Origin of the sequence: Alteromonas sp. KUL49, assembly GCF_006538345.1 — a bacterium.
In the GTDB taxonomy this organism is placed as follows: Bacteria; Pseudomonadota; Gammaproteobacteria; order Enterobacterales; family Alteromonadaceae; genus Alteromonas.
This window is the reverse complement of record NZ_BJKL01000004.1, coordinates 346029-403699: the sequence shown is the minus strand read 5'-3', so window position 1 is coordinate 403699 and position 57671 is coordinate 346029. Positions and strand designations below refer to the sequence as shown.

Below are 57671 nucleotides of genomic sequence, written 5' to 3'. Positions count from 1 at the left end.
TTCGTAGGCGGTAAGTACTAAAGGCGTTCCATTTACGGTGATTTCTTCAGCGACCGTATCTAAGGTAATGGGGCCAAATTCAACGGTAGGGTTGGCTTGACCAGACGCTCTACGAATAAGCGCTTTTACGCGAGCAAGTAACTCTTCATTATGAAAGGGTTTGGTAAGGTAGTCATCAGCACCAGCGTCTAGCCCTTCTACCTTTTCCTGCCAACGATCTCTAGCGGTTAATATCAGAATAGGGCTCTTAATGTCGGCTTTTCGGGCTTTGCGAATAACATCGAAGCCGTCTAATTTAGGTAAACCAATATCAATAATGGCGAGATCATAAGTGTACTCTTGAATGAGGAACAGCGCGTGTTCACCGTTATCGGCAAGGTCTACACTATAACCGTGCTGTTGAAGTAAAGCGTCTAGTTGAGTTAATAAGCGACTATCGTCTTCAGCTATAAGTATGCGCATAGGTACACTAATTTCCTTTGTCTCGCGGTATCACTTGGCCTGATTGAATATCAATATCTACAGACACTACCCGTCCTGATTTTTTGAGTACTTTTACTCGATAAAACTGACCCACTTTGTCAACCCGCAGCACTCTACCGTTCGCCACTTTACGAGCAACATCGGCAGCTTCTGCTTTACTCGCAATTTGCTGAGCGTAAGCACTGGAAATAGGACTGAGTGCCATGAAAAGCATGATAAGCAGGGCACTAAGTATTCTGACCATATTACCTCTTGGCGTTCAGTGTGAATGGGATGACATTACCGTTTCAGTATACCGATACGAGCTGAATCAATGCTGAACTTCGTATGTACACATCGCACAATAGTGTACATGAATTAATTACGATGGGTACAGGTAGGGAATAGAATTGATTGTGGACTGAGGACGCTATGCACTTTTTTTTAGTCGTCCGAGGCAGGGATGCCGAGGCCGAACCCCCAGGGATTGGGTTTACGGCGTGCAGTAAAAAGTTCACAGCATCCCCACAAACCTAATCGCCTAGTGAGGCTTTTGTGCTGCGCCTAAGGCAGCACTTTTTTGTACGGCTTAACAATCACGCTTTCATAAACGCCAGCTTCGATGTATGGGTCGCTATCAGCCCATGCCTTCGCGTCTTCCAGCGAATCGAACTCAGCAACAACTAGCGAACCGGTAAAACCGGCAGGGCCAGGGTCTGGGCTATCAATGGCAGGAAGTGGGCCTGCCATCGTTAATCTGCCTTCACTTTTAAGGGCGTTAAGTCGCTCAAGGTGCGCAGGTCGCGCTGCAAGGCGTTTTTCTAAGCTGTTTTCCACATCTGTCGCGCAAATCATATACAACATTGTTAGTCCTTTTGCGTGGCTGCTTTCATTGAACCGACAAATTCACCCAGTGCAGCGAGCATAGAAGCCGGCTTATCTAAGTTATCTGCGATAATATTAACGGTAGCTGAGCCTGAGATCGCACCTGCTGCACCTGCAGTAATGGCGTCTTTGACCTGAGCTGGTGTTGATATACCAAAGCCTAGAAGTGGCGGTGCACAGCGATGTGCGTTTAATCGCTCTATAAGCTCTGATGCTGGAATGTTAGCGGCAGTTTCCGCACCTGTTACACCCGCGCGGCCAAGTAGGTAGGTGTAACCTTTTGAGTGTTCACCGATTTGTTCCATGGTTTCTTCCGTCGCATTAGGCGGAGCAATGAGTATCTGTGCTATCCCGTACTCTTCGGCAGCCGCATTGAATGGACCTGCTTCTCGGATAGGAACGTCTGCAATCAAAATTGAATCAACACCGGCATCTGCAGCTTTCTCGTAAAAACCGGAAATACCTTTTGCCATCACCAAGTTGCTGTATAGCAATAGCCCAACCGGAACCTCGGGAAAGTCATTGCGAACGCGCTTTAGTAACGCGAAGCATTCATCAACAGTGACCTTGTTGTCCAATGCGCGAATACTCGCCGCTTGGATCGTTGGGCCATCAGCAATGGGGTCAGAGTAGGGTATTCCAAGTTCCAGCGCATCTGCACCACTCTCGATTAACTGACGAATAATGGCTTCAGACTGATCAATATCCGGATCGCCAATCATTACGAACGGAACAAAGGCACCTTGATTCTTTTCGTTCAAGCCCTCGAACATAGTTGCATATCTGTCCATTAGAGTTGGTCTCCTAAAATATTGATAACGTGCGCTAAGTCTTTGTCCCCGCGACCAGATAGGTTAACGACGATAATAGTTTCGTCTTCAGCCTCGTCAGCCATATTCAATGCGTGAGCAAGTGCGTGGGATGATTCAAGGGCCGGGATGATTCCTTCTTTTCTTGCGAGTAGTTGGAAGGCGTTAAGCGCTTCTTCGTCGGTAGCGGCGACATATTCCGCGCGTCCGATGTCAGCAAGATAGGCGTGCTGAGGCCCTACTGCAGGGTAGTCGAGACCGGCAGAAACAGAATAACTCTCTTCAATTTGCCCTTCGTGGTTTTGCATTATGTAGGTATATGCACCGTGAAGGATCCCTTTGGTACCAGTGACTATGGTGGCACCGTGTTCACTAGTGTGCACACCTTTACCCGCAGGTTCTACACCCACAAGCTTGACTGATGGAGCGTCGATGAAATCGGCAAACATACCAATAGCATTTGAACCGCCGCCTACACAGGCAACCACCGCATCGGGCAAACGGCCTTCTTTTTCAAGAATTTGTGCTTTGGTTTCTTCACCAATCATTCGGTGATATTCACGTACAATGGTTGGGAAAGGGTGAGGACCTGCCGCAGTACCCAGCAAGTAGTGCGCTTTGTCGTAGTTGGCAGACCAATCGCGCATGGCTTCATTTACGGCGTCTTTAAGAGTACCAGAACCTGCATTTACTGGGATAACTTCAGCACCCATGAGTTTCATTCTGAACACGTTTGGCGCTTGACGCTCTACGTCTTTTGCACCCATGTATATTCTTGCTTTAAGTCCAAGTAAGGCACATGCTAACGCAGTTGCTACCCCGTGCTGTCCCGCGCCAGTTTCCGCGATAACTTCAGTTTTACCCATGCGCTTAGTCAGTAGTGCCTGACCCAAAACTTGGTTTGTTTTATGAGCACCGCCATGAAGAAGGTCTTCTCGCTTTAGGTATAGCTTTACTTTGGGGTTGCTCACTAAATTACGCGTAAGTGTTAGTGACGTTGGGCGTCCCGCATAGTCTTTCAACAGTGATAAAAACTCTTCGTTAAATGACGGATCGTCCTTGGCGTCTAAGAACGCTTTCTCTAGCTGGTCTAACGCGGGTATAAGGAGTTCGGGTACGTACATACCACCGAAATCACCAAACTTAGTCTCTAGTTGATTCATTTGTTTTCCTACATTTCTCAATCTAATAGCGTCGACAAGCAGCGAATAATGCTGCGAGCTTTTCAGAAGACTTCTGTCCTGGAGCGTCTTCTACGCCTGAATTTACATCTACAATGCCGCAATTTAGCGCAAGGGCTTTATTTACCGATGTTGTCGAAATTCCGCCGGCAATGACTAACTTACTGGGTGTTGATATGTCTTTGACAAGAGACCAATCAAATTTCTGGCCTGTGCCTCCCTTGGCATCACCCACTTGGCAATCGAGTAAAACGCGATCAAGGTTTTGCTCAGCAAGCAAATCTTCAAGGCCACTGGGCAACGTATCCTTTACCCCCACGGCTTGCCAAATTTCGATATCTTGGTTGAGCGCATCTCGCAGGCTTTGTCGGTACTTGCTATCTTCGCTACCATGAAGCTGCACAGCTGCAAGATTTAAATCATGGGCAATAGAAACGAGTTCATCTACATCATGATTGACAAAAACGCCGACAAAACTGCCTTCTAGACTATCCGTGATAATTTTTGCAGCATTTGGCGTCACATAGCGAGGCGATTTTTCTGCAAAAATAAGACCGCCGTACGATGCTCCTTGATTAAAGGCTACCTGAGCCTGCTCCGCCGAAGTTAATCCACATACTTTGATCGCACCAAATACTAGTGTTTTCACCGCGCGTACTAAGTCATTTTCCGCCATCAGCGCACTACCTACTAAAAACCCGTCGCTAACGGGCGACAGGCGTAACACATCCTCGTGGGTGTAGATACCAGACTCTGAAATCACAACAAAGTCGTGTGAAGCTTTGGCTAACATGGGTACAAGTCGTTCAGTGGTTGCCAAGTCGGTAGAGAGATCGCGCAAGTTGCGATTATTGATTCCTATAATTTTCGCTTGAAGCGCGATAGCACGCTGCATCTCTTCTTCGTTACTGACTTCAGTGAGAATATCGAGCGATAAACTGTCTGCGAGTGTGGCGAGTTGAGAATATTCCTCGTCATTGAGTACGCTCAACATCAGCAAAACGGCGTCAGCATTGTAGTGACGAGCAAGGTACACCTGATATTCGTCGACAAAAAAGTCTTTGTTGAGCACAGGCTGCTTAACGCGAGAGGTTACATAGCTCAAGTACTCATAAGAGCCTTGAAAGTACTTTTCATCGGTAAGTACTGAAATACCCGCAGCATGGGGAGTGTAGGCCGCTAGAATTTCATCGAGGTTGAACTCAGGGCGAATAAGGCCTTTTGACGGCGATGCTTTTTTACATTCAAAAATAAAGCCCGCATTAGGACCGTTTAGCGCGTCGAACAGACTTTTGCTCGACGCTGTTAAATTGGCCTTAAAACTCTCTAATGGGAATGCTGTTTTTCGTTGCTCAACTTCCAATCGTTTGTCGGCAACGATTTTTTCAAGCACATTAGGCATCAGTGGATTCCTCCTGGGTTAACTTCGCCACTTTGCTTAATACTTCCATGGGGGCGCCATCTTTCATTGCCGCCATGGCTTTTTCTGTACCTTCTTTGAAGTCAGATGCCTTATCGGTAACCACCATCAGTGCAGCTGCATTCATGGCAATGGCAGCACGGTGTGCCTCTTCGCCTTTACCTGACAATGCCTCTTCAATGAAAGCTTTATTTTCTTCCGGTTCACCACCTTTTATGGCAGTGAGCGGGTAACTCGGCAAACCGAAATCTTCGGCAGTAACCGTTCGTTTACGCACGTCACCGTGTTCTAGATCGAGAACAATGGATTCACCGTGGAGTGCCAGCTCGTCTAAACCATCACCATGCACAATAATTGCTCTATGTTGACCAAGTAACATGAGCGTTTGTGCGTAAGACTCCAATAAGTCGGGGGAGTATACGCCAAACACGCCATGGGTGGGACTTGATGGATTAGCGAGCGGACCTAGTATATTGAATAGTGTTCTTGTCTTCATTGCAGCTCTGACGGGGGCTGCATGGCGCATTCCCGCGTGATAAACCGGCGCGAACAAAAACGTGAAATTTGTTTCATCTAAACACTTTCGTGATAATTCAGGTGTTATATCGAGTTTCAGGCCGAATTGGCGAAACAAATCGGCCGAGCCAGATTTACTCGACACACTGCGATTTCCATGTTTCGCGACTTTAACACCACACGATGCTGCTACAACGCCAGCCGCACTAGAGATATTGATGGTGTTGTGACCGTCGCCACCCGTACCTACAATATCGGCAAATGCGTACTCTGGACTTGGAAAGGGGAGGGCGTTAGCCACCATTGCACTGGCTGCGCCGGCAATTTCACTGGGTGACTCTTGTTTAATTTTCAGTGCGGTTAGCAGTGAAGCGAGCATGACTTCGGATTGTTCACCATGCATGACACTGTTGAACAATGCGTAGGATTGAGCCTGAGATAATGACTCTTGAGCAAGCAGTTTTTCAAGTAAAGGGCTGGCATCAAACATGTTTCGCTCCTTGTTGTGTTAAATAATCAATACTTTGCTTTAGGAGTTTACTGCCTTGGGCGGTAAGAATAGACTCCGGATGAAATTGAAACCCGAGAACGGCATGCTCTTGATTGTAAACGGCCATAACCGTGCGCGTTTCATCGTCTTCTTCGCAATATGCGCAGGCCGTTAACTGCTCTGGCAACGACGAGGCTGCCAACGAGTGATAGCGCGCTACGTGCAAAGGTTGTGGTAAGTTGCTAAACATAGCCTCACCACTGTGTTGTACTGCCGAAGATTTGCCATGCATCACTGCGCGGGCACGTTCAACCACACCACCGTAGTGTTCAACGATAGCTTGATGACCAAGGCAAATACCCAATACAGGGAAACGGCCGATAATTTTTGACAGAAGCTCCGGCATACAGCCCGCGTCACTGGGCTTACCTGGCCCTGGTGAAAGTAACAAAAGCACAGGGCCTTTTGCTTCTTGTTCACACATTTTTTCAAACAATAATGATGCAGGAACGGTATTTCTGTATACCTTGATATCTAATTCTAAGGTGCGAAGCTCGTCTACTAGGTTGTAGGTAAAAGAGTCCACATTATCGAGTAAAAACACGGTCACTTTCTGGTTCATAGCGCCTCCTCCTGAGCAATCGCGGCACTGACAGCGCTGATCACTGCTTGTGCCTTCGCACGAGTCTCGTCAGCCTCAGCTTGTGGGATTGAATCGTACACCACACCAGCACCCGCTTGAATGTAGGCCGTGTCGTTCTTCACAAAGGCTGAGCGAATGACAATACAAGTGTCCATGTCACCATTTCCGTTGAGATAGCCCACCGCACCGCCATAACTACCGCGGCGTTGCTTTTCAACATTGCGAATAAGAGTGGCTGCGCTCACTTTAGGCGCACCTACCAATGTGCCCATGTTCATGCAGGCTTGGTAGGCATGAAGTGCGTCTAGATCGTCTCGTAGCTGACCAACAACACGACTCACTAAATGCATAACGTGTGAGTAACGGTCGACTTTCAACAAGTCTTTGACGTGTCTACTGCCCGGTCGACTCACTTTAGCAATATCGTTTCTTGCTAGGTCAACCAGCATAATATGTTCGGCTTTTTCCTTGTTGTCTTCTCGAAGGTTGAGCTCAAGGCGACTATCTAAGTCAAAATCAATGGTGCCGTCTTCTCGCTTACCACGAGGACGTGTACCTGCAATAGGGTATACCTCAACCTGATTAGAGCTGCTATCGTACTTTAGTGCTGACTCCGGCGACGCTCCGAAAATAGAGAAACTTTGGTCTTGCATAAAAAACATGTAGGGGCTTGGATTATCTTGTTTTAGATGGGCGTAAGCTAACAGCGGTGATTTACACGGTAGAGAAAAAGTACGAGAAGGCACTACCTGAAAAATGTCACCTGCAAGAATATTCGATTTCAGTGCGACAACATCATTACAGTATGTTTCGTCATCTTTGTTCACTGTCAACGCCGAGCTAGATTTGCCCGCTTTGTTGAGTACCAATTCGGGCATTGCTGGCGTTGTTTTCAATAGCTGTTGAATAGCTTCCAGGCGTTGGCTTAATGCAAAATATTGCTGTGCTACATTTGGCCCACTGAAAACGCTGCCGATGAGGTGAGTTTCTTGGTTTGATGATCAACTGTGAGTAAAGTCTCAGCGAGGTAAAAAACAAAGTCTGGGCAATCGTTGTCGCCTTCACCTACGTCAGGCAGTGATTCAAAACCGGCGAGCAAATCGTAGGCAAATACGCCGCCTAAGAACAATGCATGTGGATGTTGACGAATAGGTGCTACAGAATTGATGATAACTCGCAGCGCTTCCATTACGCTGGCGGCTTTTAAACGACTGTCTTCGTCAAGGGAGAGATCAGCGGCTTCACACACTAACTCAACACCATCGTAAGTTTCTTCAACACTAATGCCCGTTGGACATTGGGTTTTAAACAGAGGCAATAGAGAAGCGCCATTTTCGGTAAGTGCTTTGATAGACACCTTATTGCCGTTGCACTCCATTCGAAGTGCCGCATCTACCAGTAATAAGCTTTGTAAATCATCTTTTGAATCTATTTCTGCCGATTCCAACAACAGTGAGTTGGGGCTGTCTTTGCACAAGTGTGCAAACGCCGCCAGTGGGTCGTCAATGTAGTTGCCTACTTGTTCTATGGTTTCGACTTTTCCGGGAACCGTTCCCAGCTCTGCTAAGCTCATTTTTGCGCTTCTCCGTTTGCAAAAAAGATAAAAAAAAGGCCCGTTTAAAAACGGGCCTCTTGTGTTTTGTTTCATGCACTCACGTGCACACCGCCCGTTAATTCAGGAAGTGCCACCACCAAGCTGTTGATGCGATTACGACCGCAAATTTACTTTGTTGCATGAAAAAATCTCTGTCTGTATAGAATCTTCGATAGGCATCGAAGTGGTTAGTCCGTATACTTTGCCCCTATAGAAGAAAACAAATTTGACTTTGTGTCAACTTAATAATTGCATAAGACATTGAAAATCGATCTACATAGCCATACGAATTTCTCTGATGGCCACCTCTCTCCCGAAGCATTGGTGCTTCGTGCGCACACAATGCAAGTGGATGTATTAGCCATTACCGACCATGATACGGTTGCTGGGTTAGAGGAGGCGCATCTCACTCAAAAAGCGCAAAAACGACCCATGACCATCATTGATGGTGTGGAAATTTCTACCTTATGGCATGGCTTTGATATTCATATTGTTGGGTTGAACGTGGATAGGCACGATCCTCAATTTCTATCTCGATTAGCGACACAAGCGGAAACGAGGCTACAACGAGCGCAAACCATTGCAGATAAACTCGCTAAATGTGGTTTTGAAGGTACGTTAGAAAGAGCGCTTAAACTCGCGGGGCAAGGACAGGTTACCCGAGCGCATTTCGCTAGAGTCTTAGTGAACAACTATGGCGTAGCGTCCATGGAAGCGGTGTTTAAAAAATACTTAGGCAAAGGAAAACGCGCTGCGGTAAAAGCCCAATGGCCATCGATTGAAGAAGCGATTCAGTGGATACATGATGCAGGTGGGCAGGCGGTTTTGGCACACCCTGCGCATTATGACATGACCGCAAAGTGGTTGCGTAGGTTGGTGGCACATTTTAGGTTTTCATGGAGGCGACGCCATGGAAAGTGCGTTTCCCGGAATGAGTAAGGACAAGCAGGGCCTTATCAACGAACTCGTCAGTACACATAATTTGCTCGCCTCTGCGGGCTCAGATTTTCATTTTCCTTCGCGATGGACCGAACTTGGGCGTAAACTAGGTATTAACAGTGAGCTTACGCCGGTATGGCACAATTGGGCCATACTAGAGCAAAACAAAGTGCCTTACTCAGCACAAGGCGAGGAAATGCAATGAGTCAGTTTTTCTACGTTCACCCCGATAATCCTCAGCAGCGCTTGTTAAATCAAGCGTGTGACATGATTCGTCAGGGCGCGGTTGTGGTCTATCCCACAGATTCGGGTTACGCCATTGGTTGTCAGATGGAAGATAAAAAAGCCTTGGATCGACTTTGCCAAGTGCGCAAAATAGACAAGGATCACAATTTTACCTTGATGTGCCGAGATATGTCTGAGCTGTCTATTTACGCAAAAGTGGACAATACGGCATTTAGGCAAATTAAGAACAATACGCCCGGCGCTTATACTTTTGTGCTCAAAGCCACGCGGGAAGTTCCTAAGCGACTGCAAAATCCCAAGCGTAAGACCATCGGTCTTCGCGTGCCAGACAATAAGATAGCCCTAATGTTACTAGAAACGCTGGGTGAGCCTTTGATGTCGACATCATTAATACTTCCTGACAGTGATGTAGCAGAGTCAGACCCAGATATCATTCGCGACAACCTTGAGAAACAAGTGGATTTGATTATTCACGGTGGATATTTGGGCGAACAACCTACCACTGTCATCGATTTGTCAGAGGGAGATGTCACTATCATTCGTCAGGGCGCTGGCGATGTGTCTCCCTTCGAGTAACAAAGGAATAATGTGAATAGTCCCGCCAATCCGCCATCTACGCCTATTCAACAGCCCTTACCGTTGGCTTTTATCAACGGTGAGGCGCTCATCGAGAAGCCCGAAGACCTGTTTATTCCGCCTGATGCTCTGGAGGTGATATTAGAAACCTTCGAGGGGCCGTTAGACTTGCTTCTGTACCTTATCCGCAAACAGAAATTTGATATTACTACCTTGCCCGTGGCAGATATCACCAAACAATACATGTCTTACGTTGAGGTAATGAAAACACTTAAACTGGAATTGGCGGCAGAATACCTCTTGATGGCTGCAATTTTGGCAGAGATTAAATCTCGATTATTGTTGCCCAAACGGAGTGATGATAGTGAGGAAGAAGAAGATCCCCGAGCTGAATTGATTCGTCGATTGAAGGAATACGAATTGGTGAAAGAGGCCGCGGAAAGTCTTGATTTGCAACCCCGCATGGAGAGAGATCTGTTCAGAGCGAAAGCGAAAGTGAGTGACGAAGTCACTCCTCTTCGCGTAGAGCCTGATGTGTCGATGCAAGAGCTAGTTTTGGCATTTAGCAGTGCTATGCAGCGCGCCGCGGCATTCGAACATCACACAATTGAACGAGAAGCTCTGAGCACAAGAGAGCGCATGTCTATGATTTTAGAGCAGCTCACTACTCAAGCGTACACCCCCCTAGAGTCCTTGTTTACCGTGGAAGAGGGTAAAGCGGGTGTGGTGGTGTCATTCCTCGCAATTTTAGAATTGGTAAAAGAGCAGCTTATTTTTTGCGTTCAGGCAGGCCCTTACGCGCGAATTCATGTAAAATTGGGCGACGATGAAGAAAATTAATAAAACGCAGCTCAAACAACTGGTGGAAGCCGCCATATTTGTTGCAGACAAACCGATTAGCCGCCAGCATTTAAGAGATACCGTTCTCAGCGAATTTGCAATAGCAGATCGCACTTTATCTGCTGTAATTAATGAATTGAAAATAGACTATCAACCACGAGGCATACAATTGGTTGAAGTTGCCAGTGGTTTTCGTTTTCAATCGCTCGATGCATTGAGCCCATGGATTAGTCGATTGTGGCAGGAGACTGCCCCCCGTTATTCCAGAGCTATGTTGGAGACATTGGCGCTAATTGCTTATCGGCAGCCCATAACCCGTGGCGAGATTGAGCAGGTTCGCGGTGTAGCGGTAAGCAGTAATATTATTAAAACCTTGTCGGAACGCGAATGGATAAAAATTGTTGGTCATAAAGAAGTGCCTGGAAGGCCTGCACTTTATGCAACAACCAGAGCGTTTTTAGACTACTTTTCGTTACCGTCACTGGATGCCTTACCAAGTGCAGACGCGTTTGCCGACATGGCTGCGCAGCAAGACAGTGATTCGCTAAAGGTAGTAAAAGAGGCACCGTCTGAAGAAGTAGACCGTGCGACCGTAAATAAGCAAAACGAGAGTGAACACGTTAATGACTGAAAAGTTGCAGAAAGTACTAGCTAATCATGGACTAGGCTCGCGACGAGAAATGGAACGATGGATTGATGAGGGGAGAGTATCGGTAAATGGTACCGTCGCTACATTGGGAGACAGAGTCGACGCCAGCGCGCAAATTCGCGTAGATGGCCATATAGTTTCTCGCCAAGCTGAGAAACCAGTATGTCGTGTACTTATGTACAACAAACCTGAGGGTGAATTGTGCAGTAGGCACGACCCTGAAGGAAGAGATACGGTGTTTGACCGTTTGCCCAATATTCGTGTGGGTCGATGGATCACGGTAGGGCGCCTAGATATGAACACCAGTGGCTTGCTGTTGTTTACCAATGATGGCGAGCTTGCCAATCGCCTGATGCACCCAAAATGTGAAGTGATTCGTGAATATGCCGTTCGCGTATTCGGAGAGGTCACACAACAAACACTTAATACCTTACAAAAAGGTGTCACCCTTGATGACGGTGAAGCTAAATTTACCAGTATTCAAGGGCGCCCCGTAACGCCGGGTAATGAAGAAGACAGCATGAACCGCTGGTTCAACGTGACGCTGAAGGAAGGGCGTAACCGAGAAGTACGTCGACTGTGGGAATCTCAAGGTGCGCAAGTTAGCCGTCTAATTCGCGTAAAATACGGCCCTATTGAGCTACAAAAGCGTTTACCTCAAGGTGCATGGGTTGAGTTGGATTTGGCGTCAGTCAATGCGCTGAGAAACCACGTTCAGCTTGCTGATGAAACGGAAACGATGATCGATGCCCGACAGAACAAGCTCGATCATACACGATTAAGTCGAATGCGCCGTTCTGTTAAAAAGCACAAAGTGCGCAAAGAGAAGGGCGTTCAAAAAGGAACACCAAAAACAGAGACGAATAAAAAACGTCGGGGTGGCAGTCGCACGCGATAGAGGTCGAGTATGAACGCTGTAATGTGTGATTGGGCATTACAGCTCTGCTAGATGTAACTATTGATAGCGTGACTTGGCTTGGTGGTAAAGGTTCTTCGCGAATTCTGAGTTGAGCGCCTGCGTTAGAAATTCTTGCCACGCTTTGCCGCTCGTGTTTTGTGGCGAAATTGCGGTAAAAAATGGAATTTCTTTAAAGCAGCTGTATCTGGTGAGTTGTGCTTTTTCAGGTTGTTCGCGCAGCATACTGGCAACCACCATTCTATCTTCAATAAATAAGTCTATTCGTCCTAGCTTCGTCATTTCGATTAATTGATGCAATGCATCAGAACTGGTTATCGGGTAGATAGTCTCTCCATCTAAAGGCGCTTCAAGGATGCTATCAATGGGCGCCCCGTAACCATAATCGTGAATTACACCAAGTATCTTGCCTTGCAGAGCGCTGCGGTTGTTATAGTTAAATTCGAGGCCGGGTTTACCGAAAAAACACATTTGATAGCTGCCTGTAGCTACTGAGCTAAAAATAAATTCAGGGGCTTCAGAGTGAACTGCGGTAAGCAAGCCATCATACTTTCCTTGTCTTGCTGAAAAAATAGCCCTGGACCAGGGTAACACCACTACATCAACAGAAATGCCGTAATGTCTGAAGAGCTCAGTTATGTAATCTGAGACAAATCCCTTCTTTTGTTCGTTTTTGCAAACGTACGGGCACCATTCTGTGGCGGCCAGAGTTAGATTATCCGAAGGCGCATTAAGGCTTAGTGCTGAATGTCCATATGCATGCATTGATACAGTGAGCAATGCCACAAATAGCCAGTTGAGCATAGAGTGCCTTTAAACTTAGGGAAAGTTCCTAAACTTTACGCCAAAATGATAACCAGATAAACCAAACAATTATGAGCCAGAGGTATCAATCGTCTTTATGACACTTGCTGGGTTTCCACCGATTACCACATTGCTACCAAAACTCTTGGTGACTACCGCACCTGATGCAACAACAACATTGTCACCCAAGGTCACTCCCGGGTTTATCACTGCCATACCACCAATCCAGCAGTTATCACCAATGGTAATGGGCTTAGCAAACTCAATACCGCTAATTCTCTCTTTAGGGCAGATGGGATGGGTAGCTGTATAAATGCCTACTTGCGGCGCAATCATACAGTCTTTGCCTATGGTTACCTTGGCTGCATCCAAAATCACTACGTTGAAATTGGCGTAGAAGTTTTCTCCAACCTCTATATTGCGACCGTAGTCACATTTGAAAGACGACTCGATATATAAGCGTTTCCCCGTTTTTCCGAACAGGTTTTTGAGTATGAGTGAACGAGCTTTAAAATCTGATTGGCTGGTTGCATTCAATGTATCGAGAGATTCTCTACATTGATTGCGCATTTGCGTTAGCACTTTGTCTCTAGGGTCATAGGGTAACCCTGCTAACATTTTCTCGCGTTCTGTCATTGTGGGAAAGAAGAGTGGGTTAGATTGCAAACGAGTGTATTCGCTTGCAATCTTTAATCAAGGGTTTTATTGGATTCCAAATTGCTCGATCACCAGGGCATAGTGCTCAGGGTTTTCAAGTGTTAAATCCACAGGGTGCTCAAGAACGATTCGGCCGAGAATAGTGACATCGGCATCGATATGAAGTGATGGTTTGTCATCGCTGTCGCTCCAGTCCCAACGACTATTGGGACGCTTAAACGTCACGTCTCCAGTAACTGTTGACGCTCCAGCAATATGTATATCTCCATTTACCGTCATAACCCCACCCACAGAACTACCGTCAATAGTCATATCGCCATTGACAGATTCAACTAAATCGTGAATTTGGCTGTTTGGACTAATTGATATGTCACCATTAACCGTGTCTATTTTTCTTGCAGTAAAATAGGTGCCAGCCGTTACATTCCCATTAACAATATCGATAGTGTCTAAAGTAACGTGTTGGTCAAGATTGACATCGCCATTGACCACACTGATGTCCTCCGCCATTCCATATTCTGAAATATCTACGTTGCCATTAACTGTAGAGATGTCTCCAGCATGTTGGTGACTACTAACACTGATGTCTCCTAATACACTGCTTGCATCTCTGCCTCCACTTGCTTGTGAGTTACCTACGTGAATAACACATCCAGATAGGGAAAGCGTTGATGCCAGGGTAAGTGCTAGTAGCGAGTGCTTCAAGTTCATTGAGTAGACCTTAATATATTTATTTTGTGTTTTACTGTTCCTGCTACTCAGCGATTGAGTGGCAAGGTTTTGTTTGAATAAACACAATGTGTACCAAGAGTATATTATTCTTATTAATCAATATTTTAATAAATTTCGAGTAAGCGTTAGTACATTTTGGATTGAGTAAATTAACTAAAAAATGGCTTATATGATTAACTAATGTAGAAAACTAGATTATCAGCATCTACTTTGCCTTTAATTTTTTCAGGGGCAGGGGATTGTTCAAGGAGACTTATCGTATAATCACGGTAAAGAGGCTCTATCATGGACCTAGTTACACTGAATGGTGGCCCTGCCATTAGCGACTGCTCATAGGAAAAACTAATTATTAGCATGGGGGCTTTATGGGTTAGGCTCGATAAGTGCTCAGCGTATTTTTTTCTCAACGCTTCTGGAAGTGCAACTAGCGCAGCTCTGTCGTAAACCGCTGATATCTGGCCAAGTTGTGCGCTAGTTAACTTGAATATATCGCCAACAAATATATTGATGTTGTCGGCAGAATAGAGCAGTAACTCGCCGCTTTGAGTCACCGTAGGCTCAATATCCAATTCGTTGAACAGTTGTTGTATGGCCAGTTCGCTGAGCTCTGCTCCAACAACTTGACAGCCTTGAGACAAAAGCCAATGAATATCGCGGGTTTTACCACACAAAGGAACGAATATCCTTGGCGCAGGACAAGAAAGAAGGCGGTTAGCATATTTTACAAGTAACACATTACCTTCGGGCTCATGAAAGCCAATCTCGTTCTTATCCCACTTGTTGTGCCAGAAGTCGTGTTCCATATGTGCAGCGTCTCTTTGATTCCATCCGAGAGGTATGATTGGTGCTAGAAATTGCTCTTAGCTGTCCAGTGGTATGTTGAATTCTTCAGACAGTTCAAAGTCACCTTCAACGCTTACAATTTTATTGTTTTCGAAGTTGATGATCATTTGTTTTCGGAAGTCTGGGCCGCGTTTAGCCATTCCACGTTTCATGTCGTAAACGTAGTACCAAGTGTCACTGTCAAATGTATCTTGAACTACAGGGTTACCGAGTACGTAAATTACTTGTTCTTTAGACATGCCTACACGAAGTTTTTCTACGTCTCTCTCATCAAGAAAGTTTCCTTGCGGAACATCGATACGATAAATCCAGTTTGTGCAAGCAGTAGAGCAAAAGGTTAAGCCGAGGATCATCAGTAAATGTTGCAACTTCATGGGTAAATCGTTCCAGTAATACTTATCTTTGTTTTGACGGTACAGTAAATACACCGCTTCATTTTTAACACGCGTTGGCATGCTACCTTGACAAGTATGACCAATCAACTTCAATTTAGTTCGATTCGGCGCTTTTCCGTAATTCTCTCGCATTTGCTACGGCTGAGTCTGTGATTTTATCCCCTGCGAGTAAGCGTGCTAATTCATCGATTCTGTCTTGCTCCGTTAGAGCAAGCATATGAGTTTCAGTGGTTTCACCATCGGTTAATTTAGTAACAAATAACTGATTGTGCGCCTGTGCTGCCACTTGGGGTAAGTGGGTTACACACATAACTTGTGATTGACCACCCAAACGACGCAACAAACTTCCAACTATTGAGGCTGTCGGTCCACTTATTCCAGTATCCACTTCATCGAAGATCATCGTCGGCGCAGAAGTGCTGTCACTGGCGATAACTTGAATCGCTAGTCCTATACGAGATAACTCACCGCCAGATACCACTTTCTCAAGTTTATCTTCAGGTTGCCCGGGGTTTGTTGCCACTTTGAAAGTTATCGTGTCTAACCCAGATGCTGTTGGCTTTTTAACTTCGTCGTATTCAACATTTATTACAACCCGTGCATGAGGCATGTTCATTTGTCGAATTTGCTCTTCAATCTCTGCTGCGAACTTAGCAGCAGTGTTAGTTCGCTTTGAAGACAACTTGCTTGATACTTGATAATAATCTTGTAGGGCTTGTTCGACACCTGTTTCTAAATCACCTAGCAACTCGTCCTGTTTGTTCAACGCGTCAAATTCATCCCGTAAATCCCTGTGATACAGATGAAGCTCTTCAGGTATCACGTTGTGTTTACGTGCCAGCTCCATTGCTTTTGAGTAGCGAGCTTCTACTTGTTGAAGCCTGAGTGGGTCAATCTCTAACGCCTCGCAGTAATCTCTCAACTCGCTTGCGGCTTCTTCAATGTGAATGGCTGCATCGTTAAGCATTAAAACAATTGGCGTTAAGTTAGAATCGTGTGATTCCAGCTCGCTAAGACGCTCAATACTACTCTGCACCACTGATAAAGCATTCCCTTCATCGCTTTCATACAAGGTGTAAAAGCTTGTTTGCGCTTGTTCTAACAAGCTCTGGCCATTGCTCAATCGTTTGTGCTCGATTTCTAGTGCTTCAAATTCATCTTGTTCAATGGCAAACTCATCCAGCTCCTGAACCTGATAGGTGAGGAGTTGAATTCGGTCATCTCGCTGTTGGGCTTTCGCACGAAGCTCGATAAGTTGATTCTTCTTGTCTCGCCACACTTTGAAAGCTTCGGTTGTTTTGCTAAGTTCCGTCGCTAAATTTCCGTAATGGTCAATCAATTGGCGTTGATGATCTTCTTTCAACAACTGCAAATGTGTATTTTGACCGTGTATTGCAAGTAAGTTTTGACCCAATAATTTGAGTTGTTGCAAAGATACGGGAACGCCATTAATGAAAGCTTTTGAGCGTCCCTCTTTTGAAATTACGCGTCTAATAAAACAGCTGTCGTCCTCGTCATTTGTCAGTTCATGCTCTTCTAAAAAAGCCATGGCTGGTGCATTTCCACGTAAGGAAAAGTGTGAAATTATTTCTGCTTTGGTGGCTCCCCTGCGAACGGCATTTGCGTCTGCACGTTCGCCCAAGCAAAGACTTAGGGCATCAATAGCGATAGATTTACCTGCACCAGTTTCACCGGTTATTGCGGTAAGACCTTGTTCAAAATCTACATCAAGCTGTTTCACGACAGCGAAGTTGCTAATTGAAAGATGGGCTAACATTATTGATACCTGACATTTATACAGTATGTGTAAATATATACAGTATTTTGGTTATGTAAAGTACAAATTTGTTTTCGCGTTTACTACCTGCGGAACCCGCGCTTCTGGCGTAGCCGTTCGCTCTACTTTAAACGCTACGAACTCGCGTTTGATTAGACGGTGTAATGTGATAAGTGTTTGAGGTTGAATAGAGTTTTAGTATTTGAATGTTGACCATCTAGTTGCAACAAGGTAATTAGCCTTGTATGCTTTTTCGTCAACAGTAACAGTTTTTTAATCTATACTGTTGTCAACATTACGTGCTTTAAGAAGTTATTGCCATTTGAGGTAGCGCAAGAATAGCCTCGTAGGTTTGGGTCGCAGTAAGTCACTAATAGCACAGTGTAAACTTGGTAGTGGAACTATGAATAAAGCGACTAACACCTCTTATAAACTATCGTCTTCACCCATCGTAAAGTGTTTTATTTCAGCTTTTTTCCTTTTTTTAGTTTTGCAGTGGTAAGCGTCGCAAACGGTCAAGATAATCAATTGAACGTTCCTGAAACGGTTTACTTGCTGGCACATGAGTTCGAATATGGATCGACAGATGGGGATACCGACGAGCAACCTGTTGTCCGAGTTCAATTAGATAGTTTTTACATCAGTCGCTTTGAGACTACAGTGGCTCAATACGCGCAGTTCGTTGAAGACACTGACCGAAGTCTTCCCGCCGAAAATAGTATCGAACAACCCAATTTCCCTATTGTTAATGTCACTATTGAGGACGCAAGAAATTATGCTCGTTGGTTATCGAGACAAACGGGAGAAAAGTGGCGACTTCCCACCGAATATGAGTGGGAGATGGCAGCGGGTTTAGGTGTTCACAAAGCGTATGTGAATGATGTTGAACCCACCGAGCTGTGCACTTATGCCAACATTGCCGACGAGAGTGCGGTTGAGGATATGCCTAACATTACCTCCTGTAGTGATGGAAGTCAGGGAGTTGCTGAAGTCGGAAGTTATGCACCTAACAATGCCAGTATTTATGACTTACATGGAAATGTGTGGGAATGGACAAGTAACTGCTACAGAGAAACAAATGGTGGGTATAAGCCCTTCTCTTGTGACGCATATACAGTAAGAGGGGGGAGTTTTATGACACCCGCTATTCACGTTAGGGTGACTAACAGAGAGCAGTTGGAAAAAAACAATAGGTTAGCGCAAGTAGGATTTAGGCTCGTTAAAGAGCGCTAAAAAGGAGTAGTAATATGCGCCGCAAGTCAGGTGAATTAAATATTTTTAGTATGTCGGCGCTAGATTTATTTGCGTCGGCGCTAGGGGCGTTCATTCTCATAACACTCATACTGATGCCTTATTACAAGAAAGAAGTCCTTTCTGAAACACCAACTACGTGCCCGGTATGTCCAACCTTTACCTGTGGGGAAATGTGTCCCATGCCAACGATACCTGAACCAACAGTCTGCCCTGAAGTTGTACCTATACCTACACCCGTTTGTGAACCAACCCCAACCACAGAACTTGTTGATAATTTGATGGTGTACAACATGCGATGGAATGTGTCGGGAGACATTGATTTGCACGTGTATACGCCAGATGGTCATTTCTCATACGAAAATCCGACCTTACCTGGTGCTCCAGGCGAAATGACACTCGATAATATTGATGGCGGTGATAACTCTTTAGAAATTTGGATGAGCTACAGCCCCACACCCGGTGATTACAAAATTTGTCATAAAAATTTGGCGAGTAATACCATTACTGTTGCAGGTGTACTCAACAAACCCAGTGGCCCTGTGGCAGTTGCTCCGCAGCCAGTAAGGCCTGATGCCATGGTGTGTGCACTTCGCTTTCGGATTGATAGCGACTATACCTTTACACAGTTAAATTAAGGCGGAAAAATGTACATCAACAAACACACATTTTTCTCTCGCTCTTTTTTAGGGGTGTTGTTTTGTGCCTTAACAAGCTTTTCCACAGCTGCTCTCGCACAGTCAGGCATTGCCATCCCAATTGACGACTGTGTACTGGTGTCATCAGACGAGCGTACTAGTGTGTCTTGTGAGCTATGGCCAGCATCACCTTCAGTGGTAAATGCAGTCTCAGTGTCTGGCCAAACTGAGATTTCCGAACAGTCTTTTACAGTCTCTGAACAGGGCAGCAGTATTGCGTTTGTTACTTCACTAGCTTCATTGTCAGACAATCAGTTGGGTGCACTTCGACAAGCGTTGAAAGTCCAGTTAGCGTCTATTTCGGATATGCCTGTGGGGCTCTATCAATTTGGCCAATCACTTGAATTATTGTCTCCCTTGGGAGGCTCTGCCCAAATGGCAAGTCGAGGCGTAAATGCCATAGTCAATAAACCTGTGCAAGATAATAGCGAGCATCTAGTTCAGTTATTGACCGTGATGGAAAACCAATCCACGCAGAATAACGTCATTATCCTACTGAGTGACCAAATTGAACTCGAAGCAAATCATTTTGAAACTTGGATTGAAACTCATGGGGATAAGGTTCGCTTGGTCTTCGTGCAGCTAGCGGTCTCGGAATTCCTAAGCAATCAATTTTCGACGGTGACTAATCTTGCCTCACTAACCGGTGGCTATGATGTGCTTGCAAGTGAAAGCGAATGGTTAACCGCTATCGCCAATGCGGTGGCAATGTCTGGCAAATCATTGCGTTTCTCATTTTATATCGGACAGACCTGTGGCTTACATACGGTTGCTGTGAATATTGCTACCGAGCGTGATGAGTACAATAGGGTATTAAACCTTCAATTAGGCGATTGCCCAGTTGCTCCTCCTCAAATTGAGTCACCAGAGATTGCTACACCTGCACAAGATAATGACGTTGAAGTGTTAGATGCTGATATCACTAATGGCGATGCTACCGCAGAAAACAATGACGAATCAGAGGACTTATCTAACGATCAGCCCTTGGTTCCAGAGCTTGACGTTAATGACGAAGCACCTGTGCCACCCAGTTCGGAATTAGACAGTCCAGAAATAGATAGCGCTGAAGTTGTTGCAGAATCACCAGAAACTGGCGATGAAAACACCAGCAATACCCTTGAAAGTGACACAGAAGTAGAGAGTAACGAGGTCAACCCAGATGTTTCTGGCGAGAGTAGTGAGATATTAGAGAGCGATCTAGAAACCCCTGCCAATGAAGAGGAGATTAGACCTGAACCAGAAGAGTCAAACAATCTTGTGGTCTTTGTTGCAGTTGGTGGGTTGGTGGTTTTACTCGCTTTGATTGTCATGGTAACGCGGAGAAAGCGGGTTAATGTTCCTAGTGTAGATAACACATCCTCTGCAGTTGACGTTGGAGGTGCGATTCCCAAAGCTCTATTGTTGATAAAGGACTCGAGTGTGGTCGAACAGCCTATTACGGGAGAACTTACCTTTATAGGCCGTTTAGATACTAACAATATTGTCCTTCAGAACGATACCGTATCGAGTAAACACTGTGTGATAAAAGTGATAGACCGACAGTTTATCATTGTTGATTTATCATCAACCAATGGAACCCGAGTTAACGGACAGCAAGTGGACGAAACCATATTGAGTAACGGGGATATTGTCGAATTAGGCGAAGTGGAAATTAACGTTGTGATTGGAGGTGAAAATGCGTGAATTTACAGTGGGTCGCAGCGCGCAAGCAGACGTCACTATCGCTAACGATACTGTGTCTGGGATTCATTTAAAAGTAGTTGTACAACCCGGACGAATTACACTAGTAGATTTAGGCTCGACTAACGGCACGAAATTAAAACGCGGAAGCGAAGTTAATCTCGCACCACAAGTTGCCCATGAAGTTCGCGCCGACGACACCATTATTTTGGGGCACTACACGGTCCCAATTTTAACGCTGGTCAATCAGTTTAACCAAGGAGGCGGGGGTGTTGTCCACGGTAATAGCAGCAATGATACCTCGTCCAAAACAAACGAAAAGCGACAAAAGCCGGGAATTAGTCGCTATATACGCCATGATGATGGCACCTTTGAGGAGAACTAACCGTGACCCTATCTAATGCAGTGTTGATTAGAATCATAAGCTTTATATTTTCTATCCTCTGGATAGTGTTACTGAGTTTTGGATTACCCATCGAGTCTGGTGATGGTACTGAAGGTGTTGCGTTTTCATGGCATGCCTTCTTAATAGCAACGCAAGATCCAATGTACCCCTTTAACTTACAGGTTATGATGTGGGTCGCCTTCTTTTTTTGCTTGGGTGAGCTCATGATTCATTGGTTAAATATTTCTGAGCAGAATGCCCACACCGTGTCTTTTTCACTTTATCAAAATCCAAATGTTGTTGTGGTTAAAACAGAACAGGGAGATTTTCAGATTGCACTGAATAAAAATGAGGCGCTGAAGCCCGAGATATTAGCGGCAATCTATCGCGCAAAAAAAGAGTACTTACCAGAATCGACACTAATGGGGCACTTCTTTAAAACCATTAACTATCAATTTCATAGCAGCAATAGTGTGGCAGATGTCTATAGTGCACTGACATCAGCCATAGAGCTAAAGCTGCATCAAGTGGAGTTGCGTTATACCGTTGTTAAGTATCTTGCTTGGCTTATTCCTACTTTGGGTTTCATCGGAACTGTGATTGGTATTGCTGTGGCACTGGGCCAGGCTGGAGCCATGGGATCCAGCGATCCCAATCTATTAGCAGAAGTGGTTCCACTACTTGCTACCGCCTTTTACACCACCCTATTAGCGTTGCTGCTTTCAGCAATTGTTATGGTGCTAATTCAGGTTATTCAGGCAAAAGATGAAACCACAGTAAATGATGTCGCAACGTTTTGTTTAGACAACATTGTAAGAATGTTGAAAGAGCGCAAAGAATAGGGCAGAACCTAATAAGGAATCACGACGATGAGTAACTCAAATAACTTACCTCCTACACGGGTTATCCGTGGTGACAGTACTGTTGATGCCACTCGCAAAATTGATACTGAGTCGGCGAAACCTGCCAAGCCAACAATGAAAATTGATGAAGATAGGCCAATTCGCGGTGATAAGCCGGTGAATGTTGATATATCAAAAGACACGCATTTCAATGCCAGTGTAAAGGTAGATTCGCAGGCCGCTAGTGCAAAAAGCGAAGGAGGGAAGAGCAAAGCGAATCCGCCCAAAACTACCCTATATCGTCCCGGAGCAATTGTTGAGCCAGAGGCGGCTGTTGCTGCTCAAGATACGGATGCTCCAGTCATTGGTTGGTTAGTGGTTATCGACGGTCCGGGAAAGGGAACGGGGTTTTCTTTTAGTTATGGTGATCAATCTATTGGTAGAGAGCCTTCAAACAGCATTGCTCTCGATTTTGGTGATACAGGAATTTCACGAGAAGGCCATGCTAACGTTATATATGACCCACAAGTACGGGAGTTTTTCTTAACTCGCGGTGGAAACAATGTTTATCACCAAGGCAATCGTGTGCCCGGCAATGGTGAGGTTAATTTACAATCTGGCGATAATATATTACTCGGTACTACTACCTTAAAGTTTGTAGCACTGTGTGGAAAAGACTTCGATTGGCATGACTCGCAATAGCTTTGTATTGTTGATTAGTCGGTGACTATGTCAGTGAATATTTATTGGAGTGCTGATCAGATTCAGGGTGAGCGTCAATATCAAGAAGATGTATACGCCATAATAGACGGTGATTACGTTTGGATGCCGGGGCAGCGCCTCGATCTGTCTGAGATGGCTCTTGCTAATAATATATCTGTGTATTTATTAGCTGATGGCATGGGAGGCATGGGGCACGGAGACTATGCGGCCAAACTTGCTGTGCAGACGGTGGTCGATCACTTAATCGCCAACTGGAGTGAAACACTATCACTCAACGATTTGTCGCAAGCCTTGGTGCTAGCGAACGAGGCAATTCACGCAGCGGTAGCGTCTAACACGTCATACGCGGGAATGGGGTGTACTTTTATTGCCGTAGTGGTAGACAGTGCTAGCGGGCGAATGGACTGGGTCAGTATCGGAGACTCACCTTTGTTACTTAATAAAGGCGTAGAAACCAAGATGCTCAATACAAAGCATATCTGGGAAAATTGGACTGCGGTAACAGGCAATCTGCCCGGTGAAAAGGAAGCGAGTCTTGTCGCGAATCACGGTGATGCACTGTTCGCTGCCTTAGACGGGACATTGCCTCTACTACACGTACAGACAAGCTCAGGACAACATGTGTTGGACGATGGCGATATTCTTGTGATTGCTTCTGATGGGGTGGAGGTTATTGATTCCGAGCGTCTCTTGGATGTGATGAGTAGTGCGACATTAAGGTTCAGGAATAGTAACTGTGGTGACACAGTTGAAGATGCTTTGTGCGCTATGCAGAAAAGTATACTGACTCGTGTCGAGCGGCTTGAGCTTACGCACCAAGATAACACCAGTGTGATTTTGGTAGGTGCGAGGCAGCCTAACTAAATAAGCAAAGGCTTGTAGTTAAAAGGACGATAAAGTGAGGTATCCAGTGTCGAATAAAGTGTTACTTGTTGCGCTATTGGTTATAGGGATCGCTATGATGGTTGGTGGTATCACATGGCAAATGTCAGGTGGTGCAACTGTTGCTGGTGGCGATGTGAGCATGGAAGCTCAGGAAAAGGCCGGTGGCCAGCAAAGCCCTGCTTCTGACTCATCAAAAGTATCCACCGAGCCCGCAGGGGATTTAGAACTATCGCCGGTTGGCTCGTTACCCGTGTCTTCCGACATTTCTGTTGTAGACGATGCTAGCGCCGAACAAGTACTCGCAGAATCAAAAAGTGATATGGGTTTAGGGGAAGACGACACACTTCCTATTCTGAGTCACTCTGATGATGGTTATGGTCATACTTTTTATCACACCCAGCAGTATTACAAAGGCATACCTGTTTACGGTACCGAGATGGTGTTGAACACCCAAAATAACCAAGCGTCAGAAGTGATTGGAACTTGGTTGACCTCCATTGAGTTAGATGTGGTTCCTACTCTAGATGCCGAACAGGCCTTAATTGCCGCTTATAGAAGTCAGGGGGTTCCCGATAGTCGTCAAGTTGTGGTTACACAAGACCCAACAGCCTTGGTAGTTTACCCCACAGAAAATCGAGTCATTCTTGCATGGATCATCAATGGTAGATTAACCGACCCGCAAACCGAAGATTATCGCCATGTGGTCAATGCGCATGCGGGTGAAATGATTCTTAAGTTAGATTTGGTTCATCAATAATGAAAACGATAAAGCGCCTTGTAATAGCTGCCTTGTTCATTGGGTTGAGCGGAACGGTTAACGCAGAGATTTATGCCTTTGATTTTAAGGGGCAGTGTTTAACTACGGAATTTGATAATTTTATTCCTCGACATGAAGCCGACAGCTGGGCGCAAACTGCGTTTCCTGAGTACCGAGAACTTGGTGAAAAAGCCCAAATGGCAAAGTTTAATGTTCAGGTGGCCTACGATTTCTTCTTACAGGAGTTTCAATGGCGCTCTATCGATAATCAAGATACGGACATTCTGCTTTTCGCTAACTATGCAGGCACACGTAGTGATGATTGCGATTCGTATAATGCGTATTTTTGGCAAAACGAAGTTAGCGCTGCGGAAATCTCTATCCTTGCTGGATTTAGCGATGCGCCAACGGGGATCGGTCATGACTTAGACGTGGTTGGACACGAGTTTGGGCATGGAATTTACCGTGCGGGTTCAGGTGGCGATGGACACTTAGCTGGGCGAGCGTTAAACGACTCGGTTGCAGATATGGTGGGCGTTACAGTTCGTGCTTGGTTCGAGTCGGGTAAATCCTTTGAAAATACTGTAGTCAGAGCCGATAGTTTTGAATCGGGTAAGCACTTCATGACAAATATGCGCATGGCTGGTTATGATGTTGATGTCGACTTTTTGCGTGACATCTCAAATCCAACGCGCCATGGTGGGATTAGCCATACTGAAGATCTTGAGGCCTACATGCTCTTCATTCGCAGTCAGAATGCAGAAGCTGACCATTATGATGTGGGTGGGATCACCTCGTTAGCGTACGCACTTATGGTTAACGGTGGTCAACACCCAGTAAAAGGTGGTGATTCACTTGAACCAATGGGGTTTAAAACCTCTTTTAGCATTTTAATGTACGTCATTAAGAATAAGCTCCCCTTCAATGACAATGAAGATTTTGCCAGTGCGTTGGCTTATGCAGCTAGTAACATGTATGGAGCACAAAGCCTTGAACATCTTGGAACGGTTGCTGCGTTTAATGCGGTAGGCGTGTCTGTGACTGCAATAATGCCACCAGCAGTACCAACAGAGCCAACCGTGCCCGATGTGAGTTTACCCGCGCCTCCTTTGGAACAAGAACCCTCTGTACCTACACCTGATGTGAGTGTGCCAACTTCGACTCCCATACCTACTGACACCAGTGAACCAAATAGACCCCAAACAACACCATCTGCGTTGTCGCTAAATGGACCTATGGTGCTCATGATGTTGGGTGGTGTCGTTGTGTTGCTATCCGTGACAGTAATCTTGTTGTCTGGCAAACGAAACAAAGAAGTGCAAGCTCAGATGAGAGAGGCTGATGTTCCGTTTGGTGCGGGGTTAGATACTGTTCTGCAAGATAATCGCAAGGTAGAGAAAACACCCCATGTACCTGATCCAAAGCCCAATATTGTGAAAACCCACAAAATTGCTACCGAGCAGCTTAGGTTGGACATAAATGGCTACGCTAAAATGGTAGAGCTACAAAATAGCTGCGTCGAGGTGGGTAGAACAGCCCTAGCAGACATTGATCAAGACTTATCCAATCGTTTAGCGGACGACCCATACATCAGCCGTCGCCACGCTAGAATTGACTATTTTGAGGCGCAACAAGAAGTGAAGATCACCTGTTTGAGTGACAATGGATTAACTATTAATGGTATGCATGAGTTAGGTGCAAATGAGAAAGCAAGAATTTCAATAGACCGTCCGGTAGTGATAACACTTGGCAAAACTAAGATAACGGTATCAAAGGTATAGAAGGGCAATAGGATTCATGCTTAGCAATATGACCGCCAGCGGTGGACAAATACAAGGTGCAAGAGACTATCAGGAAGATAGCTATAGTATTGTCGAAAAAGTATCCCATCATGATGAGGGGGCGTTGTACGTACTCGCCGATGGAATGGGCGGCCATGAGGGGGGAGCTCAAGCCAGTGAACTGGCAGTGAGAGGCTTTTGTGATTGCTTCAGAAGTAGTGAGGGTGAAATAGCAGAGCGCCTTACTGAAGCACTTCACGCTGCTAATCAGGGAATAGCGGAGTTTGTCGCCGATAATCCAAGCTTCGAAGATATGGGAACCACACTGGTTGGCGTGTACATAGAGACCAACGGAGCACTTTGGTGGATTAGTGTGGGAGATTCTCCTTTATGGCGCGTGCGCAACGGGCAGCTTGAGCAATTAAATGATGACCATTCAATGGGGCCTGTGCTCGATAAAATGGTAGAGCTGGGTGATATGACTGCCAGCGAAGCAAAAAATAGCCCCAAGCGAAATGCACTTCGTTCTGTAGTACACGGTAAAGAAATTAAGTTAGTGGATGTCAGCGCTGAACCTGTCCAACTGATACAGGGTGACTGCATAATCGTGGCTTCAGACGGTGTTGAAAGTTTATCCAGTCTTGAAATACAAACTCATGTTGAACAGCAAAGATCTGCCGAGCATCTGGTGTCTGCCATTCTTCACCACATTGACGGCAAGCAGTTATCACATCAAGATAACGCTACGTTGATTGTAATAAAAACCCCTGAAGCTGATAAAGGCTCATCCGTACCGCCTATCACCAATACTTCAACAGATACTCAACAATCACAGGGCGTTAAATCTACCAATCACCAACTGCTGACAATAGCAGTAGTGCTACTCTCTTTGATGGTCGTTGTTTTTGGTACCATGTTGCTTTTCTCTTCCGACGAAAACACAGCTCCTCAGAGTACGCCACCTCCAGTGACAAGCGAGTCTAAAGAGACGACAAAAAATGTGCCGGCAGATATCGAAGTGATCGTTGAAGAAGAACAACACGAAATTGATAATGAACCTATCGATTTTGATGAGGATACGTTAAATCAAGAAAGCGATTCACCTGTAAAGCCAGAAGAAAAACCAGTACCAGACAACGACATTGTTAGCGACGTTAAAGACCCCGTGGTTATTGATGTTGAACAAGCGCCCGTTGAAGGTAAAGGTGAAAGCGATATATTAGAAATCAACGGTGAACAGCCATCTGATAATGATCAAGAGAACGATAACCAAGAAGTTGTTTGTGATGTGCTGTTGGAAGACGAGCAAAGCTGCGCTCAGGCGCAATCAATCGATGATGGAACTGAGTAAATAAGGCTGGAATATGGAATTTAATCATCAAGCATTGGCGATGGGGAGTACTCTTGGTGAGTACCGACTCGACAAAATTCTCGGTGTTGGCGGATTTGGAATTACCTACCTGGCAACTGATACGTTTTTAGATAAACAAGTCGCCATCAAAGAATATTTACCTGGTGAATGGGCGGTTCGAGACGAAAGCAGCAACATTATTGTTAAAACCGCATCGCTGGAAAAAGACTTTTCGTGGGGTAAACAAACCTTCATTGAAGAGGCGAAAATTCTTGGCAAGATGAAGCATCCCAATATTGTTGAAGTATTTCGCTATTTTGAAGCCTTGGGTACTGCTTATATTGTTATGGAGCTTATTGAGGGGGGGAGCCTGCTCGATAAGATTGAAAACAACGCCATTACTCCAGCATTGCTGCAAAAACTCGCTGATGATATCGCTGACGGTTTGTCTTACGTGCATTCCCAAACGTTCAGTTCAGACGATCCATCCTCTATTTTAATTCATCGGGATATCTCACCAGATAATATTCTTTTTCGCAAAGACGGTACTCCTGTACTGATTGATTTTGGCGCGGCTCGCCAAGTCGTTGGCCTCAAAAGCAAAGCAGTTTCCGCCATTGTTAAAGACGGATACGCGCCGGTTGAGCAATACGGAAGAGCGAGTAAGCACATGGGGCCGTGGACCGATATCTATGCATTTGCTGCGGTAATGTATGAATGTGTATCAGGTATTCGCCCCCACACGGCAACCGACCGTTTACTTGACGACTCTCAGACCAAGCAACTGAAAGATATAGATACACAACAATTCAACCAAGCACTCATTCGCGCAATAGATGCGGGTATGAAAGTTCGCCCTGATGAGCGCCCTCGTACCGTCTCTGATTGGCAGTCAACCTGGCAAGTATCTGAATCAGCTGAACCACAGCCGACTATCCCTGAATTAAGTGAGCTAGACACCTTTATTGAAGACTGCGTTTCAGATGGAAAAATTGGCCAACTAGAAATGCAGGCCCTAGTGAAAACCGCGTTGTCTAGAGGGCTTATGGCTCGTGATGCGCATCAGTACATTGTTACTTTTGCTATGAGCAGAGGCTGGATGGTTAATCTAGAGGACTATACGCCTCCAATTCCACCCAAAAGAACTGTTAAGAAGCCCGTTACGGTGAAGGATTTGTCTGGCGAGAAAAAGCGCTCTCAATCTAGTGCGTCTTCATCTGCCTCGAATTCAGCTTCAACCTCATCGGCACCATCGTCGGATACCAGTGAGCCTGCATCATCAAATGTTATGCTAAAAGCCTTCTTTGTGTTGCTGTTGGCTTCAGGCATGCTAGGTGGTGCTATTTATTATCAAAAAACACTGCCCGTTGAACCCACCGTGCCTCATTACAACCTAACCGTTAATGTGTTGCCCGAGTCGGCGAGTATCAAAGTTAATGGATACAATGGCCTCATTGGATTTGGCAGTGTACTGTCATTACCCGAGGGCGGTCATGACATTGTGATAGATTTTCCCGGTTTAGGGACTATCTACAAAAACATTGAGTTGAACCAAGACCGTGTGGTGACGTTTAACTGGGAAGCGCCAGTGGTTGAATTACTCTCATTAACCGTTAATGCTGACCCAAGTGATGCACGTGTTAGAGTGATGAACATTGTTGAAACATACTCTCGTGGTATGGCGCTGACAGAAGGTGAATATCAGATTGAAGTTAGCGCACCTGGCTATGTACCTCAAACACGATGGGTCACTTTAGCGCCCGGTAGTGAAGTGTTCAATTTTTCATTAGAAAGAAGAGTTTCTCGTCCAACGGATTCATTATTTTCCAGCTTAGTTACTATTCCAGCTGGGCAGTTCTACATGGGGTGTAGCGATGGAGACGATACCTGCTACGACGATGAAAAGCCTCAGCATTTAGTCAACGTGACGTCATTTAGAATGATGGAGCGAGAGGTGACCCGTAGAGAGTTTAGAGGCTTTATTGAAGCAACGGGTTACGTAACGTCTGCACAGCAAGATGGTAGTCAGGGGTGTTACGTCATGCTACCGGATTACAGCGGTTTTGATTATGTGGAAGGTCGATACTGGGGTAGCCCTGGGTTCAGTCAAACTGACGATCATCCAGCGACTTGTATCAGCGAAGATGATGCACAAGCGTATTTAACGTGGATAAACGAGGATAGTTCAATCACCTTTAGACTGCCCTCTGAAGCTGAGTGGGAGTATGCGGCCAGAGCAGGCAGTAGTACTCCATATGCATACGGCGAGCTAGCGGGTGGTATGTGCCGATACGATAACGTAGCCGATTTGACGGATTTTGAGGAAGACGCAACACGCAGCTGGTCAACACCTTTCGAGTGTAGTGACGGCTATGGTTTGGGCACTGCGCCAGTGAAGAGCTTCCAAGCTAACGCTTTTGGTCTTTACGATATGCACGGTAATGTAGGTGAATGGACTTACGATTGCTTGAATGAAAGTTATGTGGATGCCCCTACTGACGGTAGTGCATGGATATCGGGTAACTGCTCAAGTTCTATCATTCGAGGCGGCAACTGGAGCAATAACCCGCGTAATTCACGGGTTACCTACCGCTTCTGGATGAGCACTAGTGACTCTTATTCAGAAATTGGTATGCGATTAGCTGCCGACCTTTAACCAAGGTATACGGTGGGGCTAGTAGAGTTTACTGCCCCAACTGAGCTTGCTCCTTAGCACGTTAAAATAGTCATACCCTTTGGGGTGAACAAGTGTGAGTTTTTCGCGGCTTTTGTTTATCTTAATTTCATCGCCCGGCAACACTGGCAATACAATGTGACTGTCACAACTTACTTGTAGTGAATCACTGTTCACCTTTGACACCTTCATTGAAATAGTACTGTTTGCATCTACCACAATGGGGCGACTACTCAATGTGTGTGGAAACATAGGTACAAGAGTTAGCGTATCTAAGGTGGGCATAATAATCGGACCACCGGCAGAAAGTGAATACGCCGTTGAACCCGTTGGCGTAGCGACAATTAAACCATCAGAACGCTGGCTAAATACAAACTGGTCATCAATGTAGATTTCGAATTCCATCATATGAGCGACTTTACCGTGGTGAAGAACCACCTCGTTCACAGCGGCATTATTGCTCTTTAACTTTTCATGCCTAAAGACGCCTACCTCGAGTAGGAAACGTTCTTCAACTACGCACTCGCCGTTAAAAATCATATCGAGTTTTTGCGTCATTTCGTCGGGATGGATATCAGTGAGGAAACCCAAGTTACCACGGTTCACGCCCACCACATGAATATCAAAGCGAGATAACACCCTCGCAGCACCTAGCATACTGCCGTCACCACCGACGACCACCGCTAAGTCGGCCTCTTTGCCTATGTTTACTAGATTGGAAACTTCGTGGGGAAATCCTGAAAGAACGGCAGATAGGGTATCTTCAACGATGACTTTACAGCCTCGGTCCAATAAATACTTTGCGAGCAAAATTAGGCTGTCGTGAATAGCTTCGTGCTGTGGTTTACCGATGAGTGCAACAGTTTGATAGGGCATAGAATGCTAATGTCCTTCCTAGTACGTAGGTCGGACATTAGCACAGAAGTTTTATCATGGAAATGATTTACCTAGCGGTCCATCCGCCATCAAGTACCAGAGTTTGCGCAGTGATGTTTCGCGCACTGTCCGACATCAGAAATGCCGTTGTATCAGCTAGTTCTTGTAAACTGATGAACTGTTTTTTCGGCATAGGTTCAAGCATGATTTTATTGATGACATCCTCTTCGGACAGGTTGTTCTCAATAGCTTGGGCGGCGATTTGTTTTTCCACCAGTGGTGTCTTTACGTAGGCAGGGCAAACCGTATTGATGGTAACGTCACAATCGCCAGTTTCTAGGGCAACGGTTTTCGCAAGCCCGAGTAGCCCGTGTTTCGCCGCTACGTAAGCTGACTTGTAGGGTGAGGCAACAATCGAATGAATTGATCCTATATTGATTATTCGACCAAAGTTGCGCGCTCGCATTGATGGCAAGAAGGTTTGTGTTAGCAGCGCAGGTCCCACCAACATTATATTGATAAGTTGCTGCCATTTTTCGGGTGGAAATTCCTCAATTTTACTCACGTGTTGAATGCCTGCATTATTGACTAAAACATCCACAGGTGTCTCTTTTAAGGTTTCAGTTAGCGCTGCAACACTCTTTGCGTCGCAAACATCAACGGTAACTGCGCCTGCACTAAATCCCTGTGAAACCAATTCACTTGCCGCTGATTGTGCTGCGTCTTCATTTATATCAGCGATGATGATGTGATGACCACTTTGTGCCAGTGATGTGGCAATACCAAAGCCAATTCCGCTTGCCCCACCGGTAATAAATACATTGCGTTTAATCATTGTTGGCCTCTGTTGAGTTAGCGTTTAGAGCACTGATGATAGAATTTACTGCTTTGATTTGGTCGCCATTTTTGTTGGCGTAATCTTCAGATGTATATCCCCACCAATCCCAACAACCTTGTGGATTAAGTGGCATGAATAACGATTTCTTTGTTTGTGGATATAAAACAACAATTTGGTTGTCATCTGCCCACTGGTTGATGCCCGTTTGTGTCACGTAAGCCATGTCCACGGCGTCAGCATATTGATTACAGCCGTGAAAACTGACGTGAAGCTCACAAGTCGTCCCACCTTCACAAGTCTTAGGCACAAATACATAGCCTTCTTCAGCCATTGTTGTTGCATCTGACCCTGCTAGCTTGTGTTGATCAATGGTATAAACGCTTCCTGTTAGCGCATCATCAGGAGGCGCCAACCCGTCTATCAAATGATTGAGCATGTCGCCTGCAGCATCGTAATCACACCTACCGATATACGGGCTTTCTGAAACTTCGCAGGCGCCACCATCTGCCACTGTTGGGAAAACGTGACTTATGGATTTGTCCCTAACATAGACGATATTTTCTTCTTGTGTCCAGCCTTTGTATTGGCTGAACAGCAAATTGCTCACGTCCTCAATAACACGGTCGTCAAGCGTGCCGTGAAAAAGCCATACTTTGTCATCTTTCAGATTAATTAATGGGTCAATTTTACCTTGATTAGCATAATCAGCAGCAATTTGGTTGAGCGGTGCTAGCGTTAATCCGTCAGTGGTTTTATTAACGCACTGCGCAAGTGCAGTACTGATATCGCCCTGAGCACAATAATAGGGCCCTGCGGCGAGAATCCCTGCACCAGAGACCATCTCACTGTGAGCGAGGTGGAACTGTATTGCCATGTAGCCACCAGAAGAAAGCCCCGATAAAGTGATTGAATCGGTGTCTAGTGTAAGTTTTGGTAGCGTTTCGGCAGCGCTTGCGACAGATACACTCAAACATACCGAGGCAAACAACGAATAATATTTCATGGGTATTTTCCTGTATTACTGTTTGAGAAATTCGGAAATAAGGTTGGCTTGTTCTGTGATATCCAAAACACCTTCTAAGTGTCCCAAATCACCTTCTAAAGTGGCATAACTGGATGAAACTTCGCCATCAACCAAAAGCTCATGAACATTTTGGGCGAGGTAAGGCATCAACAACAAATCATTGGTCGCCGGAATAAACAGTGTTTTTGCTTTAACCGATGCCAATCCTTCTTTGAGCGAGCCTTTATGCCCAGCCACAAAAAGTTGGCAGGCTCTCACCAAGTAAAGCAGATGATTGGCATCCATTTGCTGTGCTCGACTTTCTGCTCTAGAGCGCAGCCAATTCACAATAGTATGGTTTTTGACGAATGTCACGCATCGGAGCTTCTTCTAACTGTTGATAACCCAGAGCTTGTCCCTGTTGATTAAAAAACGCAGGTGTTAATGCGTGTTGAGTGATCAACATGAGTGAACCGACTAAACCGTCGATAGGTTGTTCTTCTTGAGAGTAATTCCCTTGCTTCCAACGGCTATCTACTTTAATTGGCGTTGTCCATTGTTCTAACGCAGCGGTTGTCCAAGCATCGGACTCTCCAGCACCAATCACTGAAATCATTCTCGGCACCCAATCAGGATAAGCACTTGCCCAGTCTATCGCCTGCATGGAACCCATCGATGCCCCCACAACAGCGTGTAACTTTGAGATACCAAGACTTTCAAGCACCGCTTTTTGCACATTCACGAAGTCTCTGATTGTTACCACGGGAAAGTCGAGTCCCCAAGGCGTCCCTGTCTCTGGATTTACTGAAGCTGGCCCTGTTGTTGTTACCGTATCGCTGTATGCGTTTAGGTTAACGAGGGTATCCACGCTGATAACATAGTAAGTGGACGTATCAATTGCTTTACCAGGACCAATTAGGGCATCCCAATACCCTAATGCTCCCTCTGGTGTATATCTTCCAGCAGCATGGGACGACCCTGAAAAGTAGTGGGTAACAAGAACAACGTTTGATTTATCTGCGTTGAGTTCACCATAGGCCTCCCAACCAACACTTACGTTGGATATAGTGGCTCCATTGAGAAGGGTTAAAGAAGGTAGGGTAAATACCTGCTTTTCCACCAACGGCAGTATGTTCTGTTCCTTGCTCTCAACATTAGCAATAGCGATGCTCGACAACCAGCATAAGGACACCAGTGCAAGCCGAAGCATATAATTTTGAACGTGAGTGACTAACTGCAATGTCTCAATCCCTTGTTAGAAAATACTGAATAACGCAATGGCCATAGAGAGACCGATGAGCGGAACCACCACAGTGAGTGCTGCCATAGACCAATACGCGGCTTTATGTGTCTCATGGCATATGGCCCGTATAGTTGTTACAACATACCCATTATGAGGTAGAGAATCTAGCGCGCCAGACGAGATGGATACAATACGATGTAGCTCATCAGGTTCCACTCCTTGGTCAAGGTAGTGCGGCCCAACGAGTGGTAGAGCGATGGCTTGTCCGCCAGAGGCAGAACCGGTCAGCCCAGCAATAACACTCACCGCGATAGCGGCGCCAATCAACTCATTACCGGGAATTTGTGTCATTAGCGTGACCGTGTCTTGAAAGGCTTCGGTATTTTTAGCAATAGCACCGAAACCTACCACCGCAGCGGTGTTACCTATGGCAACTAGCGCGCCAGTGGTTCCCGCATTCACCGCTGTTGATAGATCGTAAAAGTGTTTAAAATTAATTGCTAGCAAACAAAGCACTCCGCCGCCCAGTGCAACAATTAGGGCAAGTTGCGCCAGTTCTTCGTGAAGTGTGAACGATAATACCAATACCACTACAAGGGGCAAAATACCGGTAAGTGGGTGAGGGTAGTCTCTCTCTCGTAGTTTCGGATCAGAATCCCTCGCTTCAAAAACTTCGCCATTGGCTACCGCTTTGTTGATCATTTTTGCCAACCACCAGTAGCCAAATAGCGCCATAAAAAGAGCCACAACAAGGCTAACTTCCCATGCAGCAAACGGAGAGGTTCCCAAATATTTGATGGGAATCCAGTTTTGGATTTCCGGTGAACCAGCCGAAGTCATAGTAAAAGTGATAGAGCCAAATGCCATTGTGGCGGGAATAAACCGGCGAGGAAGGTTTGCGTCTTTAAATAAGCTCACGGCCATAGGGTAGACTGAAAAAGCCACCACAAATACGCTCACGCCACCGTAGGTTAATATTGCACACGCCGCTACTACGGCGAGTACGGCGCGTTTGTACCCCACTTTTTCTATAATCCATCGAGAGACACTGTCTGCGGCACCACTGTCTTCCATGAATTTGCCGAATAATGCACCGAGTAAAAACATAAAAAACCATGAAGCGATAAACCCGGTAAATCCGCTCATGTAGGTTTCAACAAAGTTGGTATCACCTAAAAACAGGGTCATGTTGTTGGTAAGCGCAACAACAAGGGCACAAAGTGGCGCAGCGATAAATAAATTCATCCCTCGAATCGTCAGTGCGATGAGAAGCGCCAAGCCTCCAGCCAATCCAATCATACTTAACATAGTGTTTTCCTTTGAGTAAATCTGTGACCGCAGCTAGCTCTGGAACTGTTAAGCTTTCACGATTAACCCGAGGATAAAAGGCTTGCGATTTGACATCGCTCAGAACGTGATAAGCCTGCTTATCTTCAGGAGTGTAAAGAAATCTATATTCAAAAACAGATAGTTAGCGCTTAGAAATATAGAATTAATTTGCAAGAAGTGTGAAACTATTTCAAAAAAATTCCCATAGTACGATGGTACTACATACCCCGTTTAAAAAGTGCCCTATGGTAAATAACGACCGCAGTAATTTCGACATGCTCTAGAACTTGATATCTAGACACATAGAAGAAAAAGGACACATTATGTCATTTACTCAACAAGCACGACGTTATTTCACTGGTTCTCACTCTTTGTGCGCTATCGCTGTTGCCTCAGCGCTTACTGCCACTCCCATGGCAGTCGCACAAGAGACCACCGAAGAAGACGACAGAGGAAAATTAGAACGCATTGAAGTCACCGCGCGTAGAACCGTGGAATCACTTCAAGAAACTCCCGTAGCCATTACTTCGGTTGGTGCCGTTGAGTTGGCTGAAAAGGGGATTAGCGTTCTTACAGAAGTTCAACAATTTTCGCCAAACACCACACTGCAAACCAGTCGTGGTACTAACTCTACACTTACCGCATTTATCCGCGGTTTGGGTCAGCAAGATCCATTGTGGGGATACGAGCCAGGTGTTGGTATTTACATTGATGACGTGTACGTAGCGCGTCCGCAAGGGGCTGTGCTGGATCTGCTAGATGTCCAGCGTATCGAAGTGCTGAGGGGGCCTCAAGGCACGCTATACGGCAAAAACACCATTGGTGGAGCGGTAAAATATGTTACCAAACCAATGTCTGGAGAGGCTGAGTTTAACGTTGAGGCCACTGTGGGTAGTTACAATCAGCGTGACGTTAAACTATCTGGACAATATCCGTTAATGGAAGATACGGTTTATCTTGGTTTTGGTTACGCTAACTTAAATCGCGATGGCTTTGGTGAGTTTTTGGAGTCAGCATTACCTAACCAAGACAGAGAGAACTACAACAAAGACTTATGGGCCGCTCGCCTAACACTTGAAATTCATCCAAGCGATGACCTGTTTTTGAGATTCGGCTGGGATAAAACCGAAGATGACTCGAATGCGAAGGGTGGTTACCGTTTGTTGCCCAGTATTCTAACCGACGCGCCAGTGCCTGACTCAGTGTACGACTCATACACAAGTATGCCAACGTGGAACAAGGTAGAGCTCGAGGGATACAACTGGCTGGTAAGTTATGATGTAACAGATAGCTTAGAACTTAAATACGTTGGTTCACACCGTGAAAGCTACTCCCCTACAAATATCGACTTTGACAATACACCACTCGTTATTTTTGATGTACCGGCAGAGTATGACGACGAGAACGACACTCACGAGCTTCAAGCTAACTATTTAGGTGAGAGTTTCTCCTTAGTGTCGGGCTTGTACTACTACGATGGTGAATCCTGCGGTAACTTTGATGCCATCCTAGGTGTTCTTGGTGCATCACTTGGGGCTGCAGGTTTAACCCGAGAAGTGACAGGGTGTAACAATTCAGAAAGCTGGGCTGCATATACGCAACTTAACTATGACATCAATGACAGTTGGTCACTATCTTTAGGTGCTCGATATACGGATGAAGAAAAATCAGCCTTTGTAAACAACGGTCTTATTTTTGACAATGTTTACCCATCTACTGGTTGGGTTGACGGATATGTGCGTCCCCCGGGTCAACTAGTTCCTCAAGTATTGGGTACTGATACCGATGGTGACGGTGTGCTAGACGCTCCAGCGGTACAGAGTTGGTCTCGCTTTACACCACGTGTGGGCATTGAATATCAAGCAAGTGATGACACAATGTTTTTTGCTAGCTACTCGCAAGGTTTCAAATCGGGTACGTTTAACCCAAGAGCTACCGTTAATGAAGCGGGGGTTGAGCCTGAAGTGGTAGATAGCTACGAGTTGGGTGTAAAAAGCGATATTACTGACACATTCCGTGCTAACGTGACCTTGTTTTCCTACGACCATTCAGATCGCCAATACATAGGAGTGTCTGGTGATTTGTCAGACCCAACAGCCCTGGACCAAGTGCTTCGAAATGCAGCTGAAACTGCAGCGAAAGGGTTAGAGGCCGAACTTACCTGGGTAGCAACAGACAATCTTCAATTTGATGTGGCGTACGGCTACATTGATTTTGAAATTAAAGAAAACAACGCCATTCCACCGCTTATCGGTCTAGCAAGCACACCTGAAAATACGTTGAATATTAATGCGAATTACCTGATGGAAACCACCTTCGGTGATATTGTGTTCAATGCAAACTACTATTACCGCGATGACTATTTGTTGTTTGAAACCAGTGATTTAATTCAACAAGACGCTTACGGCATGGTTAACCTAAGTGCTCGCTGGGAAAGCGTAGAAGGCGACTGGTACGCTGGGCTGTATGTTAAAAACCTGACCGACGAAGAATACTTAGTTGGTGGTTACGACTTTGTAACCCGTGGTGACGATGGTTCATTTGGGCCGGGTTTGGGTGGTGATACCACACTTATCGGCTACTACGGCGACCCACGCACTGTTCACCTAACGGTGGGTTATCGCTTCTAGCCAACATATTGATTGGTAGTTAGCTCTTAAAAACCACGGGATAAATCATTCCGTGGTTTTTTTCGTTCACCGCAAATTTAGATAAATTCACCCATCCCAGCTCATTATTGACAGCAATTAGTGTTACATTATCACATTCAAGACATCGTAAACTAATAACAAAAAGGACAGATATGCGAGCTTTCACTTCTCGTTTATGGCTGCTTTGTATTGTGCTTTTTAGCACAACACTTAGCGCTCAAGAGGCTAATACTGACCCACGGGCGGAGTACATTCGCGCCAACTACACCAAGTTTGAATACCAAATTCCCATGCGCGATGGCGTTAAACTATTCACGTCTGTTTATGTACCAAACGACGACAGTAAAACCTATCCCATGATGATGAAGCGCACCCCTTATCGTGTTGCTCCATACGGTGTGAGTAAATACAAAACATCCCTTGGACCGAGTGAGGCGTTTGAGAAAGAGGGATTCATTTTTGTGTTTCAAGACGTGCGAGGCAAATTCATGTCCGAAGGTGAGTTTGTCAATATGCGTCCACAAGATGCCTATCAGCGTGGTGAGAGTGCCACCGATGACGCCACTGACACCTATGACACTATTGATTGGCTAGTGAAAAACATCGCAAATAACAATGGCAAGGTAGGAATGTGGGGAACATCTTACCCCGGGTACTACACCTCTGTTGGCTCAATCAATAGCCATCCAGCGTTGAAAGCTATCTCGCCACAAGCACCAATTGCTGACTGGTTCTTCGACGACTTTCATCGTAATGGCGCCTTTGTTACGCCAATGGCATTTATTTTCTTTGATACCTTCGATAAAAAGCGCGACGGTACGCATGCCGCTTGGCCGAAAGGTATGGACGGTACTACCCCAGATGGCTATCAGTTCTTTGAAAACCTAGGACCACTCTCAAACGTCAATAAAAATTACTTTCACGGCGAGCGTCCATTTTGGAACGAACTGACTGAACATCCCAATTATGACGATTACTGGAAAGCCAGAGATGTACTTCAACACTTAGGTGACACTAAGCCCGAAACCTTAGTTGTTGGAGGGTGGTACGACACAGAAGACCTATACGGTCCGTTATACACGTATCAGTCAATGTCGCATAACAGCACTAAAGACAACGTCAAAATTGTCATGGGGCCTTGGTACCACGGTCAGTGGAACAGCACGAATGGCGGCAGGAGCCTTGGCGAAGCCGACTTTGGCTTTGATACCAGTGAGTGGTTCCAAAAACAGGTGTTACTCCCTTTCTTTAACGACCATTTGAAAGGTAAGGGCGACGCCAATGTAGCTACTGCTACTATGTTTGAGACTGGCGCAAATCGCTGGCGTAAGTTTGATGTATGGCCGCCCAAAGCCACTCAAGCGCAAACGCTCTATTTACGTGCCAATGAAACACTGAGTGATGTTAGTGGCGATACGGGTGAGAGCGAATACATCAGTGATCCTAACAAACCTGTGCCTCATTCAGCGAAAGTAAGCCGAGGGTGGGACCGTCCGTATATGGTTGAGGACCAGCGTTTTGCCGCTCGTCGTCCAGATGTACTAGTGTTTGAAACACCAGTGCTTGAGGATGACTTAACTATCGCAGGCGCTATTGACCTAGATTTGTGGTTCTCAACCACACAAAGTGCTGCGGATATTGTAGTGAAAGTGGTTGATATATTCCCTGGCACTAACGACAACGACAATAAAGTTGACGCACAAAACGGTAATCGTCATGAACTTGTGCGTTGGGGAGTGATCCGCGGTCGCTTTCGTGAAAGCATGAGCGAACCTAAACCTTTTATGCCCAATACGCCAACACAGGTTCAATTTGAATTGTATGACTTACTTCATACCTTCAAACGGGGACACAAGTTGCAGATTCAAATTCAGAGTACTATGTTCCCATTTATTGACGTAAATCCTCAAAAGTACGTAGACAACATATTTGAAGCTAAAGAAGAGGATTTTGTGAGGGCGTTTCACACTATTTATCACAATGACAAGTACCCAAGTGCTATTCACTTCAACACGCTGAACTAACCAATGACAGCCGCCTCCAAAGGCGGCTGTTTTAGTCTATCCACAAGGAGTGCTCTATGATGTATAGAACAATCTGTTTCGCTGGCATTTTCATGGCGCTCATAACGCCAGTCCATGCACAAGTTGAAGATTCACCTATCACGCCAATCCAAAATTTGTTTGATGCGATGCGAGAGCACAATGGCGATAAGATACTCGCTCAGTTTACCGCTACCGCTAGTTTACAAAGAGCACAATCTGATGGCTCTATTAAAACCACGGAGCTTGATAAGTTTGCTAAAGGAATTAGTAACGCAACGGCTTATTTGGATGAACATTTACTTGCGTTCGATGTTAACCAAAACGGTAATTTAGCGTCGGTATGGACACCCTATGTGTTTTATTACGATGAGCAATTGAGTCATTGCGGGATCAACAGTTTTCAACTGGTACATACCCAAAATGGGTGGAAAATTCAGTATCTGATCGATAACACTCACCAAGGAAGTTGTGAAGCATTTATTGCTGACAATGGATAAGGTTAAAAGCACGGCAAAGCACCTTTAGGTTTTAGTGCAAGAAGCTTGTTGGAGGATTACTGTCGCCTTTCTGTGGTGAAGTGGTATGATGTATTTAACAAAATTGCTACGAATATATTACAAGCCAAATGCAAACCCGCGTACTTATTGCTGATGACCATCCATTGTTTAGAGCCGCTATGTATCAAGCACTTACTGATATTGTGGGTACTGATATACTGCAGGCAGCATCTCTCGATGAGGCTATCGAGCAACTCAATGCGCACCAAGATATAGAACTGGTATTTTTAGACTTGAGCATGCCGGGAAATGATGGAATGTCTGGGCTGTTAGAGCTCAGGTCTAAGTTTCCCGACGTGATGACGGTAATAGTAACAGCTCATGAAGATCCTGAATTGGTTCAGCGCGCGTTATTACTCGGTGCAAGTGGTTTTATACCAAAATCCGCATCGGTAGAGCGTATTGCTGATGCTGTAGAAACCGTGCTAGACGGCGAACAGTGGCTTCCTGAAGAACTGTCGTTTGAAAATGTAACGCAAGATGCCAATCTTACGGCCCTCTCTCAGTCTTTATCTACGCTTACCCCTCATCAACTCAAAGTTTTACAAATGATTGCAGATGGACTGCTCAATAAACAAATAGCATTCGAGCTGAACATTTCTGAATCTACCGTCAAACAACACGTATCTGCCATTCTGAAAAAAATGGGTGTTATTAATCGTACTAAAGCAGGAATTGCTTATAAACACGCGATGGCAGTCAAAGAAGAATCTATAGTCTGATAATTGTACGTTGAGGCTTTTGAAAGGGTCAGAGCAGTTCGCGTTTAATCAAGCGTTTGAGCGCGACGGGTTTTAAAGGCTTCGATAGGTAGAATAGTTCATTTTCCATGGCCTCGTCTCGTATGCCTTCACTGCGGTTAGCGGTAACAAGTATGCCTAGTGGTATTTCGCCCCATTGCTCGCGCAAGGCTTTGACAACATCAATTCCGGTTTCTCCATAATCTAAGTGATAGTCAGCAATCACAATATCAGTCTTTACGGGGCATTGCTCTAGCGCAGAATCTGCAGATGAGGCCGTGATAACCTTGGCTCCCCAATCTGACAATAAGGTGTGCATTGCTTGTGTGATTTGTGCATCATTTTCAACCAACAATACGCGTTTATTGACCAATAATGTGGAATCATCGGTTTGCGGTGTAGGACGCCACTGTCCCAATTTTTGCGGCTGTGATGCCCTGGATAATGTAACGCTAAAGACACTACCTTTTCCGACTTCCGAGGTCAGTGACACTTGGTGGCTTAATAAGTGGCAGAACCTTTCTACAATCGTTAAGCCTAGCCCAAGGCCTTGACTCGTTTTACTGTTTGACAATTGATGGAACTCATTGAATATTTCTGCTTGTTGATCTTGAGGAATACCCGGGCCTGTATCGTATACACACAAAGTAACGTCATTGTTACTTAGGCGACGAACGCCAATCAATACAGTTCCAGCAGATGTGTATCGAATAGCGTTTGAAATGAGATTTTGTATCACACGTCGAAGCAGCTTTTTGTCTGAACGTACAGCAACCTTGGTTTTCACTAAACGAAGGCTAAGCCCTTTTTGTTGAGCAATAACGCTAAACTCTGCCACTAGGGGCTGTAAAAGATCTTGCAGGCTAAATTGTGAAATTTGAGGTTTAAGTATGCCTGAGTCGAGTTTTGTCATATCCAACAGCATGCTCAACAGACTCTCAGCACTGTTTAGCGAACTGACCACCCCATCTGACAAGGTGGCTAATTCCGAGCCTTTGGTTTTTTTTAGCGAGCATAGCAGCAAAGAGTGTTGCGGCATTAAAGGGTTGCATAAGATCGTGCCCCGCCGCTGCTAAGAATTTCGTTTTACTTTCGTTAGCTTTGTCAGCATCTTGCTTGGCCAGTTGAAGCTCTTTAGTCCGTTGCTCAACTCTCGCTTCTAACGCTGTTTTTGCGTCTTGTAATTCTTCTTGAATAGCAATGTATTCGGTAATATCACTGTATGTTGTGACGTATCCGCCAGCAGGTAATGGACTTCCGTTAAGTTCAACCACTTTGCCATCAGCTTGTCTACGTACATGCTTATATATGTGACCCTCTTTCATAAAGCGAATACGTTTTTCAATGTCTCGAGCAACATCGCTCCCATCACCAAACAACCCTCTACGGGCATTGTATGCCAACACAGAAGCGATAGGCATACCTGCTTGTAAGTATGTAGCTGGGTAGTCAAACAACTCTACATAACGTTCATTCCAAGCCAGTAGGTTCAATTGTTCATCGAGTACGCAAATGCCTTGTTTGATATGCTGAACTGACGACTGAAGAACCTCATGGTTAAATTGAAAGGACTGTGAGGCTTCTTCAACCCAATCCACTAATACGGGCAACTTGTTGTCACCTGTTTGTGCGATGGTGCCAAGCAAAATTCTTGAGCTGGGGCTTCCCACTTGTGCTGACATCAATTGCTCTGCCCGTTTGAGTAACGAGTGGCTCGCGTATCCGTGCTGTTCAACTGTGTCTAACGAGGCTGAGAGTTGGTTGACTAATTTGCGATGAACTTCTTCATTCAGTACTCGTTTTGTTAGTGTCATTAAATCTGAAATGCGAACGGAAAGCTCCGGTTGGACATCGTCCGTGTCAGCGGGTTGGGTCTGCGCTGGTTTACTGGTGAGTAATGCAGTAATTACAAAGGTTAAGCAGTTTGCGGCAAGTGCAATAGCGAACCCTTTGCCTAAATCACCGTCGCTAGGCGGTGGTTCAAAGTAATAGCTGGATAACAAGCTTGGGTAAAGCAACAATACCAACCAGCAGATAAATCCTGTACCGAGACCCATAAATGCAGCGACTTTGGTACTACGATGCCAATACAAACCAAAGAGTAAAATGGGTAGGCACTGACCAAGCAGTGCAATCGCTATTGTTCCACTATTAACCAATGGCGCGCTCTGACTCACGTTTAGGTGATACCAAAGGGCAGTGGATATCACAACTAATACTGTTAGTCGCCTAATGAGGAGTATGCTCCTTGGCTTCATACTATCTTGGTTCGGTTGTCGCAGCTTTACCTTCAACCACAGTGGCGTAATGAGATTGTTTGAAATCATGACCCCCAAGGCTAGCGTGGCAACAATGATCATACTGGTTGTTGCAGACAATCCACCGATAAATGCTACGATAGAAATGCCGACATTTTCGCTTTGAAGCGGGAGTGATAAAACGTAGGTATCAGAGGTGACCTCAGGTGAGAGTAATATTTTTCCCGCGAGTGCGATAGGTATTAAAAATATTGTCATGCCCACGAGGTAAAGTGGAAATAACCATCGGGCCGTTTTGAGTTCGCCCTCACCATTCAATTCAATAAAGTTCATATGAAACTGGCGGGGTAGCACGAACATGGAGCACACTCCTAAGAGTACGTGAGAAAGATAAACCCACGGCGCTCTATCTGCATAAATGACTTGCCTAGCAGCTTCGTTAGTTGCGGCTCGAGTAAACAGGTCAAATACACCGTCAAAAAGGTAAAAACATACAAAAACACCAATGACCGATAAGGCAACGAGTTTCACCAAAGATTCAACGGCGATGGTCAGTAGTAATCCAGGGTGCTTGTCAGTAAGGTTTAGCGTTCGCGTACCAAACATGATGGCAAAAATTGTCATTAAGCCAGCAACATATAAACCTACCTGCTGTGTATTGTTTTGCGTGTCAGGGGTTATCAGATTAATGCTTTTGGTAATGGCATCTAATTGCAACGCTATGTAGGGAATAACCCCAACCAAACTCAACAGTGTAATGAAAGCCGCAAGTAAGTGAGCATTTTTGTATTTGAGACCAATAAGATCTGCCAGAGAGCTTACATTATGCTGCTGACACAAACGGCTGATGCGAAGAATGACAGGAAAGGCAAATGCCATGGTAAGAATAATGCCCAGATACGTTGGGATCATCGCCCATCCGTACTGTGCAGCTTGGGAGGTGGTGCCAAAAAATGCCCATGACGTGCAGTGAACACCCAATCCAAGACTGTATAAAATTGGATGTTGCTGGTTGTCTTGAAGCCTCTTTTCACCCCAAAACGCCAGTAAAAACAATGCCAGTAGATAAATGGCGATAACGCTTCCCACTGTCCATATACTTAGCATTGCTTGCTCCCTCGAACCTGAATAGGCAAGTGCTAGATTACCATCTGACTCATTAATTAAAAGCGCTTTTGCGCGTATAAGGAGTACATCGTTAAACTTGTCTTACATCGGTCGACAACAAAGCTGAAAGAGAGTTGTGTTGCAAGAGAGTGGATTTAAACGGTTTAATTTTTCATTAGCAAATCTGTTTCCGACGGCTTTTTCAAATGAGTAGATGTTTACAGTGTGAGCGAGGAATACATCATCAAACTTCTGTGACACGGATGTCGCAGCAGAGCCTACATGGAAGTATTTACGGCGTTTTGGTGATGTATTCCTCGCTTCACACCTCTGAAGCAGAATTTTTTTCAAAACTAGCCACAAAAAAATTGTGGTTACCCTTGAAGGCGCATAAAGCAACCCCATAAATAGCTCCATCTGAGAAATCCCGACGTCACAATGTACAGTTTGGGATGAGCCAAATTATAAATTTAAGCTTTGGAGGTAGGCATGAGCGATCAGCGCGACGTGCAGGCAGAACAAGAGAATGCCGCTGTAGAAGAAAATGTAGAAACTGTTGAAGTCAATGATGCACAGGAAGCAGAAGCACCAATGGATGAAACTGCGCAGCGCATATACGAGCTAGAGACTGCATTGTCTGAGGCACAGGCAACGGTTAAAGAGCAGCAAGACAGCGTACTTCGCGCTCGTGCCGACATGGAAAATGCACGCCGTAGAGCTGATGCTGAAGTAGAAAAAGCACGCAAGTTCGCCCTTGAGCGTTTTGCCGGCGAACTACTTCCCGTGGTTGATAACCTAGAGCGTGCTATTGAAATGACCGACAAAGACAACGAAGCAGTTAAGTCGTTACTTGAAGGCGTGGAAATGACGCACAAAAGTTTCTTGAGCACTATTGAGAAATTTGGATTGGTCCTTATTGATCCGCAAGGCGAAGCCTTCGACCCCGAATTGCACCAAGCAATGTCGATGCAAGAGAGTGCTGATCATGCGCCAAATACGGTGATGGCAGTGATGCAGAAAGGCTACCAGATTAACGGGCGATTGCTACGACCTGCCATGGTAATGGTGTCACGCGCTCCAAGTGGCGGTGTAGATACACAGGCATAATGCCGCGATTTGCGACAAAACCACTAAAATTTCAGTTTTTTTACTGACAAGTATTGAAAAGGTGGGTGAATAACCCCACTAATTTTGCAGAATTAAGAATTACATTTTTCGGAGACACGAAATGGGTAAAATCATTGGTATCGATTTAGGTACAACGAATTCATGTGTCGCAGTTTTAGACGGCGACAAACCTCGCGTAATTGAGAACGCTGAAGGCGATCGTACCACACCCTCAATCATTGCTTACACCAACGACGGTGAAACGCTAGTAGGTCAGTCTGCTAAGCGTCAAGCAGTTACAAACCCTGAAAACACGCTGTTCGCTATCAAGCGTCTAATTGGTCGTCGTTTTCAAGACAAAGAAGTACAACGTGATATCGACATCATGCCTTTCAAAATTGTTGGCGCAGACAATGGCGATGCATGGGTAGAAGCGAAAGGCGACAAAATGGCGCCACCGCAGATTTCTGCTGAAGTACTTAAGAAAATGAAAAAGACCGCTGAGGATTTCCTTGGTGAAGAAGTGACTGGTGCAGTAATTACCGTACCTGCGTACTTCAACGATTCACAGCGTCAAGCAACTAAAGATGCTGGTCGTATTGCTGGTCTAGAAGTTAAGCGTATTATCAACGAGCCAACTGCTGCTGCCCTTGCTTACGGTATGGACAAGAAGCAGGGTGACAATGTTGTAGCGGTTTACGACTTGGGTGGTGGTACTTTCGATATCTCTATCATCGAAATTGATGAAGTAGATGGCGAGCACACGTTTGAAGTACTAGCGACAAACGGTGACACTCACTTAGGTGGTGAAGACTTCGACAACCGTGTAATCAACTACCTTGTTGAAGAATTCAACAAAGACCAAGGCATCGATCTACGCAAAGATCCGCTAGCGATGCAGCGTCTTAAAGAAGCTGGTGAAAAAGCGAAAATTGAGCTTTCGTCTTCACAACAAACTGAAGTCAACCTGCCTTACATCACTGCTGATGCAACAGGTCCTAAGCACTTGGCGATTAAACTGACTCGTGCGAAGCTTGAGTCTTTGGTTGAAGATTTAGTTAAGAACTCGCTTAACCCGCTTAAGCAAGCTTTAGCTGATTCTGACTTGTCTGTAGGCGATATCAACGACATCATCCTTGTTGGTGGTCAAACACGTATGCCGCTTGTTCAGAAGTACGTGACTGAGTTCTTCGGCAAAGAACCACGTAAAGACGTTAACCCTGATGAAGCAGTAGCCGTAGGTGCAGCGATTCAAGGTGGTGTTCTTTCTGGTGACGTTAAAGACGTTCTACTACTAGACGTTACACCTCTGTCTCTTGGTATTGAGACAATGGGTGGTGTTATGACTGTGCTTATCGAGAAAAACACGACGATTCCAACGAAGAAGTCGCAAACATTCTCTACTGCTGAAGACAATCAATCTGCGGTAACAGTACATGTACTGCAGGGTGAGCGTAAGCAGTCGAGCGGCAACAAGTCTCTTGGTCAGTTCAACCTTGAAGGTATTCGTCCAGCGTCACGCGGCGTGCCTCAAATCGAAGTAACTTTCGACCTAGATGCTGACGGTATTCTACACGTGTCTGCGAAAGACAAAGATACTGGTAAAGAGCAGAAGATTACGATTAAAGCGTCTTCTGGCTTGAGTGATGCAGAAGTTGAGCAAATGGTTGCTGACGCAGAAGCGAATAAAGAAGCTGATGCGAAGTTTGAAGAGCTAATTCAAGCACGTAACCAAGCTGACGGTATGATTCACGCAACTCGTAAGCAGCTTGAAGAAGTGGGCGAAGCCCTTTCTGCTGATGATAAAGCGCCAATCGAAGCTGCAGTAGCTGAACTTGAAGAAGCGACTAAAGGCGAAGATAAAGCGGCTATCGAAGCGAAGACTCAAGCGCTAATGGAAGTGTCTAGCAAGCTTATGGAAGCAGCTCAAGCGCAAGCAGGCGCGGCGGGTGCTGCCGGTGGTGCTGAAGCGGGCGAACAGCAAGCAAAAGCAGACGACGACGTTGTTGACGCTGAGTTCGAAGAAGTAAAAGACGACGATAAGAAGTAATTCTTGTTATGTCACTAGTGCAGTTAAGTGAAGTTAGCTGCACCAAGTAAGCAGTTCGGGCGCAACAGGGATAGCTTGTTGCGCCTTTATTGTGTTAATGAATGCAAAGAAAAACGACATTACGAAGTCGAATCGGTGAAACACTAACACCGAAAGTAACGCAGGGTAAGTAAACACTATGTCTAAACGTGACTACTACGAAGTACTTGGGGTAGCTAAAAGCGCAGGCGAACGCGAAATTAAAAAGGCGTACAAAAAGCTTGCGATGAAGTATCACCCCGACCGTACACAAGGCGATAAAGCGCTAGAGGATAAATTTAAAGAAATCCAAGAAGCCTATGAAGTCTTGAACGATTCACAAAAGCGCGCTGCGTATGATCAATACGGCCATGCGGGTGTGGATCCAAACCGTGGCGGTGCTGGCTTTGGTGGCGGTGGTGCAGACTTCGGTGATATTTTCGGTGATGTTTTTGGTGACATCTTCGGTGGTGGCGGTGGTCGTGGTGGCCGTCAGTCTCGTGCACGTCAAGGTTCTGATCTTCGCTACAACCTAGAACTCTCTCTTGAAGAAGCAGTTCGTGGTAAGAGTGTGGATATTCGCGTACCTACCCTTGTAGAGTGTGAAGTATGCGACGGCTCTGGTGCTAAGAAAGGTTCGTCGCCTAAAACTTGTCCTACGTGTCATGGTGCTGGCCAAGTGCAAATGCGCCAAGGCTTCTTTGCCGTTCAACAAACCTGTCCAACCTGTGGTGGCAAGGGCAAGATTATTGAAGACCCGTGTAACAGCTGTCACGGTCAAGGCCGTAAAGAGAAGACCAAAACTCTTAACGTTAAAATTCCAGCGGGTGTTGATACTGGTGATCGCATTCGTTTATCAGGTGAAGGCGAAGCAGGTGAGAACGGTGCACCGGCAGGTGATTTGTACGTTCAGGTGCATGTTCGCGACCATGATATCTTCCAGCGCGATGGTAATAATTTGTATTGTGAAGTACCTCTTAGCTTCACAACAGCCGCACTTGGTGGTGAACTAGAAGTACCTACCTTAGACGGTAAAGTAAAGCTGAAAATCAGTGCGGAAACCCAAACTGGCCGCATGTTCCGATTACGAGGTAAAGGCGTAAAATCGGTTCGCAGTGGCTCTATTGGTGACTTGATGTGTAAGGTCGTGGTAGAAACTCCAGTGAACCTTTCTTCTCGTCAAAAAGAGTTGTTGCAAGAGCTCGAAGAGTCTATGGGTAAAGCGTCAAGCAAGCACAGTCCAAAGGCACAAGGTTTCTTTGACGGTGTTAAGAAGTTCTTCGACGATTTAACCAACTAAATTAATCCATTCATGCAAAAGCCCTCAGTTGAGTAATGCAAGCTAGTTGAGTGATTAAAGGCTGTCGCGGTCTCACTGAGGGAAAGTAATGAACTTTTTACTGCACGCGTAGACCCTTCCGTGGGGCTCGTCCTCGGCATCCATGCCGAGGACGGCCGTAAAAAGTTCATTACTTCCCCTCGCTCTTATCAAGCGCTCTACCAACTGATTGGTATTGCTTAACTGACGGGTTTTTTGTCGATAATGTATGTTTCCACAAAGCATTCATTTCCATACCTAAGCACTCCCATTCAAACCTGTTTTATTGACGACACGTGCTAACGTGAACGAAAGCCAAAATATCAGTTAGCACTATGATTAAGTCACTCGTTGTAAACACTAGCTTTGCCACTTCTCTATTCTTAAGCCAATCAGTAGTTGCCGATTGGTATTGGGGAGAGGCAAGTATTATGGGTACTAACATTGAAGTGCAAGTGTGGGCAGACTCGCAAGCGCAGAGTGCACTGGCCATCGATGCGGTGTTTACTGAAATGGAGGCTGTTAATCAGTTAATGAGTCCTTACATTGCGTCGAGTCAATTAGCACAGTTGAATGCGAAAGCTGCCAAGTATCCGGTCATTGTAGACGCAAACTTGTACCGCCTTATCAGCGAATCTATTGAGTTTAGCGAAGCGTCTAACGGGGCTTTTGATATAACTTTTGCCAGTGTGGGTTTTAAGTATGATTACCGGCAACAGCTAAAGCCTGATGATGACCAAATATCTGCGTCCTTAGAAGCCATTAATTATCAGCACATTGTATTAAATGACGAGGATTACAGCGTTTACTTTAATCACCCAGACGTGAAAATAGACTTGGGGGGGATTGCTAAAGGGTATGCGGTTGATAAATCGATCGAAGCACTTCAAGCTATGGGAATCGAACACGCATTAGTTACCGCTGGTGGCGACACACGGTTACTCGGTGACAGGCGAGGGCGTCCATGGTTGGTGGGTATTCGCGACCCTCGAAACGAAGAAAAGCAAGCAGTGACAATTCCCCTAGAAGACTTTGCCATCTCAACCTCTGGTGACTACGAACGCTTCTTCGAAGAAGACGGCACTCGATATCACCACATCCTTTCACCCAAAACAGGTACGTCAGCTCACCAAGTACAGTCTGTATCTATCATCGGGCCATCAAGTACTATCAATGATGCCCTTTCAACATCAGTGTTTGTCATGGGAGTTGAAGCAGGCATCAGCCTTATAAACACCTTACCTGACTATGAGGCGATAGTATTGGACAATAATCGGAAACTGCATTTTTCAATGGGGTTAACGCAGTAGATTGTCTTTAATATTCACAGTATTTTTTCTCATATAGCTGAGAGGTTCATTTACTTCGTCACACTAGTGATATGCGCAAGGCAAAATTGCGCCCAGACCATATGGTCGCGTCTATCGATAAACTAGAGGAAGTAAAAAATGCAAAGAGGTAAGCAAGGATGGTTCTGCTTAGCCATTATCATTGTTTCTGGCTATGCGGTGACAGCAAATGCAGCGCTTATTAATCGCGGAAGCGGAATGATTTACGACGATGTTTTGGATGTTACCTGGCTTCAGGATGCTAACTATGCTAAAACAACTGGCTTTGATTTTGATGGACTATTGAATTGGGATCAGGCGTCTACATGGGCCAACAATTTGGTATTTGGTGGCTATAGCGATTGGCGATTGCCCTCTGTGAGTCCTATCAATGGCACCAGTTTTAGCACGTTGTATTCATTCAATGGTTCCTCTGATCGTGGCTACAACACCAATCCTGATTTCTCTGAATTGGCCCATATGTTTTTCAATAATTTGGGCAACGTCGCTTACTTCACTCCTGCTGGGATTGGTCCACAATCAGGTTCTGATTCGTTTGAGTCTAATTTTGTCGATGGCGAGTCTGGTGAAATCTATTCGTTCGAAAATATCGGTAATGTGTACTGGTCGGGCACTGTTGACGACCCGTTTTTGAATGCAGCATGGGCGTTCAACTTTAAAACTAACAGTGGGTTGTCCTTAGGTGAACAAAGTCTATATAACGACGCATCAAGCTTAAGCGTATGGGCATTGCGCGATGGGGATGTCGCTAGCACACTTGTAGCGCCTGACACCAACGTTGCCGTATCTAATCCTAATACCCTTGGACTGTTGGTATTCAGCCTGTTGGGTGTTATTGCCGCTAGACGCGAAACACGGGTTTAATAACGTTTTCGGCCAGATATGTAGGATTTAGAATCGCTTATCTGGCCGATAAGCAAAGCTATTTTTGTAAATGCGGTAGCTATACTCAATCAGACACAGGCACTATCTTTAGTGTGAGTTGCGTCACCAATGGCCCAAATAAAAAAGAGACTATCCAAGCTACAGGCCACGCATACATGAAAGCAAGTCTCCAGTCATTGAAAAATGACGCTGTAAAACCAAGGTTTATATAGGTTACCCATAGCGTCATTAACAGGCTTAATATCAAAGACATTAACATTGAATTTAACAGGCGAAATACCAATTTTATTGCTCCTCGCCAGAGTGGTTAGTTAAAATTTTAAAGTAGTCGGGAAGTAAAGTTGTGAGCGTAGATTTTCCACTCTGGGTAAGGGTTAACACCACTGCTCGCCCGTCTTTTGAATCTTTGTGTGTTGATAGGTAACCTTTTTCAGTAAGGGTTTTTATGGCTCGGCTCAATACTGGCTTTGAAACGTCTAACCGCTCAGAAATTTCCACCGCATACAGCCAATCTCTATCAAGCTCTCGGTCAATCACCATGAGTATCAGAAATTTAAGCTGGGACATATTGTGACTTGCGAAGTACGTATCTAATTGCCTTACAAGAATACTGGCTTCGCGCATCATTTTGAGTTGATTAGTCACTTTTTCCGCGTACTCAGGGCAATAGATTCCACTGTATTTATCTACCATAGCTTTGGTAGGCAGTTGCTTTAAAAAAAACACCGTTGCTCAATCCAGTAAGGTAAAGCTTTTTATGTCAACCGGTTTAGCCAACCAATGTTCGTACGACGCAAATACTCGTTTTGTGTAGCCTTTTTCGTAATGGCTTTTTAACGCCGCTTGGTCAATCCATTGTTCATAAAGATACAAAACTGAAAACTCCTCGTCAGTGTGAACATCGAATTGATTGCAGCCAGTTTCACTTCTAGTCGGTTCTAAAATGGATAGTATGGCGGCCCTAGCATCGCGAAAGTGCTCTTTTTTGGGGGTGATCGTAGCGAATATACAGTACATTTTTTGTATTCCAATACAATAAATATAGTTATCATGATAACTATATTTATTGCGATAGCAAGGCTAAAATTGGAAAGTGTAAGGAAAATGATTGTTGTTGAAGAGTTGGTATTTGACGGGGATGCGATGACTGAACTCTCTGTAAATATACTAATAACGTCAAATTTACACTTTTATGCACTATAAATTTACATAGTCTTTGCAAAGCTTTACAAAACTGCGACGCTTTATCTGAGTGCAGTTTTATATAATTTGATGATTGCCTAATAAAAAGATTGGACACACTATGAATCGCATAATTCAGCGCTCTATCATCTGCTTAAGTTTACCTATTCTATTCTTATCTGGCTGTGGTGGCTCTGGAGGTGGTACTTCATCCGATGATTCTGTTCAATCTCCTGCACCGGTTGTAAACAGTCCGGTGACCGGCAGTGTATCAATTACAGGTAGCAACCAAGTCGGCAGCGTAGTGAGTATTGAGCAAAATCTTGCCGATTCAAATGGGCTGGGTAGCTTTGAGTATCAATGGCTTCTTGATGGAGTCGCCATTGCCGGTGCAACGGGAGACACCTACACTATAATTTCTGAAGATGTTGGACAGACTCTCGCGGTAATAATCCGGTTTACGGATTCAGATGGTTTTGATGAGTCGGTGTTGAGCGGCGAATTCCGTATTCTAGAAACTCCATCGGAGCAGGCGACGAACATTCTATTTATCATTAGTGATGATCACGGGCTAGATGCTTCAAACCAATACAACTACACAAATGATGCGCCAGTAACGCCAAATCTCGACCAACTTGCTGATAGCGGTATAGTTTTTGAAAATGTTTGGGTAACTCCGGCTTGTACCACGACAAGAGCGGCGATTTTAACAGGAATGCATGGCATCAATAGTGGCGTTTCTTTTGTGCCTGCGACGCTTGATACCTCTAGCCAAACTATTGCCAAATATTTAAAAAGTAGCGGTGTGCCAGATGCCTATGCCACTGCAGCCTTTGGAAAGTGGCACCTTGCAGGAGGCCGTGACACTAATCTTTTGCACCCCAACGAAAGTGGCTTCGACCACTATGCAGGTAATCTTTCTAATATTGATGATTATTATCAGTGGGAGTTAACGATAAATGGTGAACAGCAGACGTCGTCAAATTATCACACGTCAGAAATCACCACATTGGCACTCAATTGGATCCAAGAGCAACAACAACCTTGGTTCGTATGGTTGGCTTACCAAGCGCCTCATTCTCCATTTCATTTGCCTCCTACCGAACTTCACGACAGAAATCAGCTAACTGGAGATGCGTCGGACATAAATGCCAATACCCGAGAGTACTACCTCGCAGCAATAGATGCTATGGATACTGAAATTGGGCGTCTATTGGACTCCATGGATGACCAAACCCTTGATAATACTCTAGTGATTTTTATAGGAGACAATGGTACGCCAAGAGGGGTTATTGATACCGGAGTCTATCAACGAACTAGAGCTAAAGGCACGCTTTATGAAGGTGGAATTCGAGTTCCTATGTTCGTGGCGGGACGAGGTGTGACAAGATCTTCGGCTAGAGAGGAGAGACTTGTCAATGCCACGGATTTCTATACTACCTTGGGTCAAGTTGCCGGTATGCAAACGGCACAGCTATACGATAGTACAAGCTTTTTTGACGTATTAACTGATGCCAATGCAACGAGTACGAGAGAAAATAATTACAGCGAATTTGAAAGTGATGATGTGACAGGATGGACGGTCAAAGACGACACCTTGAAGTACATTCAGTTTGAAGACGGTAGTCATCACCTCTTCGCTATTGATGGTGTACTCGATGAGGGTACAGACTTGGCTGGTGATACTGCGTACTCAGACGATATTCAGCGGTTCGTCGCATTGGCTGCAGATATCCGTAACGAGCAAAACCAGTCTCCTATTGATATTACTAACCAGTTCTTTACGAGTCGCAGTACGGATTGTGAGAGCTACGTAGAGTCTTATCAATCCTCTGTTATGGACATAAATAACAGTCGTGTCTTTAGCGGTGCGTTGATGATCACTGTCGATAATGAAAAGTGCATCTTTCAGACCAACGCTATTCCCCACCACGATTTTAATGATGGCGACCAGTCTTTTCCAAATGACGTTTCAGAACAAGACGATCGATATGAGGTTACCACTCAGCCGACGTTTGCCGCTCAAAACACATCGCTGAGCCTGCGCACTGATAATGCAATTATGCTCAATGGTGTAAAAGTCGACCTCTTGGCTGCTGGGTGTTTTGGCGTAGGCAATGGAAGAACGGGATGTGCCGATTTGAATCAGCCTTGGCGTTATGATCCTGTATCAGCGCGAAGTGGCTTTAATATCGATAGCCATAATGCCCACTCGCAGGGCGATGGTACCTATCATTATCACGGTGCGCCTCCCGCTTTTTATCAGCAAGAAAATACGGGTGAAGTATCGCCAGTTGTTGGCTTTGCCGCTGATGGATTTCCTATCTACGGCGCGTATTTCGATGATAACGGCACGGTCAGAAAAGCGGTATCTAGCTATCAACTTAAATCGGGTAGCCGGCCAGAGGGTGACGGCCAGCCCGGCGGCGATTATGACGGTACTTTCAGAGATGATTATGAGTATATCGAGGGAGTGGGCGATTTGGACGAATGTAATGGAATGACGATTGATGGTCATTACGGATATTACATGACTGACGGTTTTCCCTATATTCTTGGCTGCTTAAAAGGTACCCCAGACCCTTCCTTTGATAAGTAACATCAATGAGGCAGTTTACTAGTAACTGCCTCATTACCCTTACTTAAGAAATCGCATCCCCAGTATGACTAATCCTAAACCGACGAAGTGAATAGGGCTCAAGGGCTCATCAAGTAGATAGTTTGACAAAATAATGGTCCCCAGTGGTCCTATAGCACCTACAATGCCCGCCTTACTGGCTCCGACTATTTTTACCCCAGCACTGACCAAAAAAGTGGGGATGAGAGTACAAAACACCGCAATAACCAAAGCACCTGAGTACATGGGTAATGTCAGTGCGGTTAAGTCTTCGGTGCCCTGAATGGTAACGTGTAGCAGTAAACTGAACACTGCGCCTAGCATAGCAATGCAAGTAAAGCGCTGACTTCCCATTCTTCGTGAATATATTTGATTGGCTACCATGAACCAAGCCGTCAGAATACTTGCGATAAAAATGAGCAAGCTGCCGAACAGCAGGTTTTCTCCGCCAAAGCTGGCATCGCCGTAAAAAAACAATACTACACCTGAGTAAGCAAGAATTAATGAGATCCACATGCGCTTTGTCACTGGCTCTCTTAGTAATAACCACGCCATCAACATAGATATCGCAGGGTAGCAGAATAAAATCATGCGCTCTAAACCTGCGCTAATGTAGAGCAGCCCCTGCAAATCAAGAAAACTCGCAACGTGATAACAGGCAATACCAGCAAGTACCGTCCATACTGTGTCTTTCAGTGTGACGGACAGGTTTTCTTTGTACCAAATCCAGCCAAGCACCGCTAAATAGAACGGAAGTATCATCAGCATTCTCAACGCCTGAAGCTCGAGAGGGCCCAATCCGATACTAAAAAGGATTTTTACAATCACGGCTTTACTGGAAAACAAAATAGTGCCGAGTACAACGAAAAGTATGCCTTTGTGCTGTGGTGTGTGAATCATGTTGTTTCGAGGGATTAGCTCGCTCCTAGATAATAAAATTTAGAATGCGGCTAAAAAAGAGGAGAGGTGTTTCAATAGTGCTGGCTCTTTTTTAGCCAGCACACAGCGCTGGCAGTCTATACGACGAGCCAGAGCTTAATGGTCAACAATGTAATTAACGGTCTAAAAATGAAACCCATTGACATGTAAAAGTTAATTTCCCGAAAAGTTACTCGTTTAGTAAAACATGAAAAGTTAGCTTTGAATAGCGCTAATCCCATGTTTTACACTCAACTCAGGTGAATGTGCTTATTAACCTCAAGCTGATGAAACGTCAATGGGTGAGAGCTACGAGGTAGGCTAAATTGTGCATTCTCTTTGGGAAGGCTATGCTTTAAACGGAATACAATAAGGAAGTAGAAGCTATGCCACAACGGCGAGTTCTTTTGTTGTTAGCAATCATGTGGTTGTTTTCGGTAAATGCATTTTCCTCGGACAATACCGTTACCCTTGTTGCTGCGGAGCGGCATCCCTATGTGTCGAAAAACCTACCGAATTATGGTTATGCCTATGAGATAGCCAGTACGGTATTCGCCCGAGCCGGCTACCAAATAGATGTTGTTTTTTTGCCTTTAGCGCGAGCCAATAAAATGGTTTCTGATGGCAAAGTTGACGGGCTACTGTCTGCCTTTCCCTCTTTGCCAGTAGCGTCCAGTATTGCGTTATCTGAGCCTTTTCCTGGTGATGATATTGGTTTGTTGTGGATGAAAAACCATCAGCCTAGGCGTTTCCCCCCTTTTTCTAACAATGTAGAAGAGATACTTAACGCACTGCAAAACTCACAGATTGGGCTTGTCAGGGGCTCTAGCGTTTCACCATTTTTTGATAATGCTGAGGCAGTTTCAAAGAGTTATGTTTTAGATGATTTGACCAATATAGATATGGTGCACAAGGGACGAGTCGATTACGCTGTCATTGATAAATACACTGCAGAAGAATTGATTATCGGTAACCGTCCTCAGCTCGCAGGAATGGTTGAGTTTCAAGCGCTACCAGTTTTAAAGCGGGATTTTCATATAGCGTTTGCCACATCCACTGACAGGCAAAGAGCGTTACTACAAACGTTTAACCAGCACTTAAGTGAGCTTATTGCAGAGGGGCAAATTGCAGAAATACAAGCGAAACACGGCCTAACGCCTATTCATAACCTACAAGAAG

Annotated in this window: 48 protein-coding genes, 4 pseudogenes and 1 other annotated feature (2 of these 53 cut by a window edge); of the genes and pseudogenes, 27 read left to right on the top strand and 25 right to left on the bottom strand. The window is 45.2% G+C overall.

Translation table 11 applies throughout. From position 1 onward, the window contains the following. From EYS00_RS09650 to EYS00_RS09610, 9 genes and pseudogenes are all read right to left on the bottom strand, one after another. On the bottom strand, nucleotides 1–462 hold the 5' portion of the coding sequence (locus EYS00_RS09650; protein ID WP_130636330.1) for a response regulator transcription factor. Its footprint begins 213 nt before the window's first position; 462 of the gene's 675 nt are visible here — the first part of the coding sequence; it begins with the start codon at nucleotides 460–462; the stop codon falls past the left edge of the window. A 7-nt stretch (nucleotides 463–469) separates the two neighbouring features. Beyond that, nucleotides 470–727 carry a PepSY domain-containing protein gene (locus tag EYS00_RS09645; protein ID WP_130636329.1) on the bottom strand — a complete coding sequence of 86 codons (258 nt, stop codon included), beginning with the start codon at nucleotides 725–727 and terminating at the stop codon, nucleotides 470–472. Nucleotides 728–1026: 299 nt separating this feature from the next. Beyond that, entirely contained in the window at nucleotides 1027–1326 is a 300-nt protein-coding gene (locus EYS00_RS09640) for a YciI family protein (protein ID WP_130636328.1), read from the bottom strand. 2 nt (nucleotides 1327–1328) lie between these two features. Beyond that, nucleotides 1329–2138, bottom strand: a complete 810-nt coding sequence (gene trpA / locus EYS00_RS09635) for a tryptophan synthase subunit alpha (RefSeq protein WP_130636327.1) — start codon at nucleotides 2136–2138, stop codon at nucleotides 1329–1331. Continuing rightward, nucleotides 2138–3319, bottom strand: coding sequence for a tryptophan synthase subunit beta (gene trpB / locus EYS00_RS09630; protein ID WP_130636326.1), 1182 nt, complete (start codon nucleotides 3317–3319; stop codon nucleotides 2138–2140). Before trpB ends, trpA begins: the two co-directional genes overlap by 1 nt. Nucleotides 3320–3341: 22 nt before the next feature. Further along, on the bottom strand, nucleotides 3342–4739 hold the full coding sequence (gene trpCF / locus EYS00_RS09625; RefSeq protein ID WP_130636325.1) for a bifunctional indole-3-glycerol-phosphate synthase TrpC/phosphoribosylanthranilate isomerase TrpF: 1398 nt from the start codon (nucleotides 4737–4739) through the stop codon (nucleotides 3342–3344). Next, nucleotides 4732–5763: an anthranilate phosphoribosyltransferase gene (gene trpD, locus EYS00_RS09620; protein ID WP_130636324.1), complete on the bottom strand. Its 1032-nt coding sequence runs from the start codon at nucleotides 5761–5763 to the stop codon at nucleotides 4732–4734. Before trpD ends, trpCF begins: the two co-directional genes overlap by 8 nt. After that, nucleotides 5756–6385 (bottom strand): aminodeoxychorismate/anthranilate synthase component II, encoded by a 630-nt coding sequence (locus EYS00_RS09615; RefSeq protein WP_130636323.1) that lies wholly within the window; start codon nucleotides 6383–6385, stop codon nucleotides 5756–5758. The genes trpD and EYS00_RS09615 overlap by 8 nt, the downstream gene beginning before the upstream one ends. Continuing rightward, nucleotides 6382–7979 (bottom strand): annotated as a pseudogene (locus EYS00_RS09610) (anthranilate synthase component 1). The gene EYS00_RS09615 and the pseudogene EYS00_RS09610 overlap by 4 nt, the downstream one beginning before the upstream one ends. A 30-nt stretch (nucleotides 7980–8009) precedes the next feature. Next, nucleotides 8010–8106 (bottom strand) — a sequence feature (Trp leader region). Between the two features lie 215 nt (nucleotides 8107–8321). On the opposite strand from EYS00_RS09610, the pseudogene EYS00_RS09605 reads away from it, so the two are divergent. From EYS00_RS09605 to rluB, 5 genes and pseudogenes are all read left to right on the top strand, one after another. Beyond that, nucleotides 8322–9144: pseudogene (locus EYS00_RS09605) on the top strand (PHP domain-containing protein). Next, a complete protein-coding gene (locus tag EYS00_RS09600) occupies nucleotides 9141–9761 on the top strand; it encodes an L-threonylcarbamoyladenylate synthase (protein ID WP_130636322.1) in 621 nt (206 codons plus the stop codon). The pseudogene EYS00_RS09605 and the gene EYS00_RS09600 overlap by 4 nt, the downstream one beginning before the upstream one ends. A 12-nt stretch (nucleotides 9762–9773) precedes the next feature. Continuing rightward, nucleotides 9774–10601, top strand: coding sequence for a ScpA family protein (locus EYS00_RS09595; protein ID WP_130636321.1), 828 nt, complete (start codon nucleotides 9774–9776; stop codon nucleotides 10599–10601). After that, a complete protein-coding gene (gene scpB / locus EYS00_RS09590; RefSeq protein ID WP_130636320.1) occupies nucleotides 10588–11232 on the top strand; it encodes an SMC-Scp complex subunit ScpB in 645 nt (214 codons plus the stop codon). The genes EYS00_RS09595 and scpB overlap by 14 nt, the downstream gene beginning before the upstream one ends. Further along, nucleotides 11225–12148: a 23S rRNA pseudouridine(2605) synthase RluB gene (rluB, locus tag EYS00_RS09585; protein WP_130636319.1), complete on the top strand. Its 924-nt coding sequence runs from the start codon at nucleotides 11225–11227 to the stop codon at nucleotides 12146–12148. Before scpB ends, rluB begins: the two co-directional genes overlap by 8 nt. A gap of 57 nt (nucleotides 12149–12205) precedes the next feature. On the opposite strand, the gene EYS00_RS09580 is transcribed toward rluB, so the two are convergent. The 6 genes from EYS00_RS09580 to recN all read right to left on the bottom strand — a co-directional run bounded on the left by EYS00_RS09580 (nucleotide 12206) and on the right by recN (nucleotide 17374). Then, nucleotides 12206–12970, bottom strand: a complete 765-nt coding sequence (locus EYS00_RS09580; protein WP_130636318.1) for an ABC transporter substrate-binding protein — start codon at nucleotides 12968–12970, stop codon at nucleotides 12206–12208. 69 nt (nucleotides 12971–13039) lie between these two features. Continuing rightward, the gene (locus EYS00_RS09575; RefSeq protein WP_130636368.1) at nucleotides 13040–13606 is read right to left on the bottom strand and encodes a sugar O-acetyltransferase; all 567 of its coding nucleotides are present in this window, start codon (nucleotides 13604–13606) and stop codon (nucleotides 13040–13042) included. 66 nt (nucleotides 13607–13672) lie between these two features. Continuing rightward, a complete protein-coding gene (locus EYS00_RS09570) occupies nucleotides 13673–14338 on the bottom strand; it encodes a hypothetical protein (RefSeq protein ID WP_130636317.1) in 666 nt (221 codons plus the stop codon). A gap of 194 nt (nucleotides 14339–14532) precedes the next feature. Beyond that, nucleotides 14533–15162 carry a thiopurine S-methyltransferase gene (tmpT, locus tag EYS00_RS09565; RefSeq protein WP_130636316.1) on the bottom strand — a complete coding sequence of 210 codons (630 nt, stop codon included), beginning with the start codon at nucleotides 15160–15162 and terminating at the stop codon, nucleotides 14533–14535. 57 nt (nucleotides 15163–15219) lie between these two features. Then, a complete protein-coding gene (locus tag EYS00_RS09560) occupies nucleotides 15220–15576 on the bottom strand; it encodes an outer membrane protein assembly factor BamE (RefSeq protein WP_130636367.1) in 357 nt (118 codons plus the stop codon). A 115-nt stretch (nucleotides 15577–15691) separates the two neighbouring features. Further along, entirely contained in the window at nucleotides 15692–17374 is a 1683-nt protein-coding gene (recN, locus tag EYS00_RS09555) for a DNA repair protein RecN (RefSeq protein WP_130636315.1), read from the bottom strand. A gap of 495 nt (nucleotides 17375–17869) precedes the next feature. Between recN and EYS00_RS09550 the strand changes: the two genes are divergently transcribed. Genes EYS00_RS09550 through EYS00_RS09500 form a run of 11 tightly spaced genes read left to right on the top strand, consistent with a single transcriptional unit; the run spans nucleotide 17870 to nucleotide 30383 of the window. Further along, on the top strand, nucleotides 17870–18607 hold the full coding sequence (locus EYS00_RS09550; protein ID WP_165399345.1) for a formylglycine-generating enzyme family protein: 738 nt from the start codon (nucleotides 17870–17872) through the stop codon (nucleotides 18605–18607). Between the two features lie 14 nt (nucleotides 18608–18621). Further along, entirely contained in the window at nucleotides 18622–19263 is a 642-nt protein-coding gene (locus tag EYS00_RS09545) for a hypothetical protein (protein ID WP_130636313.1), read from the top strand. Between the two features lie 9 nt (nucleotides 19264–19272). After that, nucleotides 19273–21006, top strand: coding sequence for an FHA domain-containing protein (locus EYS00_RS09540; protein ID WP_130636312.1), 1734 nt, complete (start codon nucleotides 19273–19275; stop codon nucleotides 21004–21006). After that, nucleotides 20999–21388 (top strand): FHA domain-containing protein, encoded by a 390-nt coding sequence (locus EYS00_RS09535; RefSeq protein WP_130636311.1) that lies wholly within the window; start codon nucleotides 20999–21001, stop codon nucleotides 21386–21388. Before EYS00_RS09540 ends, EYS00_RS09535 begins: the two co-directional genes overlap by 8 nt. A 2-nt stretch (nucleotides 21389–21390) precedes the next feature. After that, entirely contained in the window at nucleotides 21391–22230 is an 840-nt protein-coding gene (locus tag EYS00_RS09530) for a MotA/TolQ/ExbB proton channel family protein (RefSeq protein ID WP_130636310.1), read from the top strand. Nucleotides 22231–22257: 27 nt separating this feature from the next. Next, a complete protein-coding gene (locus EYS00_RS09525; RefSeq protein ID WP_130636309.1) occupies nucleotides 22258–22932 on the top strand; it encodes an FHA domain-containing protein in 675 nt (224 codons plus the stop codon). Nucleotides 22933–22959: 27 nt separating this feature from the next. Then, on the top strand, nucleotides 22960–23817 hold the full coding sequence (locus tag EYS00_RS09520; RefSeq protein ID WP_130636308.1) for a PP2C family serine/threonine-protein phosphatase: 858 nt from the start codon (nucleotides 22960–22962) through the stop codon (nucleotides 23815–23817). 46 nt (nucleotides 23818–23863) lie between these two features. Further along, nucleotides 23864–24595 (top strand): hypothetical protein, encoded by a 732-nt coding sequence (locus EYS00_RS09515; RefSeq protein WP_130636307.1) that lies wholly within the window; start codon nucleotides 23864–23866, stop codon nucleotides 24593–24595. Next, nucleotides 24595–26376 (top strand): M4 family metallopeptidase, encoded by a 1782-nt coding sequence (locus tag EYS00_RS09510; RefSeq protein WP_130636306.1) that lies wholly within the window; start codon nucleotides 24595–24597, stop codon nucleotides 26374–26376. The genes EYS00_RS09515 and EYS00_RS09510 overlap by 1 nt, the downstream gene beginning before the upstream one ends. Nucleotides 26377–26392: 16 nt before the next feature. Then, nucleotides 26393–27727, top strand: coding sequence for a PP2C family serine/threonine-protein phosphatase (locus tag EYS00_RS09505; protein ID WP_130636305.1), 1335 nt, complete (start codon nucleotides 26393–26395; stop codon nucleotides 27725–27727). Nucleotides 27728–27740: 13 nt separating this feature from the next. Further along, nucleotides 27741–30383 carry an SUMF1/EgtB/PvdO family nonheme iron enzyme gene (locus EYS00_RS09500; RefSeq protein WP_130636304.1) on the top strand — a complete coding sequence of 881 codons (2643 nt, stop codon included), beginning with the start codon at nucleotides 27741–27743 and terminating at the stop codon, nucleotides 30381–30383. Nucleotides 30384–30401: 18 nt separating this feature from the next. Here EYS00_RS09500 and nadK read toward each other — a convergent pair whose 3' ends face one another. From nadK to EYS00_RS09475, 5 genes and pseudogenes are all read right to left on the bottom strand, one after another. Beyond that, nucleotides 30402–31277 (bottom strand): NAD(+) kinase, encoded by an 876-nt coding sequence (gene nadK / locus EYS00_RS09495; RefSeq protein WP_130636303.1) that lies wholly within the window; start codon nucleotides 31275–31277, stop codon nucleotides 30402–30404. 67 nt (nucleotides 31278–31344) lie between these two features. Continuing rightward, a complete protein-coding gene (locus tag EYS00_RS09490; RefSeq protein WP_130636302.1) occupies nucleotides 31345–32112 on the bottom strand; it encodes a 3-hydroxybutyrate dehydrogenase in 768 nt (255 codons plus the stop codon). Further along, complete coding sequence (locus EYS00_RS09485) at nucleotides 32105–33118, bottom strand: PHB depolymerase family esterase (RefSeq protein WP_130636301.1); 1014 nt, start codon at nucleotides 33116–33118, stop codon at nucleotides 32105–32107. The genes EYS00_RS09490 and EYS00_RS09485 overlap by 8 nt, the downstream gene beginning before the upstream one ends. Nucleotides 33119–33133: 15 nt before the next feature. Continuing rightward, nucleotides 33134–34328: pseudogene (locus EYS00_RS09480) on the bottom strand (homoserine O-acetyltransferase). A 45-nt stretch (nucleotides 34329–34373) separates the two neighbouring features. Further along, entirely contained in the window at nucleotides 34374–35669 is a 1296-nt protein-coding gene (locus EYS00_RS09475) for a GntP family permease (protein ID WP_130636300.1), read from the bottom strand. A gap of 344 nt (nucleotides 35670–36013) precedes the next feature. On the opposite strand from EYS00_RS09475, the gene EYS00_RS09470 reads away from it, so the two are divergent. The 4 genes from EYS00_RS09470 to EYS00_RS09455 all read left to right on the top strand — a co-directional run bounded on the left by EYS00_RS09470 (nucleotide 36014) and on the right by EYS00_RS09455 (nucleotide 41665). Beyond that, nucleotides 36014–38320, top strand: a complete 2307-nt coding sequence (locus tag EYS00_RS09470) for a TonB-dependent receptor (RefSeq protein ID WP_130636299.1) — start codon at nucleotides 36014–36016, stop codon at nucleotides 38318–38320. 173 nt (nucleotides 38321–38493) lie between these two features. Next, the gene (locus EYS00_RS09465; protein WP_130636298.1) at nucleotides 38494–40365 is read left to right on the top strand and encodes a CocE/NonD family hydrolase; all 1872 of its coding nucleotides are present in this window, start codon (nucleotides 38494–38496) and stop codon (nucleotides 40363–40365) included. Between the two features lie 56 nt (nucleotides 40366–40421). After that, nucleotides 40422–40883, top strand: a complete 462-nt coding sequence (locus tag EYS00_RS09460) for a hypothetical protein (protein WP_130636297.1) — start codon at nucleotides 40422–40424, stop codon at nucleotides 40881–40883. A 128-nt stretch (nucleotides 40884–41011) separates the two neighbouring features. Further along, a complete protein-coding gene (locus tag EYS00_RS09455; RefSeq protein ID WP_130636296.1) occupies nucleotides 41012–41665 on the top strand; it encodes a response regulator transcription factor in 654 nt (217 codons plus the stop codon). Nucleotides 41666–41693: 28 nt separating this feature from the next. Here EYS00_RS09455 and EYS00_RS09450 read toward each other — a convergent pair. Continuing rightward, nucleotides 41694–45048 (bottom strand): annotated as a pseudogene (locus EYS00_RS09450) (PAS-domain containing protein). Nucleotides 45049–45537: 489 nt separating this feature from the next. Between EYS00_RS09450 and grpE the strand changes: the two are divergent. From grpE to EYS00_RS09425, 5 genes are all read left to right on the top strand, one after another. Continuing rightward, the gene (gene grpE / locus EYS00_RS09445) at nucleotides 45538–46155 is read left to right on the top strand and encodes a nucleotide exchange factor GrpE (RefSeq protein ID WP_130636295.1); all 618 of its coding nucleotides are present in this window, start codon (nucleotides 45538–45540) and stop codon (nucleotides 46153–46155) included. Nucleotides 46156–46276: 121 nt separating this feature from the next. Beyond that, nucleotides 46277–48205 (top strand): molecular chaperone DnaK, encoded by a 1929-nt coding sequence (dnaK, locus tag EYS00_RS09440; RefSeq protein WP_130636294.1) that lies wholly within the window; start codon nucleotides 46277–46279, stop codon nucleotides 48203–48205. A gap of 178 nt (nucleotides 48206–48383) precedes the next feature. Beyond that, a complete protein-coding gene (gene dnaJ / locus EYS00_RS09435) occupies nucleotides 48384–49523 on the top strand; it encodes a molecular chaperone DnaJ (RefSeq protein WP_130636293.1) in 1140 nt (379 codons plus the stop codon). A 353-nt stretch (nucleotides 49524–49876) separates the two neighbouring features. After that, entirely contained in the window at nucleotides 49877–50851 is a 975-nt protein-coding gene (locus EYS00_RS09430; RefSeq protein ID WP_130636292.1) for an FAD:protein FMN transferase, read from the top strand. Nucleotides 50852–50989: 138 nt separating this feature from the next. Next, nucleotides 50990–51754 (top strand): DUF1566 domain-containing protein, encoded by a 765-nt coding sequence (locus EYS00_RS09425; protein ID WP_130636291.1) that lies wholly within the window; start codon nucleotides 50990–50992, stop codon nucleotides 51752–51754. A gap of 85 nt (nucleotides 51755–51839) precedes the next feature. Here EYS00_RS09425 and EYS00_RS09420 read toward each other — a convergent pair whose 3' ends face one another. Genes EYS00_RS09420 through EYS00_RS09410 form a run of 3 tightly spaced genes read right to left on the bottom strand, consistent with a single transcriptional unit; the run spans nucleotide 51840 to nucleotide 52792 of the window. Continuing rightward, nucleotides 51840–52028, bottom strand: a complete 189-nt coding sequence (locus EYS00_RS09420) for a DUF2798 domain-containing protein (RefSeq protein WP_258313023.1) — start codon at nucleotides 52026–52028, stop codon at nucleotides 51840–51842. A gap of 32 nt (nucleotides 52029–52060) precedes the next feature. Next, nucleotides 52061–52501 carry a MarR family winged helix-turn-helix transcriptional regulator gene (locus EYS00_RS09415; protein WP_130636289.1) on the bottom strand — a complete coding sequence of 147 codons (441 nt, stop codon included), beginning with the start codon at nucleotides 52499–52501 and terminating at the stop codon, nucleotides 52061–52063. Between the two features lie 6 nt (nucleotides 52502–52507). Further along, the gene (locus EYS00_RS09410; protein WP_130636288.1) at nucleotides 52508–52792 is read right to left on the bottom strand and encodes a putative quinol monooxygenase; all 285 of its coding nucleotides are present in this window, start codon (nucleotides 52790–52792) and stop codon (nucleotides 52508–52510) included. Nucleotides 52793–53078: 286 nt separating this feature from the next. Between EYS00_RS09410 and EYS00_RS09405 the strand changes: the two genes are divergently transcribed. Next, complete coding sequence (locus EYS00_RS09405; protein WP_130636287.1) at nucleotides 53079–55556, top strand: YHYH protein; 2478 nt, start codon at nucleotides 53079–53081, stop codon at nucleotides 55554–55556. 39 nt (nucleotides 55557–55595) lie between these two features. Here the strand turns inward: EYS00_RS09405 and EYS00_RS09400 are convergent, their stop codons facing one another. Beyond that, nucleotides 55596–56474 (bottom strand): DMT family transporter, encoded by an 879-nt coding sequence (locus tag EYS00_RS09400; protein ID WP_242618720.1) that lies wholly within the window; start codon nucleotides 56472–56474, stop codon nucleotides 55596–55598. A gap of 404 nt (nucleotides 56475–56878) precedes the next feature. Between EYS00_RS09400 and EYS00_RS09395 the strand changes: the two genes are divergently transcribed. Beyond that, on the top strand, nucleotides 56879–57671 hold the start of the coding sequence (locus EYS00_RS09395; RefSeq protein WP_130636286.1) for an extracellular solute-binding protein. 1256 nt of this gene lie beyond the right edge of the window; only the first 793 of its 2049 coding nucleotides appear in the window; its start codon is at nucleotides 56879–56881; its stop codon lies off the right edge, out of view.

Coding starts and splice junctions, on each gene's coding strand:
- EYS00_RS09645 (WP_130636329.1), bottom strand. CDS start 727: ATGGTCAGAATACTTAGTGCCCTGCTTATCATGCTTTTCATGGCACTC.
- EYS00_RS09640 (WP_130636328.1), bottom strand. CDS start 1,326: ATGTTGTATATGATTTGCGCGACAGATGTGGAAAACAGCTTAGAAAAA.
- trpA (WP_130636327.1), bottom strand. CDS start 2,138: ATGGACAGATATGCAACTATGTTCGAGGGCTTGAACGAAAAGAATCAA.
- trpB (WP_130636326.1), bottom strand. CDS start 3,319: ATGAATCAACTAGAGACTAAGTTTGGTGATTTCGGTGGTATGTACGTA.
- trpCF (WP_130636325.1), bottom strand. CDS start 4,739: ATGCCTAATGTGCTTGAAAAAATCGTTGCCGACAAACGATTGGAAGTT.
- trpD (WP_130636324.1), bottom strand. CDS start 5,763: ATGTTTGATGCCAGCCCTTTACTTGAAAAACTGCTTGCTCAAGAGTCA.
- EYS00_RS09615 (WP_130636323.1), bottom strand. CDS start 6,385: ATGAACCAGAAAGTGACCGTGTTTTTACTCGATAATGTGGACTCTTTT.
- EYS00_RS09600 (WP_130636322.1), top strand. CDS start 9,141: ATGAGTCAGTTTTTCTACGTTCACCCCGATAATCCTCAGCAGCGCTTG.
- scpB (WP_130636320.1), top strand. CDS start 10,588: ATGAAGAAAATTAATAAAACGCAGCTCAAACAACTGGTGGAAGCCGCC.
- rluB (WP_130636319.1), top strand. CDS start 11,225: ATGACTGAAAAGTTGCAGAAAGTACTAGCTAATCATGGACTAGGCTCG.
- EYS00_RS09580 (WP_130636318.1), bottom strand. CDS start 12,970: ATGCTCAACTGGCTATTTGTGGCATTGCTCACTGTATCAATGCATGCA.
- EYS00_RS09575 (WP_130636368.1), bottom strand. CDS start 13,606: ATGACAGAACGCGAGAAAATGTTAGCAGGGTTACCCTATGACCCTAGA.
- EYS00_RS09570 (WP_130636317.1), bottom strand. CDS start 14,338: ATGAACTTGAAGCACTCGCTACTAGCACTTACCCTGGCATCAACGCTT.
- tmpT (WP_130636316.1), bottom strand. CDS start 15,162: ATGGAACACGACTTCTGGCACAACAAGTGGGATAAGAACGAGATTGGC.
- EYS00_RS09560 (WP_130636367.1), bottom strand. CDS start 15,576: ATGAAGTTGCAACATTTACTGATGATCCTCGGCTTAACCTTTTGCTCT.
- recN (WP_130636315.1), bottom strand. CDS start 17,374: ATGTTAGCCCATCTTTCAATTAGCAACTTCGCTGTCGTGAAACAGCTT.
- EYS00_RS09545 (WP_130636313.1), top strand. CDS start 18,622: ATGCGCCGCAAGTCAGGTGAATTAAATATTTTTAGTATGTCGGCGCTA.
- EYS00_RS09540 (WP_130636312.1), top strand. CDS start 19,273: ATGTACATCAACAAACACACATTTTTCTCTCGCTCTTTTTTAGGGGTG.
- EYS00_RS09535 (WP_130636311.1), top strand. CDS start 20,999: ATGCGTGAATTTACAGTGGGTCGCAGCGCGCAAGCAGACGTCACTATC.
- EYS00_RS09525 (WP_130636309.1), top strand. CDS start 22,258: ATGAGTAACTCAAATAACTTACCTCCTACACGGGTTATCCGTGGTGAC.
- EYS00_RS09520 (WP_130636308.1), top strand. CDS start 22,960: ATGTCAGTGAATATTTATTGGAGTGCTGATCAGATTCAGGGTGAGCGT.
- EYS00_RS09510 (WP_130636306.1), top strand. CDS start 24,595: ATGAAAACGATAAAGCGCCTTGTAATAGCTGCCTTGTTCATTGGGTTG.
- EYS00_RS09505 (WP_130636305.1), top strand. CDS start 26,393: ATGCTTAGCAATATGACCGCCAGCGGTGGACAAATACAAGGTGCAAGA.
- EYS00_RS09500 (WP_130636304.1), top strand. CDS start 27,741: ATGGAATTTAATCATCAAGCATTGGCGATGGGGAGTACTCTTGGTGAG.
- nadK (WP_130636303.1), bottom strand. CDS start 31,277: ATGCCCTATCAAACTGTTGCACTCATCGGTAAACCACAGCACGAAGCT.
- EYS00_RS09490 (WP_130636302.1), bottom strand. CDS start 32,112: ATGATTAAACGCAATGTATTTATTACCGGTGGGGCAAGCGGAATTGGC.
- EYS00_RS09485 (WP_130636301.1), bottom strand. CDS start 33,118: ATGAAATATTATTCGTTGTTTGCCTCGGTATGTTTGAGTGTATCTGTC.
- EYS00_RS09475 (WP_130636300.1), bottom strand. CDS start 35,669: ATGTTAAGTATGATTGGATTGGCTGGAGGCTTGGCGCTTCTCATCGCA.
- EYS00_RS09470 (WP_130636299.1), top strand. CDS start 36,014: ATGTCATTTACTCAACAAGCACGACGTTATTTCACTGGTTCTCACTCT.
- EYS00_RS09465 (WP_130636298.1), top strand. CDS start 38,494: ATGCGAGCTTTCACTTCTCGTTTATGGCTGCTTTGTATTGTGCTTTTT.
- EYS00_RS09460 (WP_130636297.1), top strand. CDS start 40,422: ATGATGTATAGAACAATCTGTTTCGCTGGCATTTTCATGGCGCTCATA.
- EYS00_RS09455 (WP_130636296.1), top strand. CDS start 41,012: ATGCAAACCCGCGTACTTATTGCTGATGACCATCCATTGTTTAGAGCC.
- grpE (WP_130636295.1), top strand. CDS start 45,538: ATGAGCGATCAGCGCGACGTGCAGGCAGAACAAGAGAATGCCGCTGTA.
- dnaK (WP_130636294.1), top strand. CDS start 46,277: ATGGGTAAAATCATTGGTATCGATTTAGGTACAACGAATTCATGTGTC.
- dnaJ (WP_130636293.1), top strand. CDS start 48,384: ATGTCTAAACGTGACTACTACGAAGTACTTGGGGTAGCTAAAAGCGCA.
- EYS00_RS09430 (WP_130636292.1), top strand. CDS start 49,877: ATGATTAAGTCACTCGTTGTAAACACTAGCTTTGCCACTTCTCTATTC.
- EYS00_RS09425 (WP_130636291.1), top strand. CDS start 50,990: ATGCAAAGAGGTAAGCAAGGATGGTTCTGCTTAGCCATTATCATTGTT.
- EYS00_RS09420 (WP_258313023.1), bottom strand. CDS start 52,028: ATGTCTTTGATATTAAGCCTGTTAATGACGCTATGGGTAACCTATATA.
- EYS00_RS09410 (WP_130636288.1), bottom strand. CDS start 52,792: ATGTACTGTATATTCGCTACGATCACCCCCAAAAAAGAGCACTTTCGC.
- EYS00_RS09405 (WP_130636287.1), top strand. CDS start 53,079: ATGAATCGCATAATTCAGCGCTCTATCATCTGCTTAAGTTTACCTATT.
- EYS00_RS09400 (WP_242618720.1), bottom strand. CDS start 56,474: ATGATTCACACACCACAGCACAAAGGCATACTTTTCGTTGTACTCGGC.